Origin of the sequence: Bifidobacterium sp. 7101, assembly GCF_000499285.1 — a bacterium.
Classification (GTDB): Bacteria; Actinomycetota; Actinomycetes; order Actinomycetales; family Bifidobacteriaceae; genus Bombiscardovia; species Bombiscardovia apis_A.
Genome location: NZ_AWUN01000006.1, coordinates 57,672 through 115,342, shown reverse-complemented (window position 1 = coordinate 115,342; position 57,671 = coordinate 57,672). Strand labels below are relative to the sequence as shown.

The following is a 57,671-nucleotide window of genomic DNA, read 5'->3' as shown; positions in this document are numbered from 1 at the left end:
GGCCGCTGACAGATCAGGATGGTCCGCAGAAAGAGGGCATCCACATTGGCGTTCGTACTATTGCTCTGGGCTTCCAAATGCCGGGCCTGGTCGGACAGCGCTTCGGCCTGCCTTCTGCCCGCCATAAAGTCGCTTGCCGCCTGCAGGGCCGGAAGCTCGGGCTGACGGTCATCAAGAAGCAGGTTGCGCAGGGCGAAGGCCACGGCGCTCTGACGTTCGGCTGGTGTCATGCCAACGATGCTAGCCCTGGCGGCCCCCGTCTGAAAGAGTTGTGCACACTGACCCGGCAGGCCCGATGCGGACCGGGGTTCTGGGTAGGCTGAAAGGGTTATGACACGTAAGCAGCAAGCAGACGCACGCGGTCGCGGCCGGACCGCATCCAAGGACAGTCAAGACCCGGAACCCTTCTGGCACAAGGCCCTGCTGGCCCTGCCCCGGGGCCTGGGATCCCTGGTACGTGCCGTGGCCGGCAAGAACGGCGACGACTCCGCCTACCGCAAGGACGGGCTCTGCTTCGTGCTGGTCATCCTGGCCGTGCTCTTCTGTGCCAGCGAATGGTTCCGTGTGAACGGCTTCCTGGGGCGGGGACTGCATGCCCTGGCTGCGGGCGTTCTGGGACTCTGCAGCATCATCCTGCCGGTGGTTCTGCTCTTTGCGGCTTTCCGACTGGTCTGCTACACGGGGCGCGAGGCGGGGAACCTGCCTGTGGTGGGCGGCCTCATGGTGGTGCTCTGGTCGGTCTGCTCCATTCTGGACGTGCTCATGGCCTCGGATTATCGCGGCTTCGACATGAAGGCCATCAGCGACTCAGGTGGCCTTTTGGGGTTCTTTCTGGGTTCGCCCCTGGCCTGGGGGCTGTCCAAGGTCTTCGCCGTCATCATCTTCGTCCTCGTGGCCATTTTCGGCCTCTTCATAACCTTCAGATTCCATATGAGCGACCTCATGGCCTGGTTGCGCGGGAAGAGGACCCATGCCGCCAGCCCGGCTTCGGCGCAGACCGCCCCCAACGAGGTCCGGCTGGGGGACGCTACCCTGCCCTTGGCGCCTGGCGTGCCAACACACGAGGAGCAGGACCAGGAGGATGCCCAGAACTCCGGCAGGGGCGGAGTGGCCGGTTGGTTCAGCCGCTTGCTGCATGGCCGCATCGGCAAAGATACAGACACCCATCTGGAGCGTTACGAGGCTGACGAGCCCTTCTCCCAGGCGGCTTCTCTTGAAGGGGCTGACCAGGGTGATCAGTCGACGCAGGGTCCCGAAACCGACCAGGTGTCCACGCAGAACATGTCTGCGGTGGAGGCCCCGGCCACAGCTGCCCTCCTGGATGCCAGGGAGCAGGGGCATCCCAAGGTGGATCCGGCTGCCCTGTCCGGCGTGGGGGCTTCGGACCCCTGGGCCGCTGCCGCCGCAGCAGCCGACACCGTCCAGATGGACGCCCAGCCCGCTCCGGGAGCAGGAAACCAGACGGCTGGAGCCCAGGGTGCGGGAGCTCAGGCTGCCGGCGCATCAGGCTCCTCCGATGACCGCCAAGTGGACGAGAGTCGGCCCTATGTGCTGCCCAGCACGGACCTGCTGGTCAAGGGCAAGCCCCACGCGGTCAGGACTTCGGCCAACGATGCAGTCATCAAGGCCCTGCAATCGACCTTCCAGCAGTTCGACGTGGATGCCAAGGTGGTCGGCTTCCTGCGCGGCCCCTCGGTCACCCAGTACGAGGTGGAGCTGGGTCCGGGCGTCAAGGTGGAGAAGGTCACCAACCTTCAGCGCAACATCGCCTATGCGGTGGCCAGCTCGGATGTGCGCATCCTGTCGCCCATCCCCGGAAAGTCGGCCATCGGCATCGAAATTCCCAACGTGGACCGCGAGATCGTCCATTTGGGCGACGTGCTGCGCTCCGACAAGGCCCAGCAGGACGACAACCCCATGATGACCGCCGTGGGCAAGGACGTGGAAGGCCACTATGTGACCGCCGACCTGACCAAGATGCCCCACCTGCTGGTGGCCGGCGCTACGGGTTCGGGCAAGTCCAGCTTCATCAATTCCATGCTGGTTTCGCTGATTATGCGGGCCACGCCGGAGCAGGTTCGCCTGATCATGGTGGACCCCAAGCGCGTGGAGCTGAGCGCCTACGCCGGCATTCCCCACCTGCTCACGCCCATCATCACCGAGCCCAAGAAGGCCGCCCAGGCCCTGGAGTGGGTGGTCAAGGAGATGGATGCCCGCTACGACGACCTGCAGTTCTTCGGATTCCGGCACATCAAGGACTTCAACAAGGCCGTGCGCGAGGGCAAGGTCCACGCTCCGGCCGGCTCCAACCGCAAGGTGGCCCCATATCCCTACCTGGTCGTGGTGGTCGACGAGATGGCCGATCTGATGATGGTGGCCAAGAACGACGTGGAGAGCTCCATCCAGCGGATCACCCAGCTGGCGCGTGCCGCCGGCGTCCACCTGGTCCTGGCCACCCAGCGGCCCTCGGTGGACGTGGTGACCGGCCTGATCAAGGCCAATATCCCCTCCAGGCTGGCCTTCGCCACATCCTCATCAACGGATTCCAGGGTCATTCTGGATGCCACCGGCGCCGAGACCCTGATCGGCCAGGGCGACGCCCTCTTCCTCCCCATGGGCCAGGCCAAGCCCACCCGAGTTCAGGGAGCCTGGGTTTCCGAGTCCGAGATCCGCAAGGCGGTGGATTATGTGCGCACCCAGCGCAAGCCCCACTACCGTGAGGACATCGAGCAGATGGCAGACAAGGCCGACCACAAGAACGAGATCCAGGAGGAGATCGGCGACGATATGGACGAGCTGCTCCAGGCGGCCGAGCTGGTGGTGACCACCCAGTTCGGATCCACCTCCATGCTCCAGCGCAAGCTGCGTGTGGGCTTCGCCAGGGCGGGAAGGCTGATGGACCTGTTGGAGTCGAGGGGAATCGTAGGGCCATCCGAGGGCTCCAAAGCCCGCGAGGTGCTCATCCAACCGCCGCAGCTGCAGCAGGCCCTGGCCTTCATCCGAGGCGACGCCACCTCCATGGATCCCGCCCCGGATGAGCAAGCGCAGGGCTGAACATCGGCCCAAAAAGCCAGGCCTGGTCTACCGTTATGATGAAACTGCCGCCCGGCATGTAGTGTTGGACGGCCCAAGCGCACGAGTATCGCGTATAAGGAGTGGCAATGCAGGAGCATGCCGAGTCAGAGACCCGTCGTGAGAGGCACACGCTTCTCGAAGGATGGAATTCACCCCCAAACCTGGTCACCTACACTCGTATCCTCCTGGTCCTGGTCTTCATCGTCTTGGATTTGATGGCCGGTCCCTGGGGCGAGCGCAGGCCTGGTATGCGGTGGACCGCCGCCGTGCTCTTCATCCTCGCCGCCTCGACCGACAAGCTGGACGGGTGGCTGGCCCGCCGGTACAACCAGGTGACCGAGCTGGGCAAGCTTATGGACCCCATTGCCGACAAGCTGTTGATCTGTTCGGCGCTGATTGTGGCTTCCGTCTTCGGTGAGCTCTGGTGGTGGGTCACCGTGCTCTTCCTGGTGCGGGAACTGGGCATCACCCTGCTGCGGGTCCTGGTCATCAACAAGCAGGGACGGGTCATCGCAGCCTCCCGGGCTGGCAAGTATAAGACCCTGTTTGAATGCATCGGCCTGGGCATGCTGATGGTGCCCCTGTCGCCGGTCTGGCCCTGGTACCTGGTGGTCACCCGTGTGGTCATTCTGGTGGCCCTGGCCCTCTGCCTTTACTCGGGTGCGGAATACGTGATAGGGATGCGGCGATGATCGGCAAGAGCGTGCAGGGCCGTTGCGACGACCTGGCTGGACGGATCATCGACACCTGCCGTGATTCGGGCCTGTTTCTGGCCGCTGCCGAATCGCTGACCGGGGGACTGCTGGCCGATGCCTTCGTCAGGATTCCCGGGGCGTCAGACGTCTTCCTCGGGTCGGCCGTCACCTACGACATCGCTGCCAAGGCTGCCATTCTCAAGGTTGATCAGGACCTGCTGGCCACCCAGGGTGCAGTCCATCCACGGGTCGCCCAGGAGATGGCCGAGGGCACGGCCAGGCTCTACACCAGGCCGGGGCACGAGGATACGGTCATCGGTATGGCCACTACAGGTGTGGCCGGCCCGGGTCCTGACGGGGATGATCCTGCCGGGCTGGTCTACATCGGTCTGGCCCTGCCTGTTCGTGTGTTGGGTCGGCGTATTGAGACCGGCCTGCAGTCCCATGCCTACCGGACCTATGCCTACGAGTTGCATCTGGATGGCGACCGCGAACAGGTGCGCCGGGGGACGGTCATGCGGATTCTGGACCAGCTGGATCAGGCCCTGCACTCGCGGGGCTGACGGCCTGATGCGGTAGTCGCTTCTCCAAACCGATCCCGGACCCTGTGCATACGTGACCTTGGTCACAAAGCGGGCCTTTCGGGTTCCTCCCCTGGAATAATCCAGCGGCTGGTCTGTTGGTCACTGTGTAAGAAGTTGAACACGATAATGGCGAAAGGGGCTGCTATGGCCAGCACCGAGACCGTGATGACTCGAACCAACGATACCTATGATGTCAAGCCGGCCGCACCCGGAGTGGAGCGCAACGCGCGGGTTCGTGATCTGACACCCGCCCAGCGTCGTGCCGTCGTCTTCGCCCAACAGCAGGTGATCCGTGCCAAGGCCGCCAAGAAGGCCAAGGAGGAGCGCCAGGCCAACCTGAACAAGATGTGGATGGAGGAGGACGGCATGGAAGCCAGCCGTCAGCGGGCAGCCTCCAACAACGACGGCCGGGCCGTCACCCATACCGTCTCCCTGCGCGAGGCCCTGGGCCACGTGCTGCGCGAGCTGAGGACCAACGATCACAAGACCCTGCGTGAGGTCAGCGAGAAGGCGGGCGTGTCCCTGGGCTACCTGTCCGAGGTGGAGCGCGGCCAGAAGGAGGCCAGCTCCGAACTGCTGAGCTCCATCGCCGACGCGCTGGGCCTGGGGGTGCCGCAGACGCTGCGGATGGTGGCGGACTACCTGGAGTCCACTCAGGAGTAAGCATGTCAGGTTCAGCCGGTCGACCCGGCGGACCGTTCATGAGGGCGTCCGGTTCTGAGGAACCAGGCGCCCTCTTCTGCTGACTGTCGGTTGCTACCGTAGAAGGGGTGTGACAGGGTGGGTCTTGGACGAAAGGTGATGTCGGGTGCGTGAACGGGAATTCTGGCAGCTGCTGGAGGAGGTCTTCGGCCGGGTCTACGGACGCAGTCTGGCCCGTGACCAAAGGCTGACCGCCCTGGATGCCATGACCGTAATAGAAGCCCTGGATGCGGGCGTGGAGCCGCGCGTGGTCTGGAACGTGCTCTGCGATCAAATGGAGATTCCCGACTCTCGCCGCTGGGGGAAGGACCACAATGCGCCGCCCATGCCGGCAGCCTGATCGGCGGGTTTTATCCTCCGCGAATTTATTTCCCATTCCAGGCGATTTTCGAACATTTGTTCGCATGGTCGGGTATACTGATACCCATGGTCCGGTGACCACCGGCACGTTCGACCACATCGGGCGCCGGGACCGCAGACGGGTTCCGACGGCGGATAGGCTGTCAATCGTGAGGTCGTCAATCAGGATGTCGTCATCGTGAGGTCGGTTACTAAGAAGGAGAGCCATATGGCACGTCAGAGCAACAGTGGCAAGGCGAAGAAAGAAGAGGAGGGCGGGATCGACCCCCGCCGCCAGGCAGCCTTGAACACGGCCCTCGCGCAGGTGGAGAAGAGCTTCGGCAAGGGTTCGGCCATGCGTTTGGGCGACAAGCCTGCCCAGGATGTAGAGGTCATTCCCACCGGTTCCCTGGCCTTGGACATGGCCCTGGGCATCGGCGGCCTGCCCCGCGGTCGCATCGTCGAGATCTATGGTCCGGAATCCTCGGGCAAGACCACCCTGGCCCTGCATGCGGTGGCCAATGCACAGGCCGGCGGTGGAGTGGCTGCCTTCATCGATGCCGAGCATGCTCTGGATCCCGAGTATGCCAAGAAGCTGGGTGTGGATACGGACTCCCTGATCGTCTCCCAGCCGGACAACGGCGAGCAGGCGCTGGAAATTGCCGACATGCTGATCCGGTCCGGTGCCCTGGATGTCATTGTCATTGACTCGGTGGCTGCCCTGGTGCCCAAGGCCGAGATCGAGGGCGACATGGGCGACAGCCACGTGGGCCTGCAGGCCAGGTTGATGAGCCAGGCCCTGCGCAAGATGACCGGTGCCCTGTCACAGGCCAACACCACAGCCATCTTCATCAACCAGCTCAGGGAGAAGATCGGCGTCTTCTTCGGCAGCCCGGAGACCACCACCGGTGGCAAGGCCCTGAAGTTCTATGCCTCGGTCCGCCTGGACATCCGCCGTATCCAGACCCTGAAGAACGGCGACGAGGCGGTGGGCAACCGCACCAAGGTCAAGGTGGTCAAGAACAAGATGGCCCCGCCCTTCAAGGTGGCCGAATTCGACATTCTCTACGGAGAGGGCATCTCCAAGGAGGGTTCGGTTCTGGACATGGCCCTGCAGACCAACATCGTCAAGAAGTCGGGCTCCTGGTTCACTTACGAGGGCGATCAGCTGGGTCAGGGCAGGGAGAACGTCCGTCAGTTCCTCAAGGACAACCCCGGCCTGACCAAGGAAATCGAGGATAAGGTCAAGGTTGCCTTCGGCCTTATTCCTGCCCCCTCTGAGGACGACAAGGCCGATCAGGCCGATGCTGACCAGGGCAGCAAGGAAGACGACTCGGCTCCTGTCGACGTCAACACCACTGTGCCCACGGCACAGGCTGCATGACCCGATGATCTCGGCCGAGGACTTCCTCAAGGAAAAACCTGTCCGACTGGCTCAGACCGAGGATTCTGCCGACTCCAGCACGGAGTCGAAGAATTCTCGGTCGGACCAGTTGCAGCCAGACCCTGCAGGTGCGCCTGCTCCAGCAGAGTCAGTCTCAGTCCTTGATCCTGCCCTTGAGCAGAAGGATGACAGCTTCAAGGAGGACAGCCGCCCAGTGCAGTCTCCTGTCCTGGGTCCCGGGCATGGCGCCCGCTTCGGTGGCAGTCTGGAAGATGCAGACAGTGCTGCCAATGCTGAGATGGGTGACGAATCCCTGGCAGGTCGTCATTCTCGTGGTCGCCGTTCTGCCCGGGGTTCCGATAGAAGGACCCGTAGCCGTGGACGTCGCCCACGTGCTGGGGGCTTTGGCGGAGGTTCCGCGCCTGCAGCTCCGCGAGCAGATGCGGATGATGCGGATGCTTGCCGGGAGGCTGCTCTGACCCTTTTGGATGCGGCGGCCCGTTCAAGCGGGGCTCTGGCCCGTCGTCTGGTCGACAAGGGTTTTGACACGAACGTGGTCGATCAGGTAATTAACCGATTGACCAAGTTGGGTCTGGTAGATGACCAGGCCTATGCCCAGGATCTTCTGCGTTCCTGTTTGCATCGCACCATGGGGGAGCGCGGTGTTCTCTCGGAGATGACCCGCAAGGGTTTGGATCGAGGGCTGGCTGCGCAGATAGTTGCCCAAGCCTCACGCGAAGGTCTCTTCGTCGACTCCGCCTACGAGCTCGGTCGCAAGGTGGCCCGTAAGACAGCCGGACTTGATCTCAAGGTGCGCAAACGGCGATTCTGGAGTGCCGGATCCCGCAAGGGCCACTCTCCCGGCCTCCTCAATCAGGTGGCAGCAGACCTTTTCGTCTCCGACGACCCTCTCGATTGAGCCGGTTGCTGCCTAGGCACCAGACGGTAAAAAAGAAGAAGATGAGACCTCTCATATACCCCGGGTTCTGTCATCGACCGGATCACAATCCGGACGACGGATGGCCATCCATCTCGACCTGACGTTGCCGCCAGGCTCTAGCGGCCTACCCGAAGGCGGGACGAGCAGCCCCTGAATGCCTTCTGCTTGGCCTTGCTCCCGATGAGGCTTGCCATGCGGTCGGCGTTACCGTCGACCCGGTGGTCTCTTACACCGCCGTTTCACCCTTGCCCGCCTTAACAAGGCGAGCGGTCTGTTCTCTGTTGCGCTATCTCTCAGGTCGCCCTGGGCGGACGTTATCCGCCATCGTGCTCTGTGGAGCCCGGAAGTTCCTCAGCCCTTCCCAGGAGGAGGGGCCGCGGCCATCCGAGAGGTCTCGGGGATACAGCATAGCGGAACTGAACGACCGGGCCAGCGGTCAGGATTCCGCTCAGGCCTCAAGCTCAATCAGTGAGTCAGCCCTGCTCTTCGGATACAATCGGAAGCACAGTCGATGGTGACCAAGTCCGCCATCGCACCAGCGGTTCGTCCGCTCACAAGTGCAAGGAGATTCCCATGGAGATCGTCATTACCGGTCGACATACCCAAATCAAGCAGCGGTTCCGCGATGTTGTGGACAGCAAGATGAACAGGGTGACGGCCATCGCCCCCGATGCACAGCGCATCCAGGTCGTTCTGACACATGAAGGCAATCCCCGCCAGGCTGACAGCGCCAAGAGGGTGGAGCTTACGGTCCAGGCCGGCAAGACCGTGATTCGCGCCGAGGCTTCCAGCGCCGACGAGTTCAGCGCACTGGACATGGCCTTGGACAAGCTGACCCAGCGTCTGCGTCGGGTCCGTGACCGCCGCAAGGACCACCGCCGCGGACTGGAGCATCCGCCCCTGCCCGCTGATCTGCCCGTGGATGACCAGACAGGCGATGAGGGCGATCAGGGCCAGGAGTCCAACCCAGACAACAGCGCCCAGAGCGCCGTGGCTTCGGACCTGGCGCCGGGCCAGTCGGTCGAAGTGCAGGTGGGCGACACCCCCATCGTCATTCGCCGCAAGCTGCACATCGCCGAGCCAATGAGCATCGACGAGGCTCTGTACGAGATGGAGCTGATCGGGCACGACTTCTTCCTCTTCGTCAACAAGGAGACCCAGCGGCCGTCGGTGGTCTACCGTCGGCACGGGTGGAGCTATGGCGTCTTCGAGATCGATACGCCCGAGCATGTAGGCCAGAAGAAGTAAGCGCAAAACGGATATTGAACTGTGGGGCGATTCCCCGGCGGCAGGTTGGCCCGGCCTCCGGAGGATTGCCCTTCTTCAATGACCGACCCGGCTGCCAAGGCCGCAGCTGGGTTTGTGGAACCATCGGTTTCGAGAAAATCGGTGCATTCGCGTAAGATAATCAAGGTCTGGGCCTACGTCAGCTGAGGGCGTGCGAAGGCCATAAAAGAACGGTAGGGAGCGCAACGTGGTAGCAGTCTTGGACAAGGTCCTCCGTATGGGCGAGGGTCGTCAGATTCGCAAGCTTCAGGGGGTGGCCAAGGCGACCAACGCCTTCGAGGATCAGATCTCGGCCATGAGCGACGAGGAGCTCAAGGCGCAGACGCCTAAGTTCAAGCAGCGACTGGAGAACGGCGAATCCCTCGATTCCCTGATGCCTGAAGCCTTTGCCACGGTTCGTGAGGTTTCCAAGCGCACCCTGGGCCAGCGGCATTTCGATGTCCAGCTGATGGGCGGAGCGGCCCTGCACTGGGGCAATATCGCCGAGATGAAGACCGGCGAGGGCAAGACCCTGGTGGCCACCCTGCCCAGCTATCTGAATGCCCTTGAGGGCAAGGGCGTGCATGTGGTCACCGTCAACGACTACCTGGCCTCATACCAGAGCGAGCTCATGGGGCGCATCTTCCGCTTCCTGGGTATGAGTGTGGGCTGCATCATCACCGACCAGCGTCCCGCCGAGCGCCGCAAGCAGTACCAGGCAGACATCACCTACGGCACCAACAACGAATTCGGCTTCGATTACCTGCGCGATAACATGGCCTGGGACAAGGACGAGCTGGTTCAGCGAGGCCACCATTTCGCCATCGTGGACGAGGTGGACTCCATTCTGATCGACGAGGCCCGAACTCCTCTGATTATCTCCGGACCGGCCGAGGGCGACGTGACCCGATGGTACCGGCAGTTCGCCAAGTTGGTCCCCAAGCTCAACAGGGATGAGGACTACGAGGTCGACGAGAAGAAGAAGGTTGTCGGCATCCTGGACCCCGGCATCACCAAGGTGGAGGACTACCTGGGCATCGACAACCTCTACGAGCCCGCCAACACCGCCCTGATCGGATACCTGAACAACGCCATCAAGGCCAAGGAGCTCTTCCTGCGCGACCGCGACTACGTGGTCCAGAACGGCGAGGTCCTGATCGTGGACGAGCACACGGGCCGTCTGCTCAAGGGCCGCCGCTACAACGAAGGCCTCCACCAGGCCATCGAGGCCAAGGAGGGCGTGGAGGTCAAGGCCGAAAACCAGACCTTCGCCACCATCACCCTGCAGAACTACTTCCGCATGTACGACAAGCTGGCGGGCATGACCGGAACGGCCGAGACCGAGGCCGCCGAGTTCATGAACACATACAAGCTGGGCGTATTGCCCATCCCCACCAACAAGCCCATGATCCGCAAGGATCAGCCGGACCTGATTTACCGCACCAAGAAGGAGAAGCTGACCGCCATCGTCCGCGATGTGGCCAAGCGGCATGCCAAGGGTCAGCCCATCCTGCTGGGCACCGCCTCTGTGGAATCCTCCGAGGTGGTCTCCTCCCTGCTGGATGTGGCCGGCATCGATCACCAGGTCCTCAACGCCAAGCAGCATGCGCGCGAGGCTGCGGTCGTGGCCGTGGCAGGGCGCAAAGGGGCTGTGACCGTGGCCACCAACATGGCCGGACGTGGCACCGACATCATGCTGGGTGGGAACGTGGAGTTCCTTGCCGATCAGAAGCTCAAGGAGCAGGGCTACTCCTCCGACGACACTCCAGAGGAGTATGAGAAGCGCTGGTCGAAGATGCTGGACTCCGTCAAGGAGCAGGTCAAGGACGAGCATGAAGAGGTCGTCAAGCTGGGTGGCCTCTATGTGCTGGGAACCGAGCGGCACGAGTCCCGCCGTATCGACAACCAGCTGCGCGGCCGTTCGGGCCGTCAGGGCGATCCTGGCGAGTCCAGGTTCTACCTGAGCCTGGAAGACGACCTGATGCGCCTCTTCAATACCGGGATGGTGGCTCAGCTCATGTCCAAGAGCATGCCCGAGGGTCAGCCCATCGACAAAAAGAGCGTCTCCAAGGGCGTGCGCAACGCACAGAAGTCCGTCGAATCCCGCAACTATGAGATTCGCAAGAACGTGCTCAAGTACGACGACGTGATGAACAAGCAGCGTCAGGTCATCTACGGCGAGCGCCAGGCGGTGCTCAAGGGCGAGGACATTCACAAGGACATCCTCCGCTTCATCAGCGAGACCATCACCTCATACATCCGGGGCGCGCAGAAGGGCTCGGACAAGCCCGAGGACTGGGATGCCGACGGGCTCTGGAAGGCGTTGGCCTCCGTTTACCCTGTCAGCCTTGACCAGGATGAGACCATGGACTCCCTTGAGGGTCTGAAGGGTGACAAGGCCGTCAAGGCCCTGGCGGACAAGCTGGTGGAGGATGCAGATTCCATCTATCAGGAGCGTGAGGATGAGCTGGGTGAGAAGGGCTCCAGACAGCTGGAGCGCCAGGTGGTCCTCTCCGTCCTGGACAGCAAGTGGCGTGAGCACCTCTATGAGATGGACTACTTGAAGGACGGCATCGGCCTGCGCGGCATGGGCCAGCGTGACCCCCTGGTCGAGTACCAGCGCGAGGGCTACCAGATGTACAACTCCATGATTGATGCCATCAAGGAGCAGACCGTACAGCTGCTCTTCAACGTGGACCTCAAGCAGATTGCGGCCAGCCAGGAGAACGAGCGCCGTGCCCGCGAGGAGCGCAAGGAGAACGAGGAGAGCCAGTCCGAGCCGGTCAACTACCAGGCGCCCGAAGAGCCTGATGCCGAGGACGAGACCACCGACATCGACGAGACTGCTGAGGAGCATGCCGAGGATGCCCCGGCTGGCAGCATCCAGGAGGACTCCGAGGAGGATGCCGCTGAAGATAGCGCTCCGGCTCCGGTCGGCCCCGCGCCCATCAGCCATGCTGAGGGCAAGGTTCCTGCCAACAAGAGGCCCAAGGCCGTAGAGGATCACTCGCCTTGGTCTGATGGCCGCACCTTCCCGGGTACGCCCCGCAACGCCCCGTGCCCCTGCGGCTCTGGACGCAAGTACAAGATGTGCCACGGCCAGAACGAGAAGAAATGACAGGTTCTCATAATCATTAGCAACTTCTGCAGATAGGGTTACCGATTCATTTAGGGTTGCTGATCTGATTGACGGCCATTGCTCACCAGGGCGGTGGCCGTTTCCATATAGTGGATTGCCTATTTTCATATATTGGTAGCAAAGTGACCAAAATATGGGATGGCCTTGTGCAGGGGAGGGACAGGGCAGTAAACCTAGAGCAAACAGCGGGGCATCCAGCCTCGCTTCTTCAAAGGAAAAGAGTCATCATGCGGCCACTTAGCTGGAAATCCGTCCTGAACTCCTTGGTGTCCGGTCGACACCTGAGCGCGGATGAGGCCGAGTGGTGCATGAACGATCTGATGGACGGAAATGCCGACCCGGTGCAGGTGGGGGCCGCCCTGTCCATGCAGTCCACCCTGGGTCTGACCAGCCCGGAGGTCGAAGGGGCTGCCAAGGCGATGGTGGGCCATGCGGTGCCGCTGAAGGTCAGGGGTGATGTGACCGACATCGTCGGTACCGGCGGCGACGGGGCGGCGACCGTCAACCTGTCAACCATGGGCGCCATCGTGGCTGCGGCTGCAGGGGTCAGAATCGTCAAGCACGGCAACCGGGCCGCATCCAGCAAGAGTGGTACCGCCGACTGTCTGGAACAGTTGGGCCTTCCCCTGGATCTGCCACCCAAGGAGGCGGCTGCCATGGCTGACCGCTACGGCATCACCTTCGTCTTTGCCAAGACCTTCCACCCTGCCATGCGGTTTGCAGGGCCTGTCCGCTCGTCGCTGGGGATTCCGACCGTCTTCAACCTGCTGGGACCCCTGACCAACCCGGTCAACCCGCGCTATGTGGCCATCGGATGCGCCCAGCGCCAGCTGAGCCCCATGATGGCCCAGGTCTACGCCTCACGCGGCCAGGAGGGCATGGTCTACACCTCGGTCGAGGGTCTTGACGAGATGGCTCCGACCGGTCCGGTCTCCATCTGGGAGATCCACCAGGGCAAGGTGGAGGAGCGGACCTTCGACCCGACCCGTGAACTTGGTATCGATCCGGTGGATTTGGATGATCTGCGCGGCGGCGACCCCGCCTTCAACGCAAACGTCGTCAGGGACTTCCTGGCTGGAAAGTCGGTTCCTTCGCGTTCCACGGCCCTGCTCAATGCAGCCTCGGCCATCGTGGCAGACGGCACGCAGATCGACGCCGGTCCTGAGGACGACCTCAGCGTTCGGTTTGCCCAGGCCTATCAACTGGCTACCGAGGTTGTGGACCAGGGCAGGGCCGCCGACCTGCTGGCAGCCTGGATCCACGGAGCCCAGGAAGCGCAGTCCCGCTGCCAGCAAGAGGAACAGACACGCCGTCCGGTCTTGGTGTAGTTTCGCGGCTGCCAAACCTGTTTGGGCCCCGCTGGTTGATATTCCTGCCAGGGGGCCCGACTATTTTGGCGGTTTATATATGGCGGCTCATGCCATCATCGCCGGTAGTGCCGTTCGTCGTCATCGAAGAGCCCGCTTGAATCATCTCGGAAATTCTTCCGGTCGATGATCAGTCCGGCGATGCCGATCAGCAGGAGCAGGCCCGCCAGCAGGCTGGTCAAGCCGGACCAGCGGGGGATGAAGATGGTCAGGAAGAAGCAGACCAGGCCCAGACCCGTCATGATCATGAAGGCCACCCGCCTCCTGCCCATGTCGCTCAGGTCAGGGTTGGGCGGCACAAAGTTCGACGACTGGTCCATGACCTCGTCGGTGTCCAGCCAGCTGCTGCCTTGGAAATCGCGCGGTCCGGAGCCGCCGACGAAGGAGTCGCGCTTCAAGTCCTCGGCCCTCAGCGCCGCCTTCTTCTCGGACTTTCGAGCCTTCTTTTCGAATTCCTTGGCCGTCCTGGACGATTCCAGGGAACCCAACTCATCAGCGTGCGAATTCAGGAAGTCCGCCCACTCCTCGTCCCCCTGTGAGGATCCGGTTCCCGGCTCGCTGTTATACTGATTCCCGGCGTCGTTATGCTTGTGCTCGGTCATAGAACCATCGTAACCTCGGCCGCACGCATTCGCTACCAAGGAGTCTCTGTGCTGTACTGGTTCTTCGTCAAACTGCTCGGTCCGTTGGCGCGTACCTGGTTCAAACCGACCGTTGAAGGCACGGAGAACATTCCCAAGCAGGGGGCTGCCATCATTGCCTCCAACCATCTGGCCGTCATCGACGACGCCCTGCTGCCCATCACCTGCCCCAGGATGATTCACTTCATGGGCAAGGCCGAGTACTTCAACGGCAAGGGGATAAAGGGCAAGTTCAAGAAATGGTGGTTCAGCTCGGTTGGCGTCTTTCCCGTGGACAGATCAGGCGGCTCCAAGTCGCTGGGAGCCATGGAAACGGCGCGTTCCATCCTTGAGCACGGGCACATTTTCGGTATCCATCCGGAGGGCACGCGCAGCCCGGACGGCAGGCTTTACCGAGGGCACACCGGGGCGGCGCGACTGGCCTTCGAGACCGGGACGACGGTGGTGCCCGCAGCCATCATCGGCACCAGGCAGCTTCAGGAGCCCGGCCACGTGCTTCCGCATAAAGGCAGGACCAAGGTCATCTATGGCAAGCCCATCACGGTGCCCTATGTGCCGGTCAACAGCCTCACCCATGAGGAGATCCGCAACCTGACCGACAGGATTATGCAGGAGATCCAGGAGATGAGCGGCCAGCGCTACGTGGACGTATATGCCCAGGTCATCAAGGCCCATGAGGACAAAGAAGAACTGGCTGAAGACTGACTGTAGAGACAGGGCCGTCAGACCACGGTCAGGGTCACGACGGCCGGCGAGCCGTCGTCATTGACCACCTTGACCTGGGTACCCGGGTTGGGGTCCTGGATTCGCACCGTGTGGGTCAGATTGCCCAGTGGCGCGGAGATGTTGACCTTGAGTCCGTATCCTTGCAGAATCTGGGTCGCCTCGTCCTGACTCTTGCCCTTCACGTCGGGCATGCTGATGAATTGCGGCCCCTTTGAAATCACCACGTTGACCGCATCGCCCCAGTGCAGCTGCTCCTGGGCCTGGTGGGAGGCGGAGATCACCTGGTTGCGGGGCACCGAATCTGACCAGTCCTCGCTGTAGTTGACCTTGAGCCGGAGGGCCTCCAGGGCCGCCTTGGCATCGTCCCTGGCCTTGCCGATGATATCGGGCATGGCCACGGGCATTCGACCCTTGGACAGGACCAGGCTGACCTTGGTATCGTGCCGGGTCTTGGTCCCTGGGGCCGGCTCCACCGAAATCGCCGCCCCCTCGGGTACATCCATGGAGTACTGGTCCTTGGAGGAGTCATGGTCGATCTTGTCGAATCCGGCCGCCTTCAGGGCCCGCAGAGGATCCTTGCCGTTGGCGGTGTCCGGCATGAGGATGTCCTTGGGGACCGTGGCCCGGCGAATCCCCTTGGAGACGGTCAGGTTAAGGCTGCCACCACGCTTGCTGATACGGGCTCCGACGGTATCGGGTTCCGCGGCCATGATGGCCCCTTTGGGCACCTGGTCGCTGAAGTCGTAGTCGGTGTAGACATCGATGCCTGCGACCTTGAGCGTGCTGGCATACTTGGCGTAGTCGGCGCCGATGACCTTGCACTCCTGATTCTCGGAGCAGGAGATGTCATCCGGCTTGGGCAGGGCGACATAGCTGCCCGGACCCAGGTAGTACCACCAGGCGCCACCGCCGCCTCCGCCCAGGGCCAGCACCAGCAGAATCACCAGTGCGATGATCAGGCCCCGATGCCGGTGCTTGGGCTTGGCTGTTTCGGTGCCTTGCTGCAGGGTCTGGGCGGAAGCCGGGACGACGTTTGCATCGGCGGGGGATGCTGTCGGGTCCTGAGGCTGCAGGATGGTGGTGGTCTCTGCCCGGGAGGGGGTGTCCACGTCGTTGAGCCGATAACGCCTTGTCGCAGCGTCCGCATCGGTTTCGGGCGGGGCGGGCACATTCAGGACTGTGTCCGAATTTTCCGGGTCGGATGTTGCAGCAATGGTCTGTGTGGCCGCATCCTCGGCATCGTCGATTGGTGCTGTAGCCCCCTGGGTTGGTGGTTCGGGCGTCTCAGGGTTGGCAGGCTCGGGCTGCCCGCCGGCTGCGGCTGTTACGCCCGCTGCCGCCCCTGCAGGCAGCACGTAGTCCATGGCCTGACGGTCCAGTCCCCTGACCACCTTCCTCAGGCTCTCCAGGGCCCTGCCGGCATCATCCGGGCGATTTTCGGGGGAGCGGTCGGTCAGACTGGAGACCAGGGCGGCCACGGACGGGTCGATTCCCGGGCAGGCCCTGGCCAGGGAGGGGACGTCCTCGTGGACGTGCTTGAAGACGATGGTCACCGGATTGTCGCTGGCGAAGGGGACCGTGCCGGTCAGCATCTCGTAGGCGATGATGCCCACGGCGTAGAGGTCGCTCTGGGGGGAGGCCTCATTGTTTTCGATGGTTTCGGGGGCCAGGTAGGCGGCCGTACCCATAAGCATGCCCGTCGAGGACAGGGTTGCCTGGGCTGCGGCGCGGGCCAGGCCGAAGTCGGTGATCTCCACATGGCCACGGTCGTTGATGAGGATGTTTTCCGGTTTGATGTCGCGGTGGATGACGCCGGCTCGGTGGGCGGAAGCCAGGCCGTCCAGGATTTCACCCACGATGCGCAAGGTCTCCTTCAGGGGATAGACGCCCTGTCGTGCCATGTCCCGCCGCAGGCTGATTCCGTGGACATACTCCATGACCAGGTAGTCCAGCCCCTGATCGACGCCGGTGTCGTAGACCTGGACGATGTGGGGGTTGGCGATGGCGGCCGCCGACCTGGCCTCCCGGCGGAAGCGCTCCTCGAACTGGGCCCTGTGCGGCCCCTGGGCCAGCATGGTGTGCATGATCTTGACCGCCACATGCCTGGACAGCCGCAGATCCAGGGCCTCGTAGACCGTGGCCATGCCACCTTGCGCAATCTCGCGCAAAATGCGGTAGCGCCCGTCTATGATCCGGTCGCTGGTCCTCTCGTCCGCTTCACTCATGCTCGTCTTGTCCGGCCCTCTGCACCTCGGAGGCCTGACCGGCCTCGGCATCAATGGAAGATACACGTTCATGATACCCGGCGGTGGTGGCAAGCGGCAGGAAGCGTCGGCAGGCCTTCAGGAAGATGGTTCGGCCTTCTGCCGACAGATGCAGATCATCAGCCAGGGCCTGTGCTTCGGCCTGGGCTCGGGTGGACAGGTCGGCAATGCGTCGACGACTGGCATCTACGGCCCCACAGGACTGCATCAGGTCGCGGACCACATTCATCTGGGCATCCTTGCGGCGTTCGGCCGGGGAATCGTAGAGTCGGCGGACCTCCTTGGCCTGATCAGGGTCGGCCATGGCCAGGGTGTCGGCCAGGAGGACGGTCCGCTTGCCCTCGCGAATATCGCCGCCCACGGGTTTGCCGGTACGGCGGTCGTCGCCTGCCACATCCAGCAGATCGTCCGTCAGTTGGAAGGCCAACCCCAGATCAAGACCCAGGGCGCGCACTGATTTTTTGTGCTCTTCCAGGTCTGCTCCAGCGGCCAGCAGGCCCAGAGCCAGGGGGGCCATGGTGGTGTAGGAGGCGGTCTTCCAAGCCATGGTGTGCAGGGCCTGACTGTGTAGGCATTCCGGATCGTCGAGGGAAGCCTCTTCCATACCCATGTCCAGGACCTGGCCGGTGACCACAGCCGTCTGCATGGCTTGAAAGGCCCTGCTGATGGCCGGTCCCTGGGGCAGGTCGGCAGCCGCTTGGAAGGCTATTTCTGTGCTCAGCGAGGCCAGCAGGTCGCCAAGGAGGATGCCCAGACCGGTGCCGCGGGCATCGGGGCCAGCGGGGGCCCGGTCGCTCGAATCGTTTCCGGCAGCCGATCGGCTCAGGGCCAGATGGGCGGCCGGACGGCCCCGACGACGAGGTGAGCCGTCGATGATGTCGTCGTGGACCAGGGCGCTGGTCTGATAGACCTCCAAGGCGCAGGCCAGGTCCACTGCCGCCTGCTCACGCTCTGGATTCCGCTCGGAGTCCAGAGCCTCCCAGACATCGCAGAGCAGCAGGGCGCGCAGTCGCTTGCCTCCCCGGCCAGCCTCGATTGCCTGGAGGATGACCTCCTGCAAGGCCCCCTGGGAGGGGTCCTGATCCAGGGGATGGTCCAATCCAGGCTCTGGAGCAGTCAGGTGGTGGCAGTGGTCCTGGAGCAGTTCCTCCATGCGTTGTTCGACCCGTGCTGCAGTCACGCTCTTCATGCCTTAGAGCCTATCCGCATATCTGCCCAGCGGGCAGGCTGCACGGCCCGTGGCTGCAGGGAGCATGGTGGATGGATGACCCCACTTGACCACATGCTCGGCTGTGGCCTTTCCGACGGTTCCTACCGGCTCAGGATGGTGCCAAGGCTCCCCGGACCTCAGACCGGGAGCGGATGGGAGGCAATGACGGCATGAACGATGCACACGAAGACGGCATGACAAAACTTGTGGAGAACTACCGAGAGGGCCGACGACGATGGGGTGTGGAAGATGCTGACAGGCGATGGCTCCAGCAACCCTTGACAGACTGGACAACCGGCTTGAAAGGGCAGCAGCCGCACCCGCCTTTGGACTCCGATACGGCTGAACGTCTGGCTGTGGCCATCAAGGAGACCCTGGCCATACGTGACGGGCTCATTCTGTCCATCCTGGCGCCTGAGCCTGGTCTGGACAGGGATCGGTTGCTGGACCTGTGCGTTCGTCCCAACGATCCATCCAACGTGACGGCGCTCTGCAGCATTCTGGATGCGGTCTTCAAGGATCCTACGACACGGCCGGACCAACCCCGTTGCCAGGCTGGACTGGCCATGCTTGTGTCCATGGCGGATAAGGTTCCACCTGGGTTCCGGTCCCAGCCCCTGGCGGTCGCGGCCTACGTCGACTGGTGGAGTGGGGGATCCCGGGCATCCGGGTTTGCCGAAGAAGCTCTGTGTGACGACCGCTCATGCAGTCTGGCCGCCATCGTCCTGGCACTGATCGGTCGCGGCATCGACCCGGCTTGGAGGCAATCGGGCTGAATCGGGAATAATCGTCCCCCTGGGGTGGTTCACTTTAATGAGTCTACGATTTGACCTTGCCATAGCTGCGCCTTAAGAGCAGTGTCGGCGGGTGGGATGATCCAGGAGGAGAATTTGGCCACGAAGGACACCAAGTCAGCCAAGACAGCCGCAGTGGATACCGGAAAGGGCCGGACCAGTTCAACCGCCGGCAAGACCAAGACCGCCACCAGGTCCAAGACCAGCAGCAGCAAGGCGTCCCGCAAGACTTCGTCCCGCAAGACCGCCACTGCCAGCACTTCGACGGCCAAGACGAACCGCCGTCCGGCTTCCAAGACCACGAAGAAGGTCGAAGAGGAGCCCATCCTGCAGCAGGAGGAGCAGGAACCCGACGAGGACCTGCTCGAGGACCAGGAGGATGACGACCAGCTGGACAAGAGTGAGGATCAGCTGGAGGATGAGCCCGACGAGGACGATCAGGAGGAGGACGAGGCCTCCCAGGTCGAGGATGAGGCCGAGGAGGACCGTAAGGCCGCCCATGCCCTCGCCGCCAAGGTCAAGGGTGCCTTTGTCGTCGACGATTCCGATGACGATGAGAATGTCACCCCCTCAGGCAATCCCAAGCGTCGTGTGGTCACCGCTGGTGCTACTGCCGATCCCGTCAAGGACTACCTCAAGCAGATCGGCCGCGTCAGCCTGCTGAACGCCGAGCAGGAGGTGGACCTCTCCGAGCGTATCGAGGCCGGCCTCTATGCCCAGCATCTGTTGGACACCGAGGGCGAAGGCATGGACTTCAAGCGCCGCCGTGAACTCAAGTGGGCCGCCAACGACGGGAAGAAGGCCAAGGACCATCTGCTGGAGGCCAACCTGCGACTGGTGGTCTCCCTGGCCAAGCGCTACACCGGCAGGGGCATGCTCTTCCTGGACCTGATCCAGGAAGGCAACCTGGGCCTGATCCGCGCAGTGGAGAAGTTCGACTACACCAAGGGCTACAAGTTCTCCACCTACGCCACCTGGTGGATTCGTCAGGCCATCACCCGCGCCATGGCCGATCAGGCCCGCACCATCCGTGTGCCTGTCCACATGGTCGAGGTCATCAACAAACTTTCCCGCGTCCAGCGTCAGATGCTGCAGGACCTGGGCCGCGAGCCCACCCCAGACGAGCTGGCCCGGGAGCTGGATATGCCCGTCGAGAAGGTCCAGGAGGTCCAGAAGTACGGGCGCGAGCCCATCTCACTGCACACCCCTCTGGGCGAGGACGGCGACTCGGAGTTCGGTGATCTGATCGAGGACACCGACGCCATAGCCCCCTCGGATGCTGTGGCCTTCTCCCTGCTGCAGGAGCAGTTCCAGCAGGTGCTTGAAACCCTGAGTCCCCGCGAGGCCGGCGTCATCAAGATGCGTTATGGCCTGGAGGATGGGCAGCCCAAGACCCTGGACGACATCGGCCGCGTATACGGGGTCACCCGTGAGCGCATCCGCCAGATCGAGTCCAAGACCATGTCCAAGCTGCGGCATCCTTCGCGCTCGCAGACCCTGCGGGACTTCCTGGATCAGTGACCTCTGCGCCCGGCGGGGAGGTACTGATGCTGTCGAGGCCTCCTTGCTAAAAATGGTCATCGGTGCGTAAGCGACCGCCCATGTGAGGACCCCGGTCCTCCTGGGCGCCAAGAGGTGAACGGCGAGGTAAATGGTGGCGAAAAAGCCTGATAAGGGGAAGTCCTATGGTGCCGGCAGTCTGACGGTCCTGGATGGCTTGGACGCAGTGCGCAAGCGTCCAGGCATGTACATCGGGACCACGGACAGCCAGGGTCTCATGCATTGCCTTTGGGAGATCATCGACAACGCCGTGGACGAGGCCCTGGCCGGCCAGTGCGACCACATCAAGGTCATCCTGCACAAGGATGGCTCCATCGAGGTGGACGACAACGGCCGAGGCATTCCCGTCGATATTGAGCCTCGAACGGGGCTGACCGGCGTGGAGGTGGTCCTGACCAAGCTTCACGCCGGCGCCAAGTTTGGCAACTCTTCATACACGGCTGTTGGCGGCCTGCACGGCGTTGGCTCTTCTGTGGTCAACGCCCTGAGCTCCCGGCTGGACGTGGAGGTGGACAGGGACGGCAAGACCCACCGGATGCGCTTCCACCAGGGCCATCCTGGTACCTACCAGGATCCTGACCCGGAACACCCCTCGCCTGACTCGCCCTTCAAACGCACCAGGAAGAACAGGCCTACACCCCTGGAGATAGTGGGCAGCGTGCCCAAGTCCCGGACCGGCACCAGGGTGCGCTACTGGGCCGACCCGGAAATCTTCAACCCCACGGCCCGGTTCAGCTACGCCCAGCTGATCGACCGGGTGCGTCAGACTAGTTTCCTGGTGCCCGGCCTCAAGATCACCGTGATCGACGACCGCATCCCCGCAACAGGAAGCGCTGAACAGGACCTGCGTCTGGAGGTCGATGGCGAATCCGCTGCGGAGCCGGACGATCAGGACGTTCAAGAGAACCTTCTTGAATCGTCTGTCAGCGGTGACCTCACTGACGAAGGTGCCGGAGACGAAGGTGCCGAGGACACGCAGACGGATGATGCCGACCTTTCGGCCACCGAGCAGGCTGACCGGGCCATGCTGAAGCCGGAGGACGAGTCCGGCCATCAGCGTGTGGAGGAGTTCCTGCACACTGGCGGAGTGACGGACTTTGTTGACTTCCTGTCCAAGGGCGAGCCGGTCAGCGACATCTGGCGGATCAGCGGCCAGGACACCTACCAGGAGGAGACCCAGCGGGTGGGCTCGGACGGCGAGCTGCATGCCGAGCAGGTGGAGCGTGTCTGTGGGGTGGATATAGCCCTGCGCTGGGTCAATGACTACGATTCAATCGTCCGCAGCTTCGTCAATGTGGTGGAGACGCCCGGCGGAGGCATGCACGTGGACGGATTCATGAACGCCATGACCCGCCAGGTGCGCAAGGCCGTGGAGGCCAACGCCCGCCGCCTCAAGGTCAACCTCAAGGACTCCCACACCAAGGTGGAGCGCGACGATGTGCTGGCCGGGCTGGTGGCCGTGGTCACCGTGCGCATCGCCGAGCCGCAGTTCCAGGGCCAGACCAAGGACGTGCTGGGCACGGCCCAGGTCAAGCCCATCGTCACCCGGATGACCGACGACCAGTTCGGCCAGATGATCAGCGGCTCCAAGCGCGGCTTCAAGGAGCAGTCCGGCCAGGTCCTGGAGAAGATCGTGGGTGAGATGCACGCCCGCGTCCAGGCACGCAAGACCAAGGAGGTCACCAGGCGCAAGAACGCTCTGGAATCGGCCTCCATGCCCTCCAAGCTCTCGGACTCCATGCCCGGCAACGACGACATCGCCGAGCTGTTCATCGTCGAGGGCGATTCCGCCCTGGGTACGGCCAAGGCCGCCAGAAACTCCATGTTCCAGGCCCTGCTGCCCATCCGCGGCAAGATACTCAACGTGCAGAAGGCCTCTCTGTCCCAGATGCTGACCAACAAGGAGTGCGCCTCCATCATCCAGGTGGTCGGTGCCGGTTCGGGAGCCAGCTTCGACATCGACCAGGCCCGCTACAACAAGGTCATCATGATGACCGATGCCGACGTGGACGGCGCCCACATCCGCATCCTGCTGCTGACCCTCTTCTATCGCTACATGCGGCCCCTGATCGAGAACGGGCGGGTCTACGCCGCCGTGCCGCCCCTGCACCGAATCGCCCTGGCAGGCAAGAACAAGGGGAAGTTCATCTACACCTATTCGGATGATGAGCTGGAGGGCAAGCTGGCCGACCTGCAGGCCAAGCACATCGACTACAATCCCGATGTGCAGCGCTACAAGGGTCTGGGCGAGATGGACGCCGACCAGCTGGCCGACACCACCATGGATCCCAGGACCCGCATGCTGCGCCGCATCCGCATGGAGGATGCCGCTCAGGCGGCCGGCATCTTCCCCCTGCTCATGGGTGACGACGTGCCGCCCCGCAAGCAGTTCATCGTGGACAATGCCGACGACTTCGACCGGAGCAAGATCGACACCTGATCGACCTTCAGCAGGGCCCAAAGGGGCGGGGAGAGGAGTGTGACGCATATGGGCGATTCCTTGGATAATTTCTCCCCGCAGACGGCTGGCTGGTTCCGCCAGGCCTTTCCTCAGGGTCCCACACCGACCCAGGTACAAGCTTGGCCGGCCATCCGCACAGGCGGCGATGCACTGATCATCTCGCCCACCGGGTCGGGTAAGACCCTGGCTGCTTTTCTTTGGGCCATTGATGAGCTCATGACCAAGCCTCGGCACTTCCGGAAGCCTGGGGTCGCTGTGCTCTACATCTCGCCCATGAAGGCCTTGGGGACGGATGTGGCCCGCAACCTGCAGGCTCCGTTGGAGGGCATTGCCGAGCAATTTGCACAGCAAGGACGCAAAGCGCCCAAGGTCCGGACGGGCATCCGTACCGGAGACACCGACGCCCGTGGCCGCAGGGCCCTGGCCGCCCATCCGCCGGATATTCTGGTCACCACCCCAGAATCGCTCTATCTGATGCTGACCTCCAAAACGGCCAGCACACTGAAGAATGTGCAGACCGTTATTGTGGACGAAATCCACGTTTTGGCAGGCAACAAACGAGGGGCTCATCTGGCCCTGAGCCTGGAGCGGCTGGACGACCTGGTCGGAGGGCCCGTGCAGCGAATCGGCCTGTCGGCTACGGTCCGGCCGCCAGAACAGGTGGCACGTTTTCTGGGTGGCGGCCGTCCGGTCAGCCTGATCCAGCCCAAGTCTGCCACAGCCATGGACCTGCGACTGATCGAGCCCTTGGAAGACATGGGGGATTTGGCTGCGCCTCCCGGCGAATCCGACCAGGAGGGTCAGGATGGTGACCAAAGAAGCGGATCCATCTGGCCGGCAGTCGAGAGGGCCATTCTGGACCAGGTCCTGTCCCACCGCACCACCCTGGTCTTCGTCAACTCCCGCGGCCTTGCCGAGCGCCTGACCGCCCGGCTGAACGACCTCCACCAGTCCGATCTGCAAGCTTCCGGTCACGACCGGCCAGGTTTATCCGATGAAACAGATGAGCCCAGGGAGCCTGCCCACTACGATTCGGCCACCGGGTCCACCTCCGAGAGAACCTCCGGCCTGAGTGTCGACCAACCCATTGCCATGGCCCACCATGGTTCGGTGTCCAAGGAACGCCGCCGACAGGTGGAGGACGACCTCAAGGCCGGCAGACTGCGGTGCGTGGTAGCCACCTCCAGCCTGGAGCTGGGCATCGATATGGGCTCGGTCGATCTGGTCATCCAGGTCAACGCCCCGCTGTCGACCGCCTCGGGGCTGCAACGGGTGGGCCGGGCCGACCACCAAGTGGGACGGGTATCGCAGGCCAGGCTTTTTCCCCTGACCCGCGAGCAGATCCTGGAGTGCACGGCCAGCATGGAAAGCATGGTCCAGGGCGACATCGAACCCACCATCATGCCCAGCAGTCCCTTGGACGTTCTGGCCCAGCAGACGGTGGCCGCAGCTGCCATGGGACCACTCAAGGAGGAGGATTGGCTGGCCACGGTCAGACGGGCCGCGCCCTTTGCCCACTTGGACCGGCAGGTCTATCGGGCGGTGCTGGGCATGCTCAGCGGCGCCTATACATCCCAGGACTTCACCGCCTTCCGCCCCATCCTGGTCTGGGACCACCAGACAGGCACGCTGACGGCCCGCCCTGGCGCGCAGCGACTGGCGGTGACCTCCGGAGGCACCATTCCCGACCGTGGCTCCTACAGCGTGGTCATGCCCTCCGAGGCCGCCGGTGGCAAGCCTCGCCGAGTGGGGGAGCTGGACGAGGAGATGGTCTACGAGTCCCGGAAGGGGGACGTGATCACCCTGGGTACCACCTCCTGGAGGATCCAGCAGATCACACGCGACCGTGTGGTGGTGGTACCCGCCCAGGGACGCTCCGCCAGGTTGCCCTTCTGGCACGGGGAGGGCACCGGCCGCGACCCTGCCTTCGGCCGTCGCCTGGGCAGGCTCGCCAGAGAACTGTCGCAGGGCCTGATACCGGCAGTCCAGACTGCCTCCGGTCGGCCAGGATTCACTCAAACCGTCTGTTCTCGTCTGTTGGAGGACGGCCTGGACCGTCCTGCTATCAACAATCTGGCCGCCTTTCTGGCAGAGCAGCAGGCCTCCACCGGCCGGGTGCCCGACGACCGGCACCTGGTGGTTGAGCGTTGCCCCAACGAGGAGGGCGATCTGAGGCTGATCCTCCATTCGCCATACGGCCGCAGGGTCAACGAGCCCTGGGCCCTGGCCATCGCCGCCCGGCTCTCCAGCGAGCGCGGCTACGACGGATCAGTCTGGGCGGGGGAGGATGGCATCGTCGTGCAGATCCCGGGCACCGATGCCTTCCTGGAAGATCGGCGAATATTCGGATTCACCCCCGATCAGGTGGAGCGCGAGGTCCGACGGCACTTGGTCGGCTCGGCGCTCTTCCAGGCCCGCTTCCGCCAGTGCGCAGCCCGTTCGCTCTATATGCCCAGGATGGAGCCCGGTCGCAGGGTTCCGCTTTGGCAGCAGCGTCTGAGGGCCTCCCGTCTGCTGGACGCGGCCCTGAAGGAGGATGATTTTCCCCTGGTTCTGGAGACCATGCGCGAGTGCCTCCAGGACGTCTACGACATGCCTGCCCTGCGCGAGCTCATGGCCGACCTGGAGCAGGGGAGCGTCCGTCTGGTCCCGGCCTCCACCAAGACTCCATCGCCCATGGCCTCAGGGCTGCTCTTCGGTTACCTGGGTACCTTCATGTACCAGTACGACATGCCCAAGGCCGAGCGCGACGCCGCCATGCTGGCCATCGACTCCGACCTGCTGGAGCAGATGGTCGGGCAGGTGGACATGGCTGACCTTCTGGACCAGGAGACCGTCGACCAGGTGACCGCTGACCTGCAGCGTCTTTCGCCTGGGACACGGGCCAGGGGGGCCGAAGGGCTGGCCGACCTCTTGCGGACCCTGGGCCCCATGGATCCGGCCGGGATTCGTCGGCGCATGCGTGGTCAGGAGGACCAGCCGGTGACGGAGGCACAGGTTCGGGCCATGCTGGATGAGCTGCAGGCCCAGTCCAGGGTGGTCAAGGTCAGACTAGGCACTCGCGACTGTTGGGTATGGGCCGGTCAGGCAGAGCGGCTGACGGCGGTCCTGGGCCCAGGTATCACCCAGCCATCCGTCCAGTCAACACAGGAATCGGAATCAGACAGCGAGGCCTTCGATCAGCTGGTCAGGCAATACGCCGAAGTCCATGGGCCATTCACCACCGAGGACCTGGCCGGCCACCTGGGCCTGGGCAGTGCACTCTTGGAGGACAGACTGCGTTCCTTGGCCTCACGCGAGCTGTTCATGACCGGGGTCTTTCCCAGACCTGACCTGAGTGCCTATGGCGAGCCGGGATTTGAGGGAGGCGAACCCCGCCGAGGGTGGCTGGATCCCGAGGTCTTCCGTCGGCTGCGCTCGCGGTCCCTGGCCAAGGCCAGCAAGGCCGCCAGTCCCGTCGCCGGTCATGTCTACAGCGACTTTCTTCTTCATCGCCAGGGTCTGGCGCCTCTGGGTCAGGAACCCTTGATGGGCACTGAAGGATTGCTGGAGGTGGTAGGGCAGCTGGAAGGGCTGGCTCTGCCGCCCGAACTCTGGGAGTCGGCCATCTTTCCGGCCAGGGTGCGTGATTACGGTCCCGCATTGATGGACGATCTGCTGGCTTCGGGCCAGGTGGTCTGGGTGGGGTCCGACCAGGGGGAGGGCCCGTTGGGCGCCATGACCTTTTATCTGGCCGAGGACCTGGATGAGGAGCTTTCAGTACAATCCGTCGGTTCTCCGTCGCTTACGGATGGGAGCGGCAAGTCGAGCATCCCAGGTAACGCGGGCGGTCTGGAAGAGACCCTGTTGGATGTTCTGGCCGACGGGGGAGCCTACCGCTTCGATCGCCTCCTGCGTGCCTGTGGCGACCGTGGCGGGGATGGCATCGAACCCTCCGATTCCGAAGCCCCTGACCAGGAGGCCATGGCCCGGTCGCTCTGGGACCTGGTCAGGCGTGGGCTGGTTACCAACGCTTCCTTGGCTCCGGTTCGGCGCCTGGTTCGAGGATCGGAATCGCAACGCTCGGGTAGGACCCGCCGTTTGCCCCATGGTCTGCGTGGACGTGGTAGGCCCTTGGGTCGCGCAGCCTTGGCAAGGACGGCCGGCTCATCAGCACTGTCAGCGGCTGCGGAGGGATTCTGGACTCTGGTTGCGGATGAGCGCGAAGCAGCGGGAGCTGCAGCGGGGATTGGCGTGGCCGATCCAAGCGACAAATCTAGAGGTAGCCGGGACGATGACCGGCAGCGGACCGTCCGCCTGGTCCACGAGGAGCAATCCATCCTGGACCGCTATGGGCTCCTGGCCCCGGTTCTGCCTGAAGTGCGGTCCCTTCCCGGCGGATTCTCGGCCCTCTATCAGGTCTGTAGACGCATGGAGGAGGCCGGACAGCTGACGCGTGGAGTCATCGTCGACGGGTTCGGTGGCGCCCAGTTCGCTCCCCGGGAGGTGATCGACCAGCTCAGAGGTTTCCAAGAGGATGAGCGCGATGATGATGGTGACGGCGAATCGGAGCAGCGGCCCCCCGAACCCGTGGTCATGGACGTGACCGATCCAGCCAACCTCTATGGCACGGCCCTTGCCTGGCCGACCACATCAGAGGATGCCGGCGGTCGTCCCATCCGGCGGATGGGTAACCTCTTGGTGCAGAATCGAGGCCGTGCACTGGTCTATGCAGCGCCCAAGGGGCATCATCTGCTGGTCTTCGGTGAGCCCGAGCGTGGATTGCTGGAGGTCGCCTTCACCCAGCTGGCCTCATGGCTGAGACGGGGCGGGCAGGGGCGCATCCTCTTCAGTGATGCCAATGGCCGGCCCCTGACCATGCGCGAACCGGTGGGCATGGCCCTGGCCGCCGCCGGATTCACAGCCGGGCCGGGCGGCATGGCCCTCTACTGAGTTTTTATCGAGCGTCCTCAGGCCACGAAGGCGATGGGCGCTGCCAGCTCCTGGCCTGAGGCATCCCGGCGCATGTCCACGTCGGGCAGTTCAACCGGTGATCCGGCAGCGGTGCTGGCATGCAGGGGCCAGGCGCCCACCCGGGCCAGCAGCAGGGTGTCCTGGCCCTTGAGGAAGCGCTGGGAGCGCACGCCGCCCGTTCCCCGACCCTTGACCGGATACATCTCCAACGGGGTCAGCTTGGCCGATCCGTTCTCGGTGCCGGGCAGTGCCTCGGAGTCGCCGGCCACGGTCAGGACCACGGCCCCGGCCTGGGTGCTCATGCCATCCTCGCCGGTCTCCTGATAGGTCCAGCCGATCTCCCCGGCCGGCACCACCGCGAAGGTGGCGACCTGGCAGCCCTGGGCCAGACGGATGCCCGCCATGCCTGCTGCATTGCGGCCCTGGGGTCGGACCTTGTCCCCGGTGAAGGTCAGCAGGCTGGCATCCGAGGAGATGAGCACCATGCGGTCCCCGTCCTGGCAGGGGGCCGCGAAGAGCACCTGGTCGCCATCCTTCAATTCGATGACCGACCAGGAGTCCATGGTGGTCGGGGACTCGCGGTTCCAGCGCTTGACCGTGCCCAGCCGGGTGCCCAGGGCCAGGGGTCGGGAGTCGGCCATGTCGATGACGGTGACGGCGTGCTCGTCGGCCTGTGGTTCGGTGCTGGCGGTTCCGCCCAGGAGCTCGTCAGCCACGATGCCCCCGCTCAGGTTGGGGTTGGCGGTGGCTGGGATCAGCGGCAGGTCGGCCACGGGGGCAGTGATCAGCCGGCCAGCCGTGGTGACCAGGCCATAGGTGGCCAGGGTGGTGGTGGCGAATATGGCGATGATCTGGTCGTCGTGCCCCCGGTCCTGGTTGCGCGGCCGGGACCGCCAAGCATCCAGGGCACCCGGGGTGCTGCGTGCCAGCAGGCCGGTGGCGCTCATCATGACCGTGCAGGGCTTGTCCTCCATGTGCAGGTCGCCGCCGTCACCGCCGCGGCTGGTTCCTCCGCTGGCCAGCAGTGCGGCCTGTGGGCCAGCACTGGCCTTGCTGGAGGTTTGCTGGTCGTCGGCTGCTGCTGACTGCACGGGGGCCAGGTCACCGGAGGGCTCCTGGTCCAGGATGACCGTGCGTCTGGGTGTGCCCCACTGGGCCACCGCCTGATCCATCTCCTTGATGACCACCCGGTCCAGCTCGGCCGAGGAGCCCAGAATCCGCTCCAGTTCCTCCAGCTGCTTCTTGAGGTCGTCGCGCTCGCCCTCCAGCTCGATCCGGCTCATCTTGGTCAGCCGCCGCAGCCGCAGGTCAAGAATGTACTGGGCCTGGGTCTGATCCAGGTCGAAGACCGCCATCAGCCTGGTCTTGGCCGCATCCGCATCGTCCGAGCTGCGGATGACCTGGATGACCTCGTCAATGTCGACCAGGGCCAGCAGGAGCCCTTCGACCAGGTGCAGACGTTCCAGGGCCTTCTTGCGGCGGAATTCGCTGCGTCGATGGATGACCGTGCGCCGGTGCTCCACCCAGACCTCCAGCAGCTCCTTGAGCCCCATGGTTCTGGGCCGTCCGTGGACCAGGGCCACGTTGTTGATGGTGAAGGAGTCCTCCAGAGGCGTGTACTTGAAGAGCTTGCCCAGAACCTTTGCCGGGTCGAATCCCGTCTTGATCTCGATGACCAGGCGGGTCCCGTTGTGCCGGTCGGTCAGGTCGATAGCGCTGGAGATACCCTCCAGCTTGTGGTTGCGCACCCCTTCGGAAATACGCTCCAGAACCCGCTCGGGGCCCACCATGAAGGGCAGCTCGGTGACCACGATGGCCTTCTTGCGGGCGGTCACGTTCTCCAGGTGGGTGACGGACCTGGTCACGAAGGCCCCCCGGCCGTGCTCGTAGGCCTTGCGGATGCCGTCCCGACCCACGATGATTCCGCCGCCGGGCAGATCAGGACCGGGCACGTAGCGCATGAGTTCGTCCAGGCTTGCGTCCGGGTGGGCCATCAGATACTTGGCGGCAGCCACCACCTCGCCCAGATTGTGGGTGATCATGTTGGTGGCCATGCCCACGGCGATGCCCGAGGCTCCGTTGACCAGCAGGTTGGGGATAGCCGAGGGCAGGACCTGGGGCTCCTTGAGCTTGTTGTCGTAGTTGGGGGAGAAGTCCACCGTGCCCTGGTCGATGTCGGCGTTCATGCCCAGCGCCGCCGGGGCCAGCCTGGCCTCGGTGTAGCGGGAGGCCGCCGGACCGTCGTCCAGGGATCCGAAGTTGCCGTGGCCGTCGACCAGGGGCAGGCGCATGGCGAAGGGTTGGGCCAGGCGGACCATGGCCTCGTAGATGGATGAGTCGCCGTGGGGGTGCAGCTTGCCCATGACCTCGCCCACGGCCCTGGCGGACTTCATGTAGGGGCGGTCAGGGTTGAGGTTCATCTGGCCCATCTGGTAGATGATCCGCCGCTGGACCGGCTTGAGTCCGTCTCGTGCGTCGGGCAGGGCCCTGGCGTAGATGACCGAGTAGGCGTATTCCAGGAAGGACTTGCTCATCTCCTCGTTCAGAGGGGTTTCGACGATGTGCTCCTTGACCTGCCGGGGGTCATACCCCGCCGCCTTGCTCCTGCGATGAGTTGCCATGCTCCAGCTCCTGCTCCTTCACGTTCCGCCTTATGATAACCGGACGGTCCGCCAAAGCGTGCCTGCCCGGCTCCGATGTCGGCCTGGGGTCTGACCGTGCTTGAATGGAAGGCATGGGTCTGGATACACCTGACATGAAGGAACTGCTGCAGCCGAGTCCGCCTATCCGATACGGGGACCAGGCGGGGGACAAGCAAGTCGGCGGGGCCAGGCATCTGTCGGCCGTCCTGCCAGCTCTGAGCGCCTGCCTGGGATCGCCCGTGGCCACTGACGTCCATCCGTCTGCCAAGGCACTCCAGGAGGCCCTGGGACTGCCTGATGCCCGGTCGGTGGTTGTCGTTCTGGTGGACGGGCTGGGATTCTGGAATCTGGTCAGCCGTCAGGGCCATGTGCCCTACCTGCGCTCGCTTTTGTCCGAACCCATCAATCAGCGTCCCATGTACACCAGCCTGCCATCGACCACGGTGGCGGCCATGGGGGTCTTCGGCACCGGAACCAGCCCTGGACTGACCGGCATGACCGGCTACACCCAGCTGAACCCTGACACCGGTCAGTTGGGCCAGATGATTCAGTTCAGAGGCGCCCAGGATCCCGAGCGTCTTCAGCGCCGCCCCACGGTCTTCGAGGCCCTCCAGGCGCAGGGGGTCCGTGTGACCTCGTCAGGCCTGCCGCGTTTTCGCAACTCCGCCCTGACTCGGGCGGCTCTGCGCGGTGGGGAGTATGTAGGCCACAATCACTCCCGTCAGCGTCTTCTGGCCGCCTGCGAAGCTGCCCGCCAGCCAGGGCTGACCTACCTCTATATTCGCGATGTGGACAAGGTGGGCCACCACAGCGGTTGGGAGGGCGAGGAATGGGTGGCAGCTCTCGAAGCGACCGATGCACAGCTGGCCGAGCTTCATCGCCGCCTGCCCGCCGGGACACTGACGGTGATCGTAGCCGATCATGGCATGGTCCAGGCTGATCCGGACCAGCGCATCGACATTGCCCAGGACCCGGAACTGAACCGGGATGTGCGACTGGTGGGTGGCGAGCCCAGGGCTGTCATGCTCTACCTGGACCAGGGGGCGGATCCCCAGGTCGTGGCTGCACGCTGGCATGAGCGTCTGGGGGAGCAGGCCTGGGTGCTGACCCGGGACCAGGCCGTCCAAGGGGGAATCTTCGGCCCTGTGGATGCCCGGGTTCGCCCCATGATCGGCGACCTTCTGGTTCTGGCAGGTGACCGGATCACCCTGGTGAATTCTGCAGATCAGACTGATGCCGCGACCAGACTGCCCGGCGTACATGGTTCATGGACCCGTCTGGAGACGCAGATTCCCTGCCTTATCGATCTGGTCTGACTACTTGCCGAAGAGGATCTCATCCCAGCTGGGTACGGCAGACCGCCCGGAGTGCTTTTTGGCCCGCTTGCCGCGGCGTCCCTCCTTGGACCCGTCCTCTTGCTCATCCTGACCGGCATCATCGCCTTGTTGCTCCTGGTGGACCTGCTCCTGGTCAGCCTGGCTCTGTCCATGGTTCTGCACGGGCAGGACCATGGTGGATTCATTGTCTCGGATGGGCGGATGCTCGGCCGTGTCGGGGTCCTCGGTCAGTTCTGCGCTGGGATGGCTGGGCTCTCGCTCGGCTGCCCGATCCTGGCCTTCCTTGGGCTTGCCATAGAGCCAGGCCGTGAGTGCCGCCTGGCGCTCGCCGTCCTCCTGGCCGTCCGAGCCACGGTCCTCCTCCTCGATTTGGGCAAGGGCATCTTCCTGGTTTGGAGGCCGTCTGTCGGTTTGGTCGTCGATTTCTTCGTCGGGGCCCTGGTCCCAGGCGGGCCGCTCCTGGCCATGGTCGTCTGTGGAATCGTCCAGCAGCATCCTGGCTGCCCCGTTCAGGCAGGTCACGGTGTTGTCATGCATGTTCCAGGCCCAGCGGGCGTTGAATATCCGCTTGTCCAGCGTAAACACGCCATTGATGTTCCAGGGTTCGTACCCTCGCCTGGTGGCCTGCCAGGAAACCTGTGACAGACTGACCCCGGCACGGGCCAGCACCTTGCCGATCAGTTCCTGATAGTTATGTCCGCCCGACCCCTTGGGCGCCGGCATGGTCAGGAACTGCTCGATGGCGTACTTCTTTTCGGTCTCCACCGGGGCCGCGAAACGCCGTACCAGCGCTTCGTTGACAGCGTATTGCTGAGCCACCTGCTCGGGGCGGGCGCCAGCGCGCACAGCCGCCTGAATGGCAGAGACAGGCAGCGGCTTGGACTTGCCGGTCTGGGGATCCACGTCCTCTTCCTCCTTGACCTGCTTGGCCTCAAGAATGGCGCGATCAAGCGCATCGTCGACCCTTACGGCGAAGTGCCGGTGGTCACAGACGAAGACCAGATCGCCCCTGTCGTCGACATGGTCAAAGCTGGCCACCCTGGTCCCATTCTCAGACATGCACGCCCCTATCCTCTTACGGTTCCTTTACACGGCCTTAGGTATTTCCATTGTGCCCTACGGTTGGTATTTTACGTGCTTTTGAAATCGTGTATCCTATGCGCAGTACATATCGTGTGAAATGACCGGCATACGAGGTGGCTGGTCGAACAAGGAAAGGGTACACGATGGCACAGGATTACGATACCCCGCGCGACAAGGACGAAGACGAGGAATCCCTGCAGGAGCTTGGCAAAAGCGGCCAGGATGCCGGGGCTGACCTTGACGACGACGAGAACGCCATCGCCGAGGACTACGAGCTGCCTGGCGCCGACCTGAGCAATGAGGACTCTTCGGTGACCGTCATCCCCATGCAGGGCGATGAATTCATCTGCTCCAACTGCTTCCTGGTCAAACACCGGAGCCAGCTGGCCTACACAACACCCGACGGCAAGCCCGTCTGCAAGGAGTGCGCCGCCTGATGGCCTATGACGAGTCCTACAACGAGCCTGAAACGGTCGAGGTCCTGTTCCAGTCCTTGGATGGGGCCGAGGTGCCGGAATACGCCATGCCCGGTGACGCGGGGGCTGATTTGCGAGCCAGGGTGGCTGTAGATCTGGCCCCTTTCCAGCGGGCCTTGGTGCCCACCGGAGTGGCCCTGGCCCTGCCCAACGGATACGTCGGCCTGGTTCATCCCCGCTCGGGACTGGCGGTCAAAATGGGGGTGACCGTGCTCAATGCGCCCGGGACCATCGATGCCGGGTACCGGGGCGAGATCAAGGTGCCGCTGATCAACCTGGATTCGCATGAATCGGTCCATTTCGAGCCTGGGGAGCGCATCGCCCAGCTGGTCATCCAGCGCTATGTGCAGGCCCGTTTCGTGCCCGCCGAACGCCTGCCTGGCTCGGTGCGTTCGGATGGCGGATTCGGCTCGACCGGCCGCTGAGGCACCCCTCGGACACGAGCGACCTGAATGGGCCAGGCGCAAGTGTAGGATTGGTGCATTATATCGGAACATTGGAGGCTTGAATGGTCACTCAGGAGGGCAGCGTCTGCAGCAATGATGTCGGCGATCAGGCCCCTTCCGGCCTGTCCTCCAGAGCCTTGGGCTGCGAGGTCAGCGACGATCCGCTCAACCCCCTGATGCCCATCTGGGAGATCTGCTCAGCGCATCATCCCGGAGAAGATCTGTCCATGCTTCAGCGCGCCTACGACCGGGCCGTGGTCCAGCATGCCGACCAGAGGCGCAAGTCCGGCGAGCCCTACATCATCCATCCACTGGCTGTGGCACAGATTCTGGCCGACCTGGGCATGGGGCCCACGGTGGTCTCGGCAGGTCTGCTTCACGACACCGTGGAGGACACCGACTACACGTTGGAGCAGTGCAGGGATGAATTCGGCGACACGGTGGCCGGCCTGGTGGACGGGGTCACCAAAATATCCAAGATGGACTACGGCGATTCGGCCCAGGCCGAGACCATCCGCAAGATGATCGTGGCCATGAGCCGGGATGTGCGCGTCCTGGTGGTCAAGCTGGCCGACCGGGTCCACAACGCCCGCACCTGGCGCTACGTCAAGGCTTCGTCGGCCCAGCGCAAGGCACGCGAGACCCTGGATGTCTATGCGCCCCTCGCCAACCGGCTGGGCATGAATGCCATCAAGACCGAATTGGAGGAGCTCAGCTTCAAGACCCTCTATCCCAAGATCTACAACGAGATTGTGGTTCTGGTCTCCCGCAGGGCTGGCCAACGCGAGGTCTACCTGAAGCAGATCCTGGACGAGATCCACGAGGATCTGGACGCCCAGGGCATCAAGGCCCAGGTGACCGGGCGGCCCAAGGACTACTTCAGCATCTACCAGAAGATGATTGTGCGCGGACACGATTTCGCCAACATATACGACCTGGTTGGCGTGCGCATCATCGTGGACACCATCCGCGACTGCTATGCGGCACTGGGCGCAGTCCATGCCCGCTGGAGCCCGGTGCCCGGGCGGTTCAAGGACTACATCGCCATGCCCAAGACCAACCGCTACCAGTCCCTGCACACCACGGTGGTGGGCCCAGGCGGCAAGCCGGTCGAGATTCAGATTCGCACCTGGCAGATGCACCGTCGCGCCGAGTTCGGCATCGCCGCCCACTGGAAGTACAAGGAGAACGGCTCCGCCGGCCGCGAGCTCTCCCAGCCTGATAAGTCCGATGTGAAGCGTGAGCGCCAGGAGGGGGAGCTGAGCCAGGAGGACAACCTGACCTGGATTCAGCAGCTGGCCGACTGGACCAGCGAGACTCCGGACTCCAACGAGTTCCTGGGTTCCCTGAAGGACGATCTGGGTTCGGCCGAGGTCTATGTGTTCACACCCAAGGGCAAGATCATTTCCCTTCCGGCCGATTCCACGCCGGTGGACTTCGCCTATGCGGTCCACACCGAGGTGGGCCACAGAACCATGGGCGCGCGTGTCAACGGCCGTCTGGTTCCTCTGGACACCAAGCTGCGCAACGGGGACACGGTTGAGATTCTGACCAGCAAGTCCGACACCGATGGGCCTTCGCGAGACTGGCTCAGCTTTGCCAAGAGCCCGCGCGCCCGCAGCAAGATCCGTCAGTGGTTCAGCAAGGAGCGCCGTTCGGAGACCATCGAGGAGGGCAAGGACGAGCTGATCCGCGCCATGCGCAAGCGGAACCTGCCCGTGGCCACCCTGCTGACCCCCGAAGCCATGGTGGGGGCCGCCGACGAGCTCAACTATCCCAATGAGAAGGCGGTCTACGCCGCCATTGGTGACGGACAGGTCTCCACCCAGAACGTGATCTCCCGGCTGGTCCATGATGCCGGACGGTCAGCCCTTGAGGACGAGGTGGAGCAGGAGGCCATCCCCCTGCAGCGGGTCACCAAGTCCAGTCGGCCGGAGACCTCCCAGGGAATCTCGGTCAAAGGCGTGGACGATGTCTGGGTCAAGCTGGCCCGTTGCTGCACCCCAGTGCCGGGAGACCCCATCACCGGGTTCATCACCCGTAACCAGGGTGTCTCGGTTCACCGGTCCGACTGCCAGAACCTTCTGGACCTGCGCAAGAAGCAACCCGAACGGATCATCGAGGTCTCCTGGACGGGCAAACAGGGCACCTTTATGGTCCAGATCCAGGTGGAGGCCCTGGACCGGCCCCACCTGCTCTCTGACATCACCCAGGTGCTGTCCGACCACGGCGTCAACATCCTGTCGGGCAGCCAGTCCACGGGCCGGGACCGTGTGGCGGTCAGCCAGTTCGTCTTCGAGATGGGTGACCCCCAGCATCTGAACACCCTCCTGTCGGCTGTCAGGAAGATCGATGGGGTCTTCGACGCTTACCGGCTGACCGGAGCCAAGGGCTCGACCAGTCCCCATATGCGGGCCATCTGACCTTCCCCTGCAACCATCGCTATGGCCTCCTTCCATACCTTGGGAATTCGTCTGGTCAAAGTCGAAAAGGCGGTTATCAACGGTGGTTACAGAAGGACCCCCGGTGGTCAACGACCAGGCCGGGGGTCCCAGCGAAAACGGCTGTGGTCAGCGCACGGCGTTCATCCACTGCTCCTTGGTGGCCTTCTCGGCCTCCAGTTCCTGCTTCTTGGCCGGATCCTGCTCCGCGGCAATCCGCCGGTCCAGGTCCTCAAGCTGGGCGGCCAGCTGCTGCTCGAAACTGGAGACTCGGGCATCGGCCTCGGGGTCGGACTGGTTCCAGGCGGCATCCTCAACGGCCTTGATCTGCCGGTCCACGGCATCCATCCTGCCCTCGATTCGACGCACGTCGTCACGGGGAACGAAGCCGATGGCGTCCCATTCCTCCTGGATCTTGGCCAGTTCCTGCCGGGCCTGCTTGGCGGCCTTGGTGTCTTTGACGGGTAGCAGGGCCTCGGCCTTGGCAACCAGAGCCTCCTTCTTGGTCAGGTTCTCGCGCTCGTTGACCGAGGTCTTGTCGCGGTCTGCCTGACGGGCGTTGAAGAAGACATCCGCGGCCTGACGGAACCGGGCCCAGAGGGCGTCGTCATCCTGACGTCCCGCCCGTCCGGCCTGCTTCCAGCGGTCCATGAGCTCGTTGAACCGGTGGGAGGTGGGTCCCCAGTCGGTGGAATCCTTGATCTGGTCGGCCTCAGCGATGATCTCCTCCTTGATCCGCTTGGTCTCGGACCGCTGGGCGTCCCGCTGCTGGGCCCACTTGCGGCGGGCCTGGTTGAAGGTGGTGCGGGCTGAGGAGAAGCGCTTCCAGAGTGCGTCCGCGTCGGCCTTGTCGATGCGGATGGTGGTGCGCTGGTGGTGTTGCCACTGCTCGAAGAGTGAACGGAACTTGTCCGCTGTGGAACGCCAATTGGTGGAGTCGCCCAGGGAGGCGGCCAGGTCTTCGGCCTTCTCCACGATGGCTGTCCGCTCCTTGATGGCCTTGGCCATGGCGTCCTTGCGGGCCTGCGCCAGCTCGGCCTTGCGGGCCTGCCCCTGTTCGGCCAGCTGGTCCAGCTGCGTGCGCAGGGCGGCCAGGTCACCGACTGCCTCTGGCTGGCTGATCTCCTCCTTGAGGGAGGCTATGGACTCGTCGATTTCATGGGCCTTGATCTTGGGGCTGCGCAACCGGGAGGCAAAGAGATTCAGCTTCTCCTTGAGGTCCAGGTATCGGCGGGCATAAAGATTGAGGGCCTCCTTGGCATCAGCGTTGGGGAACTGGCCTACCTGGCGCTCTTTGTCGCCCTCGCGGACGAATACGTTGCCCTGCTCGTCCACCCGGCCGAAGGCTTCTGCCTTGTCGATCTCCTCCTGGCTATAGGTGGGGGCGGCTGGAGCGGCCTTGACGTGAGGTGCCTTGTGGGCCAGAGCAGCAGGGGAGGGAACCGCCTTGGGCTTGGGTGCAACAGGTGCAGGCTTTGGCTCAGCCGGTACCGGTGCGCTCTGGGTGGGCGCATCCTCAGTAGAAGCGGTCTGTCCGGCTTCGGGCGTCGTCGCAGCGGCGACCTGGCCCTCCGCGTCCGCGGTGTGCTCCTCCTGCGGTGTCGAGGTGTTCTCGGGTGTGATGGCGGTGTTGTCGGCCATGGCCAGCTCCTTAGGCTTGTGTGTTGGAGAGATCGCAAAATATGGCAATACCATTTTCCTTGACCTCCTATAGTATAGGTTCTTATGGCAAAAGGCACATCTCTATCCGGTTTCCCTGAATGGCTTCCTTCACAAAGAGTGGTGGAGCAGCGCATTATCGACACGCTCCGCAAGGTCTTCGAATTGAACGGCTACATCGGCATTGAGACCAGGGCCGTGGAAGAGGGCTCCAGCCTGCTCAAGAAGGGGGAGACCAGCAAGGAGATCTACCTGCTCTCACGACTGCAGGATCTGGGGCAGGAGAAGGATGTGCCGGTTGAACGTCGGCTGGGTCTGCATTTCGACCTGACCGTGCCGCTGAGCCGCTATGTGGTGGAGCACAGCAACGACTTGACCTTCCCCTTCAAGCGCTGGCAGATTCAGAAGGTCTGGCGGGGGGAGCGCCCCCAGGAGGGACGGTTCAGGGAGTTCGTCCAGGCTGATATCGATGTGATCGGCAACGGTGAGCTGCCCGACCACTACGAGGTCGAGGTGCCACTGGTCATGCTGAGCGCTCTGGAGGAGCTGCGGGCTTTCGGCCTGCCCAAGCCCACTGTGCACGCCAACAACCGCAAGCTCTCCGAGGGCTTTTACAGGGGTCTGGGTCTGGAGGATGTCGAGGGTGTCCTGCGCGAGATCGACAAGCTGGACAAGATCGGCCCTGACGAGGTAGCCAGTCTGCTGGTCAGTGAGTGTGGCGCCAACCAGGACCAGGCCAGGGCCTGCCTGGATCTGGCCGAGTTGACCGCCGACGATGGCAAGCAGCTGCGCCAGCGCTTTGACGCCCTGGTCGACAAGGTTGGCATCGACAAGGAGTCTTCTTCATATGCCCTGGCCATTGAGGGGCTGGAGACGCTGGCCATGATCATCGACGAGGCCGCCCGCATCCGGCCGGGCTCGGTCATCGCCGACCTGAAGATCGCCCGCGGTTTGGACTACTACACCGGCTCGGTCTACGAGACCTTCCTGGAGGGGGCGCAGTCCCTGGGATCCATCTGCTCCGGCGGTCGTTACGACAACCTGGCCAGCCAGGGCAACCGCACCTACCCGGGTGTGGGACTGTCCATCGGGCTTTCACGGCTGCTCTCCTACCTGCTGGCCCAGGGGGTCCGGGCATCCCGTGTCTCCCCGGCGGCGGTCATGGTCGCTGTCTGGGACGAGGAGGATCGCACCGCCAGCAACCACATCGCCCAGGATCTGAGGGCCAGGGGGATCGCTGCTGACGTGGCTCCCACCGCAGCCAAGATCGGCAAGCAGATCCGCTATGCCGACCACCTGGGCATCCCCTATGTCTGGTTCCCGGCCAAGGAGGGGCAGCAGGAGGGCGACCAGGTCAAGAACATCATCACGGGCGAACAGATTCCGGTTGATCTAGTGTCGTGGACGCCGGATAGCCTGTATGCCCGGCAGAGTGTGGAATACCAGGCCTGACGCAGGGGCAGGCCGAGCATTATGGAGGTACAGGAAAGCATGGGCCAGTCGGCTTACAGAACGAGCTACGCCACGGATGTCACGCAGGATATGGTCGGTCGCCAGGTGACCGTGGCCGGATGGGTGGATCGGCGCCGTGATCACGGAGGCGTGGCCTTCATCGATCTGCGTGACCGCTCCGGCCTGGTGCAGATTGTCATCTACGACGAGGAAGAGGCCCGGCCCCTACGCAGCGAGTACGTGATCCAGGTCACCGGCAAGGTTCGCGAACGTCCCGAGGGCAATGACAACGAGCACCTGTCCACCGGGCACATCGAGATTGTGGCCGACAAGATCGAGGTGCTGGCCAAGTCGGCCGCCCTGCCCTTCCAGGTGTCCACAGCGCTGGAGAACGAGGCCGAGAACAAGCTGCCCGGCGAGGATGTGCGGCTGCGCTACCGTTATCTGGACCTGCGCCGCCCATCCATGCAGCGCAATATCCGTCTGAGGGCCGCCATGAACCGGGCCGCCCGTGCCGCCCTCGATAAGATGGACTTCTGCGAGATCGAGACACCGACCCTGATCAAGTCCACCCCCGAGGGTGCCCGCGACTTCCTGGTGCCGGCCCGTCTGGTGCCCGGGTCCTGGTACGCCCTGCCGCAGTCCCCCCAGCTGCTCAAGCAGCTGCTGATGGTGGGCGGCTTCGAGCGTTACTACCAGATCGCTCGCTGCTACCGAGACGAGGACTTCCGTGCAGACAGGCAGCCCGAGTTCACCCAGCTGGACATCGAGATGAGTTTTGCCTCCCAGGAGGATGTCATGGCCATGGCCGAGCAGGTCATCGCCGAGGTCTGGAAGGCTGCGGGATTCGAGGTCACCCTGCCCATTCCCAGGATCAGCTGGCAGGAGGCCATGGACAAGTATGGCTCCGACAAGCCCGACCTGCGCTTCGGCAATCCCATCGTCGAGCTGACCGATTACTTCAAGGACACCCCCTTCCGGGTCTTCCAGGCCCCATACGTGGGTGCCGTGGTCTACCAGGGCGCGGCCAACCTGCCCCGCAGGCAGTTCGATGCCTGGCAGGAGTGGGCCCGCCAGCGGGGTGCCAAGGGCCTGGCATACGTCCAGTTCACCGGCGATGGCACCCTCAAGGGCCCCGTGGCGAAGAACCTGTCCGATGCCGAGCGCCAAGGCCTCAAGGAGGCTGTGGGCGCCTCGGATGGCGATGCGGTCTTCTTCGCAGCCGGACCCCGCGAGGCCTCGCAGACCCTGCTGGGCGCGGCCCGTGTGGAGATCGCCCGCCGCCAGGGGTTGCTCAAGCCCGACGAATTCGCCCTGACCTGGGTGGTGGACTTCCCGCTCTTCAAGCCCACCGACGACCCGGACGACGACGATGTGGCAGTGGGCCATTCCAAGTGGACCTCCATGCACCACCCCTTCACCATGCCCTCGGCCGACTGGATCGACCGTTTCGACAAGGATCCCGAGCACGCCATGAGCGACTCCTACGACATCGTCTGCAACGGCGAGGAGATGGGCGGCGGCTCGGTGCGTATCCACCGCGACGACATCCAGGACCGGATCTTCAAGGTGCTGGGCATCGGCCCCGAGGAAGCCCAGGAGAAGTTCGGCTTCCTGCTGGATGCCTTCAAGTATGGCGCTCCGCCTCACGCGGGCATCGCCTTCGGCTGGGACAGGACCGCTCAGATCCTGACGGGAGCCGACTCCATCCGCGATGTCATCGCCTTCCCCAAGTCCGGCGGCGGCCAGGATCCCATGACCGGGGCTCCTGCTCCCATCTCCGACCAGCAACGCGCCGAGACCGGTGTGGACTGGGAGCCGGATCAGGAGGATGCCGACTGAGCGCATTCCGTCGCTGACCGACGAGAGACTACAGGGGCTGGAATCCTGCGGGGTTCCGGCCCCTATTGTTTATAAACTTTTATACGCGGACGAACCGATTGGCCAGGGTTGGCCAGAGGCTCTGATTTCCAGGAGAACCGTTTCTATGGCCGTTCCGCAACAAAGGATGAGTAAACTGCCCAATATGAGCGAAACAACCAAACATCCGTCGGAGCGGATTCTGCCGGAGAAACCGATCTCGGACCGCCCGGTCAAGGATAAGTCCGGGCCGTTGGTCGAGCTGGCCCACGTCGAGAAACATTTTGGCAGCCTGCACGTCCTCAAGGACATCAACCTGCAGGTCGACACCGGTGAGGTGCTGGTGGTGGTCGGGCCTTCAGGCTCGGGCAAGTCCACCATGTGCCGGACCATCAATCGTCTGGAGTCCATCGATTCAGGTGTCATCAGGATCGAGGGGGAGCCCCTGCCCCAGGAGGGACGCGACCTGGCTCGGCTCAGGGCCGAGGTTGGCATGGTCTTCCAGTCCTTCAACCTGTTCGCCAACAAGACCATTCTGGAGAACATGACCCTGGCGCCCATCAAGGTGCGCCACATGCCCAAGAAGGATGCCGAGGACCTGGCCATGGACCTCCTTGCACGGGTGGGCGTGGAATCCCAGGCCTCCAAGATGCCATCCCAGCTCTCAGGCGGCCAGCAACAGCGTGTGGCCATCGCCCGCGCCCTGGCCATGCAGCCCAAGGTCATGCTCTTCGACGAGCCCACATCAGCCCTGGACCCGGAGATGGTCAACGAGGTGCTGGATGTCATGATCGAGCTGGCCCAGGAGGGTATGACCATGATCTGCGTGACCCACGAGATGGGCTTTGCCCGTCAGGCCGCCGATCATATCGTCTTCATGGCCGATGGGCGCATCCTGGAGAAGGACAACCCCGACGACTTCTTCGACCACCCCAAGACCCAGCGGGCCGCTGACTTCCTGTCCAAGATTCTGACCCACTGAAGCAGGAGGGAAGCATATCCGCATGAATGCAAGCATGCATGGCATGGACCGGCCGCTGAAACGGCTGGTCAGGAATCTGACCGCAATCCTGTGCGCTCTGGGTTGCCTGGTCTCCATGGCGGCCTGTGGCTCCGACAAGGAGGCAGGCAAGATCCGAGTGGGCATCAAGTTCGACCAGCCAGGCCTGGGTTTCAAGAAGGCCGGGACCTACGTGGGCTTTGACGTTGATGTAGCCACCTACATCGCCGGCAAGCTGGGCTACAGCGCCGACGACATCGTCTGGAAGGAGGCCCCTTCCAAGCAACGTGAGGCCATGCTCCAGAACGGCGACGTGGACATGATCCTGGCCTCATACTCAATAACTGACGAGCGCAAGCGGGCCGTCTCCTTCGCCGGGCCTTACATCGTGGCCGGCCAGGACCTGCTGGTGCGCAAAGAGGACCATCATATCCGCGGCCCCGAGGATCTCAACGGCAAGAGGCTGTGCTCGGTGACCGGATCCACCTCGGCCGTCACTGTCAAGAAAAGGTTCGCCAAGGAGGTCCAGCTGATGGAGCAACCTGGCTATGCCGAATGCGCCACTGCTTTATTCTCCGGCATCGTCGATGCGGTCACCACCGACGACATCATCCTGGCCGGGCTGGCCTCCGCCTCCCGTGGTAGGCTGCGGCTGGTCGGTAAGCCCTTCACCCAGGAGTACTACGGCGTAGGCATCAAGAAGGGCAACACCAAGCTGGCCCACAAGATCAACGCCGCTCTGGCCGACATGGAGGCCAACGGATCCTGGCAGCGGGCGCTGGAGAACAACACCCGGGGCACCCACTACAAACCCGACCCGCGCTACAACCCGCCCAAGCCCAAGGAAGGGGAGTGAGATGTCAACCATCATCGAACTGTTTTCCGACTATGACATCCCGGCAGCCTTCTGGGTCAACATCCAGCTGACCCTCTGGTCGGCCCTCTTCTCGCTGATCCTGGGCATCATCCTGGTGATCATGCGCATCTCGCCCATCTCCTCCCTGCGGGCCGTCGGCCGCGGGTACGTGGAGTTCTTCCAGAACATGCCTTTGACCATCATCATGGTCTTCATGGTCCTGGGGGCCTTTGCCCAGCTCAAGATCAGCTTCTCACCGGAATTCTCCGTCAACTTCTTCTGGCTGGCGGTGACGGGCCTGTCCCTGTATACGGCGGCCTTCGTCTGCGAGTCCCTGCGCTCGGGCATCAACACGGTGCCTCTGGGCCAGGCCGAGGCGGCCCGTGCCCTGGGGCTGAGCTTCTTCCAGTCGGCCTCGCAGATCATTCTGCCCCAGGCTTTCCGCGGTTCGGTGGCACCCCTGGGCAACACCTTCATCGCCCTGTTGAAGAACTCCACCGTGGCTGCAGCGGCCTCCGTGGCCTCCGAGAGCTCCTCCCTGATGAGCGAGATGATCGAGTTCCATGCCAACGCCATCGTGGCCATCTTCCTGATTTTCGCCCTGGGATACGTGATTCTGGTTCTGCCCATCGGGGCTTTGACCACGTACCTGTCCAACAAGCTGGCAGTGAGGAGGTGAGCGGCCATGGCACAGGACAATGAGAGCTCGCTGCTCTTCGATCAGCCCGGTCCCAAGGGCCGGCGCACCATACGAATCGCCAACTGGATAGCCGCTATCATCTTCGCCATAGTGGTCATCCTGGTGCTGATGCGGCTGCACAACCCTCCGGACGGGGAGAACCAGTTGAGCTGGGAGCTCTGGCGCCCGGCCCTGGACTATGAAGCCTGGTCCGACTTCTACCTGCCCGGGCTCTGGTTGACCATCAAGGCCTCCGTGGTTGCAGTGATCGGCTCGGTCGTCTTTGGGTTCATCTTCGGCATCGGCCGTCTGCTGCCCAACGGACTGGTAAGGACGGTCTCAGGCATCATCGTGGAGTTCTGCCGGGCCGTCCCGGTGCTGATGATGATGATCTTCTTCTGGCGCTGGTTCGCCTTTGCCGGAGTCAGCCAGGCTTCCTACTGGGCCGTCGTGCTGGGCCTGATCCTCTATAACGGCTCCGTGGTGGCCGAGCTGATCCGTTCGGGTGTGGGCAACCTGCCCAACGGTCAGCGCGAGGCCTCCCTGGCCCTGGGGCTGACCAGGACCCAGTCGCTGATGCAGATTGAGGTTCCCCAGGCGGTCTATGCCATGCTGCCGGCGGCCGTAACCCAGCTGGTTGTGGTCCTCAAGGACACGGCTCTGGGCTCCATCATCATGTACACGGATCTGCTGCAGGAGTCCCGTCGTCTGGGCTCTATGTACTTCAACATCCTGCAGACCCTGGTGGTGGCCTCGGTAGTCTACTTCTTCGTCTGCTTCCTGCTGTCGCACTTCGCCCGCTGGCTGCCCAAGAAGATGCAGGAGCGCACCGCTGCCCCAGCCGACTTCGTGGAGCCGGCCGCGCCTGTGGCCATCATGGATCCCTCCAACGTCAACCAGATAGCCGTGGCCAAGGAGGTGGACGAAGACCGGTACGGCGGCGCGCCGCTGCAGTACCACGCCCACCACCGCGGATCGAACGCCTCCATCCAGCACTGGAGGAAGACCCGTTACATCCAGGGCTATGACAGGACACAGCCCGACACGCTGGTCGATCCGCACAAAGCGAGCCTGGAGATTCCCGACTTCCTCAAGCCGGGACGTGGCGGCCGCTCCGGCGGCGAGCAGAAAGCCAAGGGCAAGACCGGGAAGGATGACAAAGGCGGTAGCAGCAAAGACGGCAAGAACAGGAGCTGACTGAAAGCTCCGGGCTGCTTTCCCGGTCTCTGGACTCAAGGAAACGAAGCCAGCCTCCGGCCGGACTTGTGTGCCTGGCCGGATAGACTGGTGGACATGGTCCAAGAACATGCTGATTCCTCAACCGCCTCAACCGACCAGCCTCCATCCCTGGGCGACCTGGTCCCCGAGGCGGGAGGTCCCCGCAACCTGACCGAGGATCAGATCTACGACCGCTTCTTCTCCTGGGTGGCTTCCCGAGGCATCACCCCCTGGCCGCATCAGGAGGAGGCCGTCCTCTCCCTGGTTTCAGGCGACCATGTGATTCTGTCGACCCCGACCGGCTCAGGCAAGTCCATGGTGGCTTTGGCCATGCACTTCATCGCCCTGTGCACCGGACGGCGCTCCTACTACACGGCTCCCATCAAGGCCCTGGTCTCCGAGAAGTTCTTCGATTTGGTTTCGGTCCTGGGCCGCGACCGGGTGGGCATGATCACCGGCGACACCCACATCAATACGGATGCCCCTGTCATCTGCTGCACCGCTGAGATTCTGGCCAACCAGGCCTTGAGGGAGGGCCGACGGGCCGATATCGGTTGTGTGGCCATGGATGAGTTCCACTATTATGGGGATCCTGACCGAGGTTGGGCCTGGCAGGTGCCTCTGCTGACCCTGCCTGATGTGCAGTTCCTGCTCATGTCGGCCACCCTGGGCGACGTGGATCAGATTGCCCAGGATCTGGAGCGCAAAACCGGGGTGGGGGTGGACATTGTCGCCGATGCCCCCCGACCGGTGCCACTGGATTACCGTTATGTGGACACCCCCCTGCCTAGCACCGTAGAGTCCTTGCTGGCCGATGGGGATTCGCCGGTCTACATCGTTCATTTCTCCCAGGATGCCGCCCTGGAGACGGCCCAGGCCCTGTCCAGCACGGGGGTCTCCGACCGGGGGCAGCGCGACCGGATCAAGGAGGCCATGGCCGGCACCCGTTTCACCACGGCCTTCGGCAGGATTCTGCAACGGCTGCTACGAACTGGGGTCGGGGTCCATCATGCGGGCATGCTGCCCCGGTATCGGCGCCTGGTGGAGCAGCTGGCCCAGGATGGCCTTCTGCCGGTCATCTGTGGCACGGATACCCTGGGGGTCGGCATCAACGTGCCCATCCACACGGTTCTGTTGACCGGACTGACCAAGTTCGACGGCTACAGGATGCGCCGCCTGCGGGCCCGTGAATTCCACCAGATTGCTGGCAGGGCCGGGCGCATGGGCTTCGATACCAGCGGTCTGGTCGTGGCCGAGGCCCCCGAATACGAAATAGAGAACGCCAGGGCGGTGGCCAAGGCTGGCAACGATCCCAAGAAGCTCAAGCGGATCAAACGCAAGAAGCCCCAGGAGGGGTTCGTCACCTGGGGCAAGGGAACCTTCGACAAGCTGATCGAGGCCCGCCCCGAGACCCTGACGCCGCACTTGAAAATCACCCATGCCATGGTGCTCAACGAGGTCGACCAGGGCGGGGATGCCAGGAGGCGGGTGGAGGACCTTATCGAGGACTCCCGTCAGACACCGCAGCAGAAGAAGCATCTGCAGGACCGGGCAGACGAGATCTTCCAGACCCTGACCGACACGGGGGTCATCGAGACCGAAAGGAACCCGGACGGCGGCCTGGACTACTTCACGACCGTGGACTTGCCCGAGGACTTCGCCCTGGATCAGCCCCTTTCGCCCTTCCTGCTGGCCGCCCTGGAACTGCTGGATCCCGAGGACCCTGATTACGACATGAATCTGCTCTCCATGGTCGAGGCCACCCTGGAGGATCCCCGGCAGATACTCAAGGCCCAACAGCGGCAGGCCCGCGACGCGGCCATCCAGCAGATGAAGGAGGATGGTCTGGAATACGAGGAACGGATGGAGCGCCTGCAGGAGGTGACCTGGCCCAAGCCCCTGGAGGAGCTGTTGGGGGAGGCCTTCGACCGCTATCGTCGGGACGTCCCCTGGGCCAACGACTATGAGATCCACCCCAAGTCCGTTCTGCGGGACATGATCGAGACGGCCTCGGACTTCAACGGCTACATCGCCCGCTATGGAATATCCCGGTCGGAGGGAACCCTGCTGCGTTACCTGTCCGATGCCTATCGGTCGCTCAGCAGGACGGTTCCCGAAGAATTCATGGATGAGCGGCTGGAGGATATCCTGGCCTGGCTGGGACTGATTGTGCGCTCAGTGGACTCCAGCCTGGTGGATGAGTGGGAGGCCGCAGGCAGGGCCGAAAATGGCGAAGTCCCGAACGGACTCGATGCCGCACCGCCCAAGGTTGAAAACCAGGTGGTGGCAGACCGGCGTGGGCTGACCCTGCTGGTGCGCAACGCCATGTTCCAACGGGTTGAACTGGTTGCCGCCGACCGGCCGGAGGCCCTGGCCGACCTGGATGCGGACTGGGGCTACAGCCTGCGGGCCTGGAGCGACGCGCTTGACGACCTCTATGAGGACCATGAGCAGATCCTGACCGATGCCCAGGCCCGGTCCTCGGACTTCTTCAGTCTGGATGACCGTGACGAGCGCCAGGGCCACACCTGGCGGGTCCAGCAGATCTTCGACGATGTCGAGGGGGAGCACGACTGGGGCATCGCCGGCATCGTGGACCTGGATGCCACCCAGGAGAGCGGCCAGGTGGTCTTCAGGGAATACCGGATGGGTCCCATCGAGGAGCTGATGGAGCTCTAGACCAAGGTCCTTTACAGGACCTTAGAGAGGAAGGACTGCAGCCGAGGGCTCTGCGGGTGGCCGAAGATCTGTTCGGGCGTGCCCTCCTCCTCGATGATTCCGGCATCGGTGAAAATCACCCTGGAGGAGACCTCACGGGCGAAGGCCATCTCGTGGGTGACCAGAATCATGGTCATACCTCCCTCGGCCAGGGAGCGGATGACTTCAAGCACGTCGCCCACCATCTCCGGATCCAGGGCCGAGGTGGCCTCGTCGAAGAGCATGATGTCCGGGTGCATGGCCAGGGCGCGGGCGATGGCCACACGCTGCTGCTGCCCACCTGATAGATCGGTGGGCCGCGCGTCCGCCTTCTCCTGAAGCCCTACGGTCTCCAGCAGGTCCAGGGCTTGCTGCCGGGCATCCTCCTTGGGCGTCTTGTGCAACATGTGGGGGGCCAGCATGATGTTGTCGGCCACGCTCATGTTGGGGAAGAGGTTGAAGTGCTGGAATACCATGCCCACATGCTCACGTAGCTTGTCGATGTTGGTCTTTGGATCGGAAATATCGATTCCATAGACGTTGATGGTGCCCGAGGTCGGCGTCTCCAGGGCGTTGATGCAGCGCAACAGGGTGGACTTACCCGCACCCGAGGGGCCGATGATGGAGATGACCTCGCCCGGCTTGACCTCCATGTCGATCCCCTTGAGGACCTCGGTGTCGCCGTAGCGCTTGTGCAGGTCACGGATGGATACGGCCATCTGGGACTCTCCCTGGTTGCGGCGACTTTGGTTCTGGCGGATGCGACGTGTCAGTCGTCCGGTGTCCATGTCCGGGTCCTCGAAATTCATTGATGCAGCCTCCTATCGAGCATATTGGCCATCCAGGTCAGGGCGCTGATGGCGACGAAGTAGATGACGCCCACCATGAAGAGGGTTTCGGTCACGCGGAAGTTGGCCGCGTATATCTGCTGGGCCTGGTAGAGCAGTTCGCCGAAGCCGATGGCCAGCAGCAGGGAGGAATCCTTGAGCATGATGACCAGCTGATTGATGATGGAGGGCATGGCGATCCTGACGGCCTGGGGCAGGATGACCCGGCGCAGGGCCATGCGACGTGTCAGGCCCAGACTGCGGGCCCCTTCCATCTGCCCGACGTCCACCGAGTCGATGGCCCCGCGCACGATCTCGACCAGGTAGGCTCCGGAGTTCAGGGACAGGGTCAACGCGCCGGCCAGCCAGATGCTGATGCGGTGGCCGATCAGCTGGGGGACACCCAGGTAGAAGAAGAAGGCCCAGACCAGGACGGGTGTGCCCCTGAAGACTGCCACGTATATTCGGGCAATCCAGGATAGGATCCGGTTGGGGCTGATCCGCCACAATCCCAGGATGATGCCGATGGCCAGGGCGATGACGAATGATATGGCCGTAATGGCCAGGGTGTTCCGCAGGCCCAACATCAGGGAGGGGAAGGCCTGACGGACCAGTTCGAAGAATCCTGGCCGGGAGGCGGAGGTCTTCTTGTCGGAATTGCTGTTGCCTACATAGGAGTCGACCAGCTTCTTATAGCTGCCGTCCGCCTTCATCTTGGCCAGACCCTCGTTGAAGGCGGCCACAAACTCCTTGTTCTCACCCTTGCGGACGGCCGCCCCGTAGGAGGCGCCGGGCTCCTTCTTGGTTACGGTCTTCAGCCCGTTGCCCTGGGCGATGCCGTAAGCCAGGACCGGGTAGTCGTCGATGACCGCCTGGGCATTGCCGGACTTGACCATCTCGTACATGGTGGAGGACTGGTCCACCGCCTTGACACTAAATCCGTACTGGGGCGCCCGCTGTTTGGCGAAAGCCTCGCCCTCGCTGCCGGTCTTGACGGCCACTACGCTGCCTCGCAGATCCTTGTAGCTGTGGATCTGGTCGTTGTCCTTGGCGATGGCCATCTGCACGCCGGAGTCAAAATAGGGGTCGGTGAAGTCGTAGACCTGCTTGCGCTGGTCGGTGATGGTCATGCCGGCTATGACCACATCGGCCTGCTGGGAGTTCAAGGCCTGGAGTGCGGCGTTGAAGCCCAGTGACTGGATCTGCACCGAGAAACCCTCGATGTCGGCGATTTTGCGGATCAGATCCATGTCGATGCCGACCAGGTCGCCCGAGGAGTCCCTGAATTCGAAGGGGGCAAAGGTGGTGTCGGTGGCGACACGGAAGGTGCGTCCGTGGACCGCCTGCGCAGCGGGGGAGTCCTGGGCCGCCTGCGCCGGCGTAGCCAGGGGGGCGACGATCAGGGCTGAGAGCCCCAGGACCAAGGCGAGCAGGCCCATGGCCCACCTGCCTGGACCCGATGTCCATCCCTGGCGAACATGCTTGGCGATCACTGGCGATTCTCCTTATTGTTCCGACTGTGCCGGTCCCGGTTTTCCATGGGCCTACCTGAAGATATTCAGGCGGATGACCAGTAAACTGTACACACACCGTGTTTCCGGGACCCAACTACGCGCTGGGCGATACGGCCATATGGGTTCCCAGTCTAGCGCGTTCGTCTTGCTGTTTGCGGCAGGATCAGGCCTATGCTGGTGAGGGCGGGGAGCCATAGGGGCCCCGAGGAATGAGGTATTGCAGATGGTTGATGATCTCTTCCAGGCGGCGGATCCCCCCGAGGAACACACCCTGCCTCTGGCGGTCAGGATGCGGCCCAGAAGCCTGGACGAGGTGGTTGGCCAGGACAAGGTCACGGCTCCTGGAACCCCCTTGGAGCGGCTGGCCCGGTCGGATCCGAACAACCGTCTGACTGCTCCCAGCTCGGTCATTCTTTTCGGTCCTCCCGGGGTGGGCAAGACCACCCTGGCCTACATCGTCGCCCGACAGTCCGGGCGGCATTTCGAGGAGCTTTCGGCCGTCACCTCGGGTGTTAAGGAGGTGCGGCAGGTCCTGGCCCAGGCTCGGGAGCGGCTGGTCAGCCAGGGGCAGGAGACGGTCCTCTTCATTGATGAGGTCCACCGCTTTTCCAAGTCCCAGCAGGATGCCCTCTTGCCCAGCGTGGAGAACCGGGATGTGACTTTCATCGCAGCCACCACGGAGAACCCCAGCTTTTCGGTCATCTCGCCGCTACTTTCGCGCTCGGTGGTGGTCAAGCTGGAGGCCCTGGACGACCAGGACCTGGCCAAGTTGGTCCGCAGGGCCGTCAAGGACCAGCGTGGGCTCAAGGACCAGGTACGGCTGGATTCAGATGCTTTGGACCAGATCGTGCGTTTTGCCGGGGGTGACGCCCGCCGCGCCCTGACCATTCTGGAGGCTGCGGCCGGGGCCGTCACCGAGGATGGACCTCGTGCCAAGGGGGCGCGTCGACCTCTGATCAATGCCAAGGTGGTCTCCTCGGTCATGGATGTGGCCGCCGTCCGCTATGACAAGAAGGGCGACGATCACTACGACGTGGCCTCGGCCTTCATCAAGTCCATGCGGGGTTCCGACGTGGATGCGGCACTGCACTATCTGGCTCGGATGATCCGGGCCGGCGAGGACCCGCGCTTCATCGCCCGACGGATCATGATCGCTTCTGCTGAGGAGGTGGGCATGGCCTCTCCCGAGGTGCTGGAGATCACGGTCGCGGCTGCCCAGGCTGTGGCCATGGTGGGCATGCCAGAGGCCCGGCTGATCCTGGCCGAGGCGGTCATCGCCGTGGCCACAGCGCCCAAGTCCAACGCCTCCTATCTGGCCATCAACCAGGCCTTGGAGGACGTGGACGCCGGGCATATCGGCCAGGTTCCCCTGCATCTGCGTAACGCTCCCACCAAACTGATGAAGGCCTGGGGCAACCATGAGGGCTATCAGTACGCCCACGATGCCCCTGATGCAGTGGCGCCTCAGCAGTACATGCCGGACGAGCTGGTCGGACGACGCTATTACCACCCCAATGATCGGGGCTATGAACGTCAGCTGGGCCCACGTCTGGAGGCCATCAGGGCCATCCTGGACAGAGCCGCCGGGCAGGAGGGAAACGCCGGGTCTGGGCAATGACCGTCCAGACTCCTATACTGGGCACCCAATAGACGTTGAGTAGCCACACAATGACCGAAACGCCGCAGGGTCCAGGCCTTCCATATTGACGGTCGCCATGCTCCCACAAGGAGCCTGTCGCTGTCGGCAGGTCTGGCATGGACGCATGGGGCATGCCTGCCTCATGCACGGGCGCGAGGGTGACGATGTCGACAGCGGTCATTGACAATGCAGACATATCCGAACAATCCAAGAATTTTGGCGTGGCCGAGGATGACCTGGCGGTCCGCGAGATTACCCGGCGAGTAGACAATGCTCGTGAATCGGCTACTTTTTACAAGATCGTGGCCCTGGTGGCCGCGGGAATGCTCATGGACAGCATCGATGTCTATGTGGGCAGCGCAGTAGCCAGTTCGGCATTGAGCACCGGATGGTCCACGGTCGCCCAGAATTCCCTCTTCCTGTCGGCTGGCTTCCTGGGGCTCCTTGTGGGCTCGTTGCTGGCCGGATTCATCGGAGACCTTCGGGGGCGTAAGACCGCCTATCAGATCAACCTGCTGCTCTTCGGCGGCTTTACCCTGCTGGGCGCTCTGGCCCCGAACATGGCCATCCTCTCGGTCTGCCGGCTGGGGGCCGGCCTGGGTCTTGGTGCCGAGATTGTCACCGGTTTTTCCATGGTCAACGAATTCGCTCCCATCAAGCATCGCGGACGCTGGAGCGCCATCGTCTCGCTGGTGGCCAACACCGGAGTGCCCCTGGCCATGCTCCTGTGCGCATGGATCATTCCCCGCTGGTCATGGAGGCCGCTCTTTGTGGGCATCGGCCTGGCGGCTGCACTGATTTGGTACCTGCGGCGTGACATCCCTGAGTCCCCTCGCTGGCTGGCCCTGCATGGGCGGATGGACGAGGCTGTCCAGGTGGTCGAGCTTCTGGAGGCCGATAATGGCCGGGGAGACTCGGGCTCTGGCTCTGTCAACGGTTCCGTCCTCGCTGGAAAGAATGAGGGGGTTGAGGCACCTGCCAAGGCGTCGGGCAGTATCGTCCGCGGCCTGATTGTGGCCACTGTGGCAGTCTCGGCCACCAACGTCTGCTCCTATGCTTTCACCTCCTGGGTGCCCACAATCCTGCTCAAGCGGGGCATAGATCTGAGCGGATCCCTGTGGATCAGCACCCTGATGATGCTGGGCGCCCCTCTGGGCTGCCTGATCGGATCCCTGCTTCTGGACCGGGTCGGCCGCAAGCGGATCATCGTCACGGCCTTCCTGATGACAGCGGTCTTCGGTCTGCTCTACGCCGCGCAGACCAGCCAGGTCACGGCCATTCTGGTGGGCATCCTGCTCATGGCCAGCCTCTACGTCCTCATGTCTTCGGTGGTGGCCGTCTACGCGCCCGAGCTCTTCCCGACCACGGTCCGCTTCCGTTGCGTGGGCATTGCCAATGCCGTTGCCAAGCTCTGTAATGTGCTCATGCCTGTGCTTATCGGTGCCATGCTCAGCCAGTGGGGGAGCACCTCAATCTTCGTCACCATCAGTCTGGTGGCCCTGGCCTCCATGCTGGTTGTGGGCCTGATGGGCTGGGAGACCTCCGGCCGCTCGGTGGGCTGATACAAGCCGCCACAAGAGCGTAAAGAGTCTGAAAAACAAGGAGCCCGGCATGAGCCTGGAGCCGTCGGGAGACGGCGAAGGGTTCGGCCAGGTCCTTTTCTTAGTAAAGATTCTTTGTCAGCAAAGAGGGATCAGAGCTGGTTGGCCAGCAGCCGGTTGTAGACGCAGCGCAATTCGCTCTGAAAGGTCTCGGGGTCGATATCGGGATTCTGCTTGAACAGATCGATCCACCAGTTGTTGACCGACCTGATTCTCTTGCGAGCTAAATCCGCGCCCGATCTGGTCAGGGCAATGATATTGACGCGGTGGTCGGCGGGGTTCTGTTCACGGCTGACCAGGCCCAGGGCTTTCAAGGCTTTCAGGTCCCTGGCAAGCAGGCTGGGGTCCACGCACAGGTCCCTGGCTATCTGTCGCTGGCTGAGACCCGGATGGTCATAGAGGTATACAATCAGATCACCCTGGGTGCCTCGTAAGGTGGAGTCGCCTGTGTACCGGCTGGCATCGTTGCGTGCATGCCGGTAGATTCCGGCTATACAGCTGCTCAGGTTGTGGTAGTGGCTCTTCTTCAACATCGTTGCTGCCCCCTAGCTGGTAAGGATGTTCAAAGAGTTCGGCGGGCATAATTGACCGCATGGATCCCTTCGGCGCCGTTCCCCTCCCAGGCCCATTTCCGGCAACTCCCTAGCCTCGGCCCAGCACGGACGACGCATTTTTCATCATATCAATACCGGCGACACCATGGGGATGGTCCACGATTCGGGCATGGGCCAGGCGCATGCAGATTCCTTCGGCGCCGCTCCTGCTCGATAGCTGTTTCAGTCGACAATCCAGGAATTTTGTCTACATCAGGCTCGTGGGCTGAAAGGAATTGCCCATTTGCGCGGCCAAACAGGTCAGCCTGTGGCGGGTCAGGGTCGGTCGAGGTCGGGGATTATCACCGTCATTGCTCCACGGTATGCTAAGATGTTCCCTTTTCGCGACGGGATCTGGAAAGGATTGGCATGCGGGTACTGGACTTCGACGGCACCATCTACGATGGCGAAAGCCTGCTTGACTTCTACCTGTTCACTGCCCGCAAGGATCCGCGGGTGCTGCACTATCTACCGATTGCCCTCTTCTATGCAGTCCGCTACCGCCTGGGCCGGGTCACCCTGGAGCAACTGGACTCGGCCATGCGTCGGGTGGGCTCGCGCTACCTGCGTCGGCTGACCTCGCGCCCCGGATTTGACATGGACCGGCTGGTCAGCCAGTTCTGGGATGCCAACATGCACAAGATCATGGATTGGTACACCCCCCAGGCCGACGACGTGGTGGTGACCGCCTCCTTCGATTTGGTTGCGGGGGAGGCCTGCCGGCGCCTGGGTATTACCCGCTGCATCGGCTCCACCCTGGATTTGGAGTCACTGACCGTGGGCTACCTCAACTTTGGACCTGACAAGCCCCTGCACTTTCAACGGATCCTGGGACGGGAGGCGGCCATCGACGCCTTCTACACTGATTCAGCCTTCGACCTGCCCATGATTGATCTTGCCCGACGAGCCTACCTGGTCGAGCATGGCAAGGTCCGCCGCATCAAATAGACAGGCTGGTCACCATAGTTTTTATTCAGTTGGTTCATGATTCGAAGGGAAAGACCAATCCCCACTGGTGGCGCAGGGAGTCCATGAGCTCCATGATGCGCAGGGTGTCCTTGTGTGGCATCTGTGCGCACTCGGTCTTGCCGTCCAGAATGGCCTGTGCGGCGCTGGCCACCTCGTACTCATAACCGGTCAGCTGATCGGGGATGGGGTAGCTCTTCCTCAACTTGTGGTCACCGTCGTACAGGTCGATGGATTCCACGTTGTTGATGTTGGCGCACTGCAGGTAACCCTGGTCTCCCCAGATGCCGCCGGTCCGGTCACTGGCCGAGACCATGGAGCTGGTCGCTGCGCCCATGGATCCATCCTGGTAGAAAATGGTCGTGGAGTTCTGGCTGTCCACGCCCTCCGGGCTGCGTACCCAATCCGTGCAGACACGTTCAATGGGCTTGGGTCCCATGACCATGTCGATGAAGTTGAGAGGGTAGACGCCCACGTCGAGCAGGGCGCCACCGGCCAAGGCCGGGTCGGTCATTCTGGCCTTGCCCACGGTCACGTAACCCAGATTGGCGGTGACGGTCTTGACAGTGCCGATTTCTCCCGAGGAAATGATGTCGTCGATGATGGAGCGTGAGGGCATGTACCTGGTCCAGATGGCCTCGGTGCAGAGCAGGCCGGTGCTTTCGGACGTCTCAATGACCTGCCTGGCCTGATCGGTGTTGGCTGTGAAGGACTTCTCGACCAGCACGTTCTTTCCGGCCTTCATGCAGGCGACGGCCTGCTCGGCGTGGAGGCTGTGAGGCGTGGCGATGTAGACCAGATCTACTTGGGGATCATCCAGGAGTTCCTGGTAGGAGCCATAGGAATGCTCGAATCCATATTTTTTGGCGAAGGCGGCCGCGCGATCCCCATCCCTGGAGGCCACAGCATAGGGGGCCACCAGGTGACTATACCGTTGATCCCCAGCCATCATCACCACCGTCTTGGCCAGGGCGTTGGCTATCCGTCCGGCGCCGAGGATGGCGAAGTTGACCCGCATGCCCTTCTGTTCAGCCTCTTGCCGCTTGCCGTTCAATCTGCTCATCCTTGACTCCTTCGTTTGGATCGCCGTCTGCTGTGATGGCCTCATACAATTTCTGCAGGGTTTCCTGGGCATGGTGGGCATCCAGCTGGCACTCCCAGACTGTGAAGACCCGCCAGCCCATGGCTTTCAATTTTTTGCGCTGCTCCTGATCCCGCAGACGGTTCCTTGTCAGCTTTGTGGTCCAAAACTCCACATTGGATTTGGGAAGGGAGAATTTGGCACAGCCCTCATGCATGTGCCAGAAACAGCCATTGACGAATACCATGGCCCGCCACTTGGGCAGAACCACATCAGGGTGGCCCGGATACCTCTTGTCGTTCTTGCGAAACCGCAGACCACGCGAGAAGAGGTAGGACCGGACCTGGCGTTCTATTGATGTTTCCGTGCCCCTGATTCGGGACATGGTGTAGCTGCGTGTGCCGGGCTGGAATCTGCTGTGTGTCTTTCTTGAAACCATCCCCGGCCTGGCTCAGAGGACTTCGACGCTGTTGATGAAGACCGGCTCAAGGGGACGGTCGCCCGGGTCAGTGGCAACGGCATCCAGCTCGTCGACCACCTTCCGGGAATCCTCATCGGCCACCTGACCGAAGATGGTGTGGTGACCGTTCAGCCAGGGGGTTGGCACGGTGGTGATGAAGAACTGGGATCCGTTGGTGCCGTGGGTCTTCCCGGTGGCTGGGTCCCGGCGCAGCCCTGCATTGGCCATGGCCAGCTTGTAGGGCTCGTCGAAGGTCAGGGATGGGTCGATCTCGTCATCGAACTCGTAGCCGGGACCGCCTGTGCCAGTGCCCAGTGGGCAACCGCCCTGGATCATGAAGTCCTTGATGATCCGGTGGAAGGTCAGACCGTCGTAGAAAGGATCCTGACGCTTCTGGCCCGTCTCGGGGTCGGTCCAGTCCTTGCGACCGGCGGCCAGATCCAGGAATTTGGCTACGGTTTCAGGGGCCTTATCGTCAAATAGGTCCAGGCGAATGTCGCCTTCTGAGGTATGCATGATGACTGTGCTCATGTACCCAATCCTTTCATAAGACGGCGACGCGCACCGAGGACCCGAAGGGCATCAGGGCCAGGCGGGCCATCTTGAAGGCCTGCAGGCCGAAGGGTATGCCGACCACGGTCAGCATGGTGACCAGACCGGCCGCCAGATAGGCCAGAGCCAGCCACCAGCCGCCCAGGATGATCCAGAGCAGGTTGGCCAGCCAGGATCCCAGACCGCCTCCGTAGATGACCTGTCGGCCAAATGGGGTCAGGGTCAGTCTGGCCATCTTGAAAGCCTGGATGCCCAGGGGGATGCCCACCACGGTCAGGCAGAGCACGATGCCCACCAGTGTCCAGGCCAGTGCGATGGCCAGTCCTCCCAGCAGCAGCCAGCAGATGTTGCCGATCAGGCGCATGTAGGTCCTTCCGTCAGGGTGGCGGTGACGGCCTTGGCGCAGGCGGTCACCTTCTCGATGATGATGGTCAGTCGTTTCTGCCGTTGTTCGAGGGTAAGTTCCTGGTCCAGGGCATCAATCAGGCGCAT

At 63.2% G+C, this 57,671-nt stretch carries 43 protein-coding genes, 1 other RNA gene and 2 pseudogenes (2 of these 46 cut by a window edge); 30 read left to right on the top strand and 16 right to left on the bottom strand.

Going from position 1 to position 57,671, the window contains the following annotated elements:
* Nucleotides 1–230 carry the 5' portion of a Fic family protein gene (locus P272_RS0107885; protein ID WP_029678992.1) on the bottom strand. 490 nt of this gene lie to the left of the window's left edge, so 230 of the gene's 720 nt are visible here — the first part of the coding sequence; it begins with the start codon at nucleotides 228–230; its stop codon lies beyond the left edge, outside the window.
* A gap of 100 nt (nucleotides 231–330) precedes the next feature.
* Here P272_RS0107885 and P272_RS0107880 point away from each other — a divergent pair, with 100 nt between their 5' ends.
* The 7 genes from P272_RS0107880 to P272_RS08735 all read left to right on the top strand — a co-directional run bounded on the left by P272_RS0107880 (nucleotide 331) and on the right by P272_RS08735 (nucleotide 7,698).
* Nucleotides 331–3,054, top strand: coding sequence for an FtsK/SpoIIIE family DNA translocase (locus P272_RS0107880; protein WP_029678991.1), 2,724 nt, complete (start codon nucleotides 331–333; stop codon nucleotides 3,052–3,054).
* 107 nt (nucleotides 3,055–3,161) lie between these two features.
* Nucleotides 3,162–3,767, top strand: coding sequence for a CDP-diacylglycerol--glycerol-3-phosphate 3-phosphatidyltransferase (pgsA, locus tag P272_RS0107875; protein ID WP_029678990.1), 606 nt, complete (start codon nucleotides 3,162–3,164; stop codon nucleotides 3,765–3,767).
* A complete protein-coding gene (locus P272_RS0107870; protein WP_155805052.1) occupies nucleotides 3,764–4,333 on the top strand; it encodes a CinA family protein in 570 nt (189 codons plus the stop codon). Before pgsA ends, P272_RS0107870 begins: the two co-directional genes overlap by 4 nt.
* Before the next feature lie 165 nt (nucleotides 4,334–4,498).
* On the top strand, nucleotides 4,499–5,017 hold the full coding sequence (locus P272_RS0107865; RefSeq protein ID WP_372338668.1) for a helix-turn-helix domain-containing protein: 519 nt from the start codon (nucleotides 4,499–4,501) through the stop codon (nucleotides 5,015–5,017).
* Nucleotides 5,018–5,162: 145 nt separating this feature from the next.
* A complete protein-coding gene (locus tag P272_RS0107860) occupies nucleotides 5,163–5,396 on the top strand; it encodes a DUF3046 domain-containing protein (RefSeq protein WP_015021655.1) in 234 nt (77 codons plus the stop codon).
* Nucleotides 5,397–5,624: 228 nt separating this feature from the next.
* Complete coding sequence (recA, locus tag P272_RS0107855; RefSeq protein ID WP_024627844.1) at nucleotides 5,625–6,779, top strand: recombinase RecA; 1,155 nt, start codon at nucleotides 5,625–5,627, stop codon at nucleotides 6,777–6,779.
* A gap of 4 nt (nucleotides 6,780–6,783) precedes the next feature.
* Complete coding sequence (locus P272_RS08735) at nucleotides 6,784–7,698, top strand: regulatory protein RecX (RefSeq protein WP_253269689.1); 915 nt, start codon at nucleotides 6,784–6,786, stop codon at nucleotides 7,696–7,698.
* Nucleotides 7,699–7,737: 39 nt separating this feature from the next.
* Here the strand turns inward: P272_RS08735 and rnpB are convergent.
* An RNA gene (rnpB, locus tag P272_RS08955) (RNase P RNA component class A) lies at nucleotides 7,738–8,115 on the bottom strand.
* Between the two features lie 177 nt (nucleotides 8,116–8,292).
* Between rnpB and hpf the strand changes: the two genes are divergently transcribed.
* The 4 genes and pseudogenes from hpf to trpD all read left to right on the top strand — a co-directional run bounded on the left by hpf (nucleotide 8,293) and on the right by trpD (nucleotide 13,452).
* Nucleotides 8,293–8,967 carry a ribosome hibernation-promoting factor, HPF/YfiA family gene (gene hpf, locus P272_RS0107845; RefSeq protein WP_029678987.1) on the top strand — a complete coding sequence of 225 codons (675 nt, stop codon included), beginning with the start codon at nucleotides 8,293–8,295 and terminating at the stop codon, nucleotides 8,965–8,967.
* A gap of 226 nt (nucleotides 8,968–9,193) precedes the next feature.
* Nucleotides 9,194–11,693: pseudogene (gene secA / locus P272_RS0107840) on the top strand (preprotein translocase subunit SecA); the annotation flags it as partial.
* 215 nt (nucleotides 11,694–11,908) lie between these two features.
* Nucleotides 11,909–12,103 (top strand): annotated as a pseudogene (locus P272_RS09700) (SEC-C metal-binding domain-containing protein); the annotation flags it as partial.
* A 248-nt stretch (nucleotides 12,104–12,351) separates the two neighbouring features.
* Nucleotides 12,352–13,452 (top strand): anthranilate phosphoribosyltransferase, encoded by a 1,101-nt coding sequence (gene trpD, locus P272_RS0107835; RefSeq protein ID WP_029678985.1) that lies wholly within the window; start codon nucleotides 12,352–12,354, stop codon nucleotides 13,450–13,452.
* A 95-nt stretch (nucleotides 13,453–13,547) separates the two neighbouring features.
* On the opposite strand, the gene P272_RS0107830 is transcribed toward trpD, so the two are convergent.
* Entirely contained in the window at nucleotides 13,548–14,093 is a 546-nt protein-coding gene (locus P272_RS0107830; RefSeq protein ID WP_052323243.1) for a hypothetical protein, read from the bottom strand.
* Between the two features lie 48 nt (nucleotides 14,094–14,141).
* Here P272_RS0107830 and P272_RS0107825 point away from each other — a divergent pair, with 48 nt between their 5' ends.
* A complete protein-coding gene (locus P272_RS0107825; protein WP_029678983.1) occupies nucleotides 14,142–14,837 on the top strand; it encodes a lysophospholipid acyltransferase family protein in 696 nt (231 codons plus the stop codon).
* 17 nt (nucleotides 14,838–14,854) lie between these two features.
* Here the strand turns inward: P272_RS0107825 and P272_RS0107820 are convergent, their stop codons facing one another.
* Nucleotides 14,855–17,083, bottom strand: a complete 2,229-nt coding sequence (locus P272_RS0107820) for a Stk1 family PASTA domain-containing Ser/Thr kinase (RefSeq protein WP_029678982.1) — start codon at nucleotides 17,081–17,083, stop codon at nucleotides 14,855–14,857.
* Nucleotides 17,076–18,302 (bottom strand): polyprenyl synthetase family protein, encoded by a 1,227-nt coding sequence (locus P272_RS0107815; protein ID WP_172636727.1) that lies wholly within the window; start codon nucleotides 18,300–18,302, stop codon nucleotides 17,076–17,078. Before P272_RS0107815 ends, P272_RS0107820 begins: the two co-directional genes overlap by 8 nt.
* 200 nt (nucleotides 18,303–18,502) lie before the next feature.
* Between P272_RS0107815 and P272_RS0107810 the strand changes: the two genes are divergently transcribed.
* The 4 genes from P272_RS0107810 (at nucleotide 18,503) to P272_RS0107795 (ending at nucleotide 28,079) form a co-directional block, all read left to right on the top strand.
* The gene (locus tag P272_RS0107810) at nucleotides 18,503–19,108 is read left to right on the top strand and encodes a DUF4192 family protein (RefSeq protein ID WP_044097929.1); all 606 of its coding nucleotides are present in this window, start codon (nucleotides 18,503–18,505) and stop codon (nucleotides 19,106–19,108) included.
* Nucleotides 19,109–19,222: 114 nt separating this feature from the next.
* Entirely contained in the window at nucleotides 19,223–20,647 is a 1,425-nt protein-coding gene (locus P272_RS0107805) for an RNA polymerase sigma factor (protein ID WP_029678979.1), read from the top strand.
* A 130-nt stretch (nucleotides 20,648–20,777) separates the two neighbouring features.
* Nucleotides 20,778–23,126, top strand: coding sequence for a DNA gyrase/topoisomerase IV subunit B (locus P272_RS0107800; RefSeq protein ID WP_029678978.1), 2,349 nt, complete (start codon nucleotides 20,778–20,780; stop codon nucleotides 23,124–23,126).
* Between the two features lie 48 nt (nucleotides 23,127–23,174).
* Nucleotides 23,175–28,079, top strand: coding sequence for an ATP-dependent helicase (locus tag P272_RS0107795; RefSeq protein WP_029678977.1), 4,905 nt, complete (start codon nucleotides 23,175–23,177; stop codon nucleotides 28,077–28,079).
* Nucleotides 28,080–28,096: 17 nt separating this feature from the next.
* Here P272_RS0107795 and P272_RS0107790 read toward each other — a convergent pair whose 3' ends face one another.
* Nucleotides 28,097–30,721, bottom strand: a complete 2,625-nt coding sequence (locus tag P272_RS0107790) for a DNA gyrase/topoisomerase IV subunit A (protein ID WP_029678976.1) — start codon at nucleotides 30,719–30,721, stop codon at nucleotides 28,097–28,099.
* 113 nt (nucleotides 30,722–30,834) lie between these two features.
* On the opposite strand from P272_RS0107790, the gene P272_RS0107785 reads away from it, so the two are divergent.
* The gene (locus P272_RS0107785; protein WP_029678975.1) at nucleotides 30,835–32,058 is read left to right on the top strand and encodes an alkaline phosphatase family protein; all 1,224 of its coding nucleotides are present in this window, start codon (nucleotides 30,835–30,837) and stop codon (nucleotides 32,056–32,058) included.
* On the opposite strand, the gene sepH is transcribed toward P272_RS0107785, so the two are convergent.
* On the bottom strand, nucleotides 32,059–33,138 hold the full coding sequence (gene sepH / locus P272_RS0107780) for a septation protein SepH (RefSeq protein ID WP_029678974.1): 1,080 nt from the start codon (nucleotides 33,136–33,138) through the stop codon (nucleotides 32,059–32,061).
* Nucleotides 33,139–33,305: 167 nt separating this feature from the next.
* On the opposite strand from sepH, the gene P272_RS0107775 reads away from it, so the two are divergent.
* The 3 genes from P272_RS0107775 to P272_RS0107765 all read left to right on the top strand — a co-directional run bounded on the left by P272_RS0107775 (nucleotide 33,306) and on the right by P272_RS0107765 (nucleotide 36,507).
* Nucleotides 33,306–33,599 carry a DUF4193 domain-containing protein gene (locus tag P272_RS0107775; RefSeq protein WP_024627827.1) on the top strand — a complete coding sequence of 98 codons (294 nt, stop codon included), beginning with the start codon at nucleotides 33,306–33,308 and terminating at the stop codon, nucleotides 33,597–33,599.
* Nucleotides 33,599–34,063: a dUTP diphosphatase gene (gene dut / locus P272_RS0107770; protein WP_029678973.1), complete on the top strand. Its 465-nt coding sequence runs from the start codon at nucleotides 33,599–33,601 to the stop codon at nucleotides 34,061–34,063. Before P272_RS0107775 ends, dut begins: the two co-directional genes overlap by 1 nt.
* 83 nt (nucleotides 34,064–34,146) lie before the next feature.
* Nucleotides 34,147–36,507, top strand: a complete 2,361-nt coding sequence (locus tag P272_RS0107765; RefSeq protein WP_253269688.1) for a RelA/SpoT family protein — start codon at nucleotides 34,147–34,149, stop codon at nucleotides 36,505–36,507.
* A 147-nt stretch (nucleotides 36,508–36,654) separates the two neighbouring features.
* Here P272_RS0107765 and P272_RS0107760 read toward each other — a convergent pair whose 3' ends face one another.
* On the bottom strand, nucleotides 36,655–38,166 hold the full coding sequence (locus P272_RS0107760) for a DUF349 domain-containing protein (protein WP_029678971.1): 1,512 nt from the start codon (nucleotides 38,164–38,166) through the stop codon (nucleotides 36,655–36,657).
* Between the two features lie 84 nt (nucleotides 38,167–38,250).
* On the opposite strand from P272_RS0107760, the gene hisS reads away from it, so the two are divergent.
* From hisS to P272_RS0107725, 7 genes are all read left to right on the top strand, one after another.
* Nucleotides 38,251–39,636: a histidine--tRNA ligase gene (hisS, locus tag P272_RS0107755; protein ID WP_029678970.1), complete on the top strand. Its 1,386-nt coding sequence runs from the start codon at nucleotides 38,251–38,253 to the stop codon at nucleotides 39,634–39,636.
* A 39-nt stretch (nucleotides 39,637–39,675) separates the two neighbouring features.
* Complete coding sequence (gene aspS, locus P272_RS0107750) at nucleotides 39,676–41,478, top strand: aspartate--tRNA ligase (protein WP_029678969.1); 1,803 nt, start codon at nucleotides 39,676–39,678, stop codon at nucleotides 41,476–41,478.
* A gap of 184 nt (nucleotides 41,479–41,662) precedes the next feature.
* A complete protein-coding gene (locus tag P272_RS0107745; RefSeq protein WP_301280131.1) occupies nucleotides 41,663–42,478 on the top strand; it encodes an amino acid ABC transporter ATP-binding protein in 816 nt (271 codons plus the stop codon).
* Between the two features lie 115 nt (nucleotides 42,479–42,593).
* Nucleotides 42,594–43,352 (top strand): glutamate ABC transporter substrate-binding protein, encoded by a 759-nt coding sequence (locus P272_RS0107740; protein ID WP_441293863.1) that lies wholly within the window; start codon nucleotides 42,594–42,596, stop codon nucleotides 43,350–43,352.
* A 1-nt stretch (nucleotide 43,353) separates the two neighbouring features.
* Nucleotides 43,354–44,031, top strand: a complete 678-nt coding sequence (locus P272_RS0107735; protein ID WP_024627819.1) for an amino acid ABC transporter permease — start codon at nucleotides 43,354–43,356, stop codon at nucleotides 44,029–44,031.
* Nucleotides 44,032–44,037: 6 nt separating this feature from the next.
* The gene (locus P272_RS0107730; RefSeq protein WP_029678966.1) at nucleotides 44,038–45,228 is read left to right on the top strand and encodes an amino acid ABC transporter permease; all 1,191 of its coding nucleotides are present in this window, start codon (nucleotides 44,038–44,040) and stop codon (nucleotides 45,226–45,228) included.
* Between the two features lie 96 nt (nucleotides 45,229–45,324).
* The gene (locus P272_RS0107725) at nucleotides 45,325–47,928 is read left to right on the top strand and encodes a DEAD/DEAH box helicase (RefSeq protein ID WP_044097926.1); all 2,604 of its coding nucleotides are present in this window, start codon (nucleotides 45,325–45,327) and stop codon (nucleotides 47,926–47,928) included.
* Nucleotides 47,929–47,939: 11 nt separating this feature from the next.
* Here P272_RS0107725 and P272_RS0107720 read toward each other — a convergent pair whose 3' ends face one another.
* Together P272_RS0107720 and P272_RS0107715 are read right to left on the bottom strand one after the other, a co-directional pair.
* Nucleotides 47,940–48,665: an amino acid ABC transporter ATP-binding protein gene (locus tag P272_RS0107720; RefSeq protein ID WP_029678964.1), complete on the bottom strand. Its 726-nt coding sequence runs from the start codon at nucleotides 48,663–48,665 to the stop codon at nucleotides 47,940–47,942.
* Nucleotides 48,666–48,751: 86 nt separating this feature from the next.
* A complete protein-coding gene (locus P272_RS0107715) occupies nucleotides 48,752–50,266 on the bottom strand; it encodes an amino acid ABC transporter substrate-binding protein/permease (RefSeq protein ID WP_253269687.1) in 1,515 nt (504 codons plus the stop codon).
* A gap of 244 nt (nucleotides 50,267–50,510) precedes the next feature.
* Between P272_RS0107715 and P272_RS0107710 the strand changes: the two genes are divergently transcribed.
* Nucleotides 50,511–51,905: a replication-associated recombination protein A gene (locus P272_RS0107710; protein ID WP_029678962.1), complete on the top strand. Its 1,395-nt coding sequence runs from the start codon at nucleotides 50,511–50,513 to the stop codon at nucleotides 51,903–51,905.
* 185 nt (nucleotides 51,906–52,090) lie between these two features.
* Nucleotides 52,091–53,488, top strand: coding sequence for an MFS transporter (locus tag P272_RS0107705; RefSeq protein ID WP_155805050.1), 1,398 nt, complete (start codon nucleotides 52,091–52,093; stop codon nucleotides 53,486–53,488).
* A 131-nt stretch (nucleotides 53,489–53,619) separates the two neighbouring features.
* Here the strand turns inward: P272_RS0107705 and P272_RS0107700 are convergent, their stop codons facing one another.
* The gene (locus P272_RS0107700) at nucleotides 53,620–54,060 is read right to left on the bottom strand and encodes a MarR family winged helix-turn-helix transcriptional regulator (protein ID WP_029678960.1); all 441 of its coding nucleotides are present in this window, start codon (nucleotides 54,058–54,060) and stop codon (nucleotides 53,620–53,622) included.
* A gap of 429 nt (nucleotides 54,061–54,489) precedes the next feature.
* On the opposite strand from P272_RS0107700, the gene P272_RS0107690 reads away from it, so the two are divergent.
* A complete protein-coding gene (locus P272_RS0107690; protein WP_029678959.1) occupies nucleotides 54,490–55,068 on the top strand; it encodes a haloacid dehalogenase-like hydrolase in 579 nt (192 codons plus the stop codon).
* A 34-nt stretch (nucleotides 55,069–55,102) separates the two neighbouring features.
* On the opposite strand, the gene P272_RS0107685 is transcribed toward P272_RS0107690, so the two are convergent.
* The 5 genes in view from P272_RS0107685 to P272_RS08940 are tightly spaced (at most 13 nt apart) and all read right to left on the bottom strand, a layout consistent with a single transcriptional unit that may run on beyond the window.
* Nucleotides 55,103–56,149 (bottom strand): Gfo/Idh/MocA family protein, encoded by a 1,047-nt coding sequence (locus P272_RS0107685; RefSeq protein ID WP_029678958.1) that lies wholly within the window; start codon nucleotides 56,147–56,149, stop codon nucleotides 55,103–55,105.
* A complete protein-coding gene (locus P272_RS0107680; protein ID WP_081709105.1) occupies nucleotides 56,115–56,606 on the bottom strand; it encodes a very short patch repair endonuclease in 492 nt (163 codons plus the stop codon). Before P272_RS0107680 ends, P272_RS0107685 begins: the two co-directional genes overlap by 35 nt.
* 12 nt (nucleotides 56,607–56,618) lie before the next feature.
* On the bottom strand, nucleotides 56,619–57,158 hold the full coding sequence (locus P272_RS0107675) for a peptidylprolyl isomerase (RefSeq protein ID WP_029678956.1): 540 nt from the start codon (nucleotides 57,156–57,158) through the stop codon (nucleotides 56,619–56,621).
* A gap of 13 nt (nucleotides 57,159–57,171) precedes the next feature.
* Nucleotides 57,172–57,543, bottom strand: a complete 372-nt coding sequence (locus tag P272_RS0107670; protein ID WP_029678955.1) for a YccF domain-containing protein — start codon at nucleotides 57,541–57,543, stop codon at nucleotides 57,172–57,174.
* On the bottom strand, nucleotides 57,534–57,671 hold the 3' portion of the coding sequence (locus tag P272_RS08940; RefSeq protein ID WP_052323240.1) for a TetR/AcrR family transcriptional regulator. It continues 570 nt past the right edge of the window; only the last 138 of its 708 coding nucleotides appear in the window; the start codon falls outside the window, past its right edge — the gene reads right to left on this strand; it ends in the stop codon at nucleotides 57,534–57,536. Before P272_RS08940 ends, P272_RS0107670 begins: the two co-directional genes overlap by 10 nt.

What these genes read in the sequence shown, in the direction of transcription:
- P272_RS0107880 (WP_029678991.1), top strand. Translation starts at nt 331, where the DNA reads ATGACACGTAAGCAGCAAGCAGACGCACGCGGTCGCGGCCGGACCGCA.
- pgsA (WP_029678990.1), top strand. Translation starts at nt 3,162, where the DNA reads ATGCAGGAGCATGCCGAGTCAGAGACCCGTCGTGAGAGGCACACGCTT.
- P272_RS0107870 (WP_155805052.1), top strand. Translation starts at nt 3,764, where the DNA reads ATGATCGGCAAGAGCGTGCAGGGCCGTTGCGACGACCTGGCTGGACGG.
- P272_RS0107865 (WP_372338668.1), top strand. Translation starts at nt 4,499, where the DNA reads ATGGCCAGCACCGAGACCGTGATGACTCGAACCAACGATACCTATGAT.
- recA (WP_024627844.1), top strand. Translation starts at nt 5,625, where the DNA reads ATGGCACGTCAGAGCAACAGTGGCAAGGCGAAGAAAGAAGAGGAGGGC.
- P272_RS08735 (WP_253269689.1), top strand. Translation starts at nt 6,784, where the DNA reads ATGATCTCGGCCGAGGACTTCCTCAAGGAAAAACCTGTCCGACTGGCT.
- hpf (WP_029678987.1), top strand. Translation starts at nt 8,293, where the DNA reads ATGGAGATCGTCATTACCGGTCGACATACCCAAATCAAGCAGCGGTTC.
- trpD (WP_029678985.1), top strand. Translation starts at nt 12,352, where the DNA reads ATGCGGCCACTTAGCTGGAAATCCGTCCTGAACTCCTTGGTGTCCGGT.
- P272_RS0107830 (WP_052323243.1), bottom strand. Translation starts at nt 14,093, where the DNA reads ATGACCGAGCACAAGCATAACGACGCCGGGAATCAGTATAACAGCGAG.
- P272_RS0107820 (WP_029678982.1), bottom strand. Translation starts at nt 17,083, where the DNA reads ATGAGTGAAGCGGACGAGAGGACCAGCGACCGGATCATAGACGGGCGC.
- P272_RS0107810 (WP_044097929.1), top strand. Translation starts at nt 18,503, where the DNA reads ATGAACGATGCACACGAAGACGGCATGACAAAACTTGTGGAGAACTAC.
- P272_RS0107800 (WP_029678978.1), top strand. Translation starts at nt 20,778, where the DNA reads ATGGTGGCGAAAAAGCCTGATAAGGGGAAGTCCTATGGTGCCGGCAGT.
- P272_RS0107795 (WP_029678977.1), top strand. Translation starts at nt 23,175, where the DNA reads ATGGGCGATTCCTTGGATAATTTCTCCCCGCAGACGGCTGGCTGGTTC.
- P272_RS0107790 (WP_029678976.1), bottom strand. Translation starts at nt 30,721, where the DNA reads ATGGCAACTCATCGCAGGAGCAAGGCGGCGGGGTATGACCCCCGGCAG.
- P272_RS0107785 (WP_029678975.1), top strand. Translation starts at nt 30,835, where the DNA reads ATGGGTCTGGATACACCTGACATGAAGGAACTGCTGCAGCCGAGTCCG.
- sepH (WP_029678974.1), bottom strand. Translation starts at nt 33,138, where the DNA reads ATGTCTGAGAATGGGACCAGGGTGGCCAGCTTTGACCATGTCGACGAC.
- P272_RS0107775 (WP_024627827.1), top strand. Translation starts at nt 33,306, where the DNA reads ATGGCACAGGATTACGATACCCCGCGCGACAAGGACGAAGACGAGGAA.
- dut (WP_029678973.1), top strand. Translation starts at nt 33,599, where the DNA reads ATGGCCTATGACGAGTCCTACAACGAGCCTGAAACGGTCGAGGTCCTG.
- P272_RS0107765 (WP_253269688.1), top strand. Translation starts at nt 34,147, where the DNA reads ATGGTCACTCAGGAGGGCAGCGTCTGCAGCAATGATGTCGGCGATCAG.
- P272_RS0107760 (WP_029678971.1), bottom strand. Translation starts at nt 38,166, where the DNA reads ATGGCCGACAACACCGCCATCACACCCGAGAACACCTCGACACCGCAG.
- hisS (WP_029678970.1), top strand. Translation starts at nt 38,251, where the DNA reads ATGGCAAAAGGCACATCTCTATCCGGTTTCCCTGAATGGCTTCCTTCA.
- aspS (WP_029678969.1), top strand. Translation starts at nt 39,676, where the DNA reads ATGGGCCAGTCGGCTTACAGAACGAGCTACGCCACGGATGTCACGCAG.
- P272_RS0107745 (WP_301280131.1), top strand. Translation starts at nt 41,663, where the DNA reads ATGAGCGAAACAACCAAACATCCGTCGGAGCGGATTCTGCCGGAGAAA.
- P272_RS0107740 (WP_441293863.1), top strand. Translation starts at nt 42,594, where the DNA reads ATGGCGGCCTGTGGCTCCGACAAGGAGGCAGGCAAGATCCGAGTGGGC.
- P272_RS0107735 (WP_024627819.1), top strand. Translation starts at nt 43,354, where the DNA reads ATGTCAACCATCATCGAACTGTTTTCCGACTATGACATCCCGGCAGCC.
- P272_RS0107730 (WP_029678966.1), top strand. Translation starts at nt 44,038, where the DNA reads ATGGCACAGGACAATGAGAGCTCGCTGCTCTTCGATCAGCCCGGTCCC.
- P272_RS0107725 (WP_044097926.1), top strand. Translation starts at nt 45,325, where the DNA reads ATGGTCCAAGAACATGCTGATTCCTCAACCGCCTCAACCGACCAGCCT.
- P272_RS0107720 (WP_029678964.1), bottom strand. Translation starts at nt 48,665, where the DNA reads ATGGCCGTATCCATCCGTGACCTGCACAAGCGCTACGGCGACACCGAG.
- P272_RS0107710 (WP_029678962.1), top strand. Translation starts at nt 50,511, where the DNA reads ATGGTTGATGATCTCTTCCAGGCGGCGGATCCCCCCGAGGAACACACC.
- P272_RS0107705 (WP_155805050.1), top strand. Translation starts at nt 52,091, where the DNA reads ATGTCGACAGCGGTCATTGACAATGCAGACATATCCGAACAATCCAAG.
- P272_RS0107700 (WP_029678960.1), bottom strand. Translation starts at nt 54,060, where the DNA reads ATGTTGAAGAAGAGCCACTACCACAACCTGAGCAGCTGTATAGCCGGA.
- P272_RS0107690 (WP_029678959.1), top strand. Translation starts at nt 54,490, where the DNA reads ATGCGGGTACTGGACTTCGACGGCACCATCTACGATGGCGAAAGCCTG.
- P272_RS0107685 (WP_029678958.1), bottom strand. Translation starts at nt 56,149, where the DNA reads ATGAGCAGATTGAACGGCAAGCGGCAAGAGGCTGAACAGAAGGGCATG.
- P272_RS0107680 (WP_081709105.1), bottom strand. Translation starts at nt 56,606, where the DNA reads ATGGTTTCAAGAAAGACACACAGCAGATTCCAGCCCGGCACACGCAGC.
- P272_RS0107675 (WP_029678956.1), bottom strand. Translation starts at nt 57,158, where the DNA reads ATGAGCACAGTCATCATGCATACCTCAGAAGGCGACATTCGCCTGGAC.
- P272_RS0107670 (WP_029678955.1), bottom strand. Translation starts at nt 57,543, where the DNA reads ATGCGCCTGATCGGCAACATCTGCTGGCTGCTGCTGGGAGGACTGGCC.